52 protein-coding genes (2 of these 52 cut by a window edge) are annotated in these 57,671 nt (G+C 36.4%); 37 read left to right on the top strand and 15 right to left on the bottom strand.

What is annotated here, in order from left to right; all coding sequences use genetic code 11:
* Both AAG186_RS07400 and AAG186_RS07395 read right to left on the bottom strand, forming a co-directional pair.
* Positions 1-171 carry the 5' end (the start) of an acyltransferase family protein gene (locus tag AAG186_RS07400; protein WP_342621536.1) on the bottom strand. The gene continues 840 nt to the left of window position 1, outside the view, so only the first 171 of its 1,011 coding nucleotides appear in the window; it begins with the start codon at positions 169-171; its stop codon lies beyond the left edge, outside the window.
* Between the two features lie 73 nt (positions 172-244).
* Complete coding sequence (locus AAG186_RS07395) at positions 245-673, bottom strand: YhcH/YjgK/YiaL family protein (RefSeq protein ID WP_342621534.1); 429 nt, start codon at positions 671-673, stop codon at positions 245-247.
* Between the two features lie 185 nt (positions 674-858).
* Between AAG186_RS07395 and AAG186_RS07390 the strand changes: the two genes are divergently transcribed.
* Genes AAG186_RS07390 through mltG form a run of 3 tightly spaced genes read left to right on the top strand, consistent with a single transcriptional unit; the run spans position 859 to position 2,478 of the window.
* Positions 859-1,107 carry a hypothetical protein gene (locus tag AAG186_RS07390; protein ID WP_342621533.1) on the top strand — a complete coding sequence of 83 codons (249 nt, stop codon included), beginning with the start codon at positions 859-861 and terminating at the stop codon, positions 1,105-1,107.
* A gap of 39 nt (positions 1,108-1,146) precedes the next feature.
* Positions 1,147-1,368, top strand: coding sequence for a sulfurtransferase TusA family protein (locus AAG186_RS07385; protein ID WP_275142699.1), 222 nt, complete (start codon positions 1,147-1,149; stop codon positions 1,366-1,368).
* Positions 1,369-1,398: 30 nt separating this feature from the next.
* Positions 1,399-2,478 (top strand): endolytic transglycosylase MltG, encoded by a 1,080-nt coding sequence (mltG, locus tag AAG186_RS07380; protein ID WP_342621532.1) that lies wholly within the window; start codon positions 1,399-1,401, stop codon positions 2,476-2,478.
* A 709-nt stretch (positions 2,479-3,187) separates the two neighbouring features.
* Here mltG and AAG186_RS07375 read toward each other — a convergent pair.
* On the bottom strand, positions 3,188-4,090 hold the full coding sequence (locus AAG186_RS07375) for a LysR family transcriptional regulator (protein ID WP_003774705.1): 903 nt from the start codon (positions 4,088-4,090) through the stop codon (positions 3,188-3,190).
* A gap of 224 nt (positions 4,091-4,314) precedes the next feature.
* On the opposite strand from AAG186_RS07375, the gene AAG186_RS07370 reads away from it, so the two are divergent.
* Positions 4,315-4,881 carry a DNA-3-methyladenine glycosylase I gene (locus AAG186_RS07370; RefSeq protein ID WP_342621530.1) on the top strand — a complete coding sequence of 189 codons (567 nt, stop codon included), beginning with the start codon at positions 4,315-4,317 and terminating at the stop codon, positions 4,879-4,881.
* A gap of 173 nt (positions 4,882-5,054) precedes the next feature.
* A complete protein-coding gene (locus AAG186_RS07365; RefSeq protein WP_003774709.1) occupies positions 5,055-5,423 on the top strand; it encodes a hypothetical protein in 369 nt (122 codons plus the stop codon).
* 60 nt (positions 5,424-5,483) lie between these two features.
* Here the strand turns inward: AAG186_RS07365 and AAG186_RS07360 are convergent, their stop codons facing one another.
* The 7 genes from AAG186_RS07360 to AAG186_RS07330 all read right to left on the bottom strand — a co-directional run bounded on the left by AAG186_RS07360 (position 5,484) and on the right by AAG186_RS07330 (position 7,452).
* Positions 5,484-5,696, bottom strand: a complete 213-nt coding sequence (locus AAG186_RS07360) for an integrase core domain-containing protein (protein ID WP_342621529.1) — start codon at positions 5,694-5,696, stop codon at positions 5,484-5,486.
* 43 nt (positions 5,697-5,739) lie between these two features.
* On the bottom strand, positions 5,740-6,297 hold the full coding sequence (locus tag AAG186_RS07355; protein WP_342621528.1) for a hypothetical protein: 558 nt from the start codon (positions 6,295-6,297) through the stop codon (positions 5,740-5,742).
* 47 nt (positions 6,298-6,344) lie between these two features.
* Positions 6,345-6,560 carry an ArsR family transcriptional regulator gene (locus AAG186_RS07350; protein WP_125164248.1) on the bottom strand — a complete coding sequence of 72 codons (216 nt, stop codon included), beginning with the start codon at positions 6,558-6,560 and terminating at the stop codon, positions 6,345-6,347.
* Positions 6,536-6,748 (bottom strand): spermidine/putrescine ABC transporter, encoded by a 213-nt coding sequence (locus AAG186_RS07345; protein ID WP_342621527.1) that lies wholly within the window; start codon positions 6,746-6,748, stop codon positions 6,536-6,538. Before AAG186_RS07345 ends, AAG186_RS07350 begins: the two co-directional genes overlap by 25 nt.
* A gap of 67 nt (positions 6,749-6,815) precedes the next feature.
* Positions 6,816-6,977, bottom strand: coding sequence for an amino acid permease (locus AAG186_RS07340; protein WP_200548872.1), 162 nt, complete (start codon positions 6,975-6,977; stop codon positions 6,816-6,818).
* A 62-nt stretch (positions 6,978-7,039) separates the two neighbouring features.
* A complete protein-coding gene (locus AAG186_RS07335; RefSeq protein WP_331836680.1) occupies positions 7,040-7,315 on the bottom strand; it encodes a hypothetical protein in 276 nt (91 codons plus the stop codon).
* Positions 7,300-7,452 carry a hypothetical protein gene (locus AAG186_RS07330; protein ID WP_331836681.1) on the bottom strand — a complete coding sequence of 51 codons (153 nt, stop codon included), beginning with the start codon at positions 7,450-7,452 and terminating at the stop codon, positions 7,300-7,302. The genes AAG186_RS07335 and AAG186_RS07330 overlap by 16 nt, the downstream gene beginning before the upstream one ends.
* A gap of 169 nt (positions 7,453-7,621) precedes the next feature.
* Between AAG186_RS07330 and AAG186_RS07325 the strand changes: the two genes are divergently transcribed.
* From AAG186_RS07325 to AAG186_RS07315, 3 genes are read left to right on the top strand one after another with little or no spacing between them, the layout of a single operon-like run.
* Positions 7,622-8,953 carry a Sapep family Mn(2+)-dependent dipeptidase gene (locus tag AAG186_RS07325; RefSeq protein WP_331836682.1) on the top strand — a complete coding sequence of 444 codons (1,332 nt, stop codon included), beginning with the start codon at positions 7,622-7,624 and terminating at the stop codon, positions 8,951-8,953.
* Positions 8,954-8,980: 27 nt separating this feature from the next.
* The gene (locus AAG186_RS07320; protein ID WP_342621526.1) at positions 8,981-10,528 is read left to right on the top strand and encodes a YfcC family protein; all 1,548 of its coding nucleotides are present in this window, start codon (positions 8,981-8,983) and stop codon (positions 10,526-10,528) included.
* 15 nt (positions 10,529-10,543) lie between these two features.
* Entirely contained in the window at positions 10,544-11,044 is a 501-nt protein-coding gene (locus AAG186_RS07315; RefSeq protein ID WP_003774723.1) for a GNAT family protein, read from the top strand.
* Here the strand turns inward: AAG186_RS07315 and AAG186_RS07310 are convergent.
* The 3 genes from AAG186_RS07310 to AAG186_RS07300 all read right to left on the bottom strand — a co-directional run bounded on the left by AAG186_RS07310 (position 11,014) and on the right by AAG186_RS07300 (position 13,190).
* Entirely contained in the window at positions 11,014-11,565 is a 552-nt protein-coding gene (locus AAG186_RS07310; protein WP_342622104.1) for a DDE-type integrase/transposase/recombinase, read from the bottom strand. The two genes, AAG186_RS07315 and AAG186_RS07310, sit on opposite strands and share 31 nt — an antisense overlap.
* 97 nt (positions 11,566-11,662) lie before the next feature.
* Positions 11,663-12,004: a helix-turn-helix domain-containing protein gene (locus tag AAG186_RS07305; protein WP_342621525.1), complete on the bottom strand. Its 342-nt coding sequence runs from the start codon at positions 12,002-12,004 to the stop codon at positions 11,663-11,665.
* Positions 12,005-12,362: 358 nt separating this feature from the next.
* Positions 12,363-13,190 (bottom strand): MerR family transcriptional regulator, encoded by an 828-nt coding sequence (locus tag AAG186_RS07300; RefSeq protein ID WP_331836687.1) that lies wholly within the window; start codon positions 13,188-13,190, stop codon positions 12,363-12,365.
* 81 nt (positions 13,191-13,271) lie between these two features.
* On the opposite strand from AAG186_RS07300, the gene AAG186_RS07295 reads away from it, so the two are divergent.
* The 11 genes from AAG186_RS07295 (at position 13,272) to AAG186_RS07245 (ending at position 31,289) form a co-directional block, all read left to right on the top strand.
* A complete protein-coding gene (locus AAG186_RS07295; protein ID WP_342621524.1) occupies positions 13,272-15,014 on the top strand; it encodes an ABC transporter ATP-binding protein in 1,743 nt (580 codons plus the stop codon).
* Positions 15,001-16,764, top strand: a complete 1,764-nt coding sequence (locus AAG186_RS07290) for an ABC transporter ATP-binding protein (protein ID WP_342621523.1) — start codon at positions 15,001-15,003, stop codon at positions 16,762-16,764. The genes AAG186_RS07295 and AAG186_RS07290 overlap by 14 nt, the downstream gene beginning before the upstream one ends.
* Positions 16,765-16,995: 231 nt before the next feature.
* Positions 16,996-18,093, top strand: a complete 1,098-nt coding sequence (gene pdhA / locus AAG186_RS07285; protein WP_323611621.1) for a pyruvate dehydrogenase (acetyl-transferring) E1 component subunit alpha — start codon at positions 16,996-16,998, stop codon at positions 18,091-18,093.
* Position 18,094: 1 nt separating this feature from the next.
* Entirely contained in the window at positions 18,095-19,075 is a 981-nt protein-coding gene (locus tag AAG186_RS07280; RefSeq protein WP_342621522.1) for an alpha-ketoacid dehydrogenase subunit beta, read from the top strand.
* 9 nt (positions 19,076-19,084) lie between these two features.
* A complete protein-coding gene (locus tag AAG186_RS07275) occupies positions 19,085-20,329 on the top strand; it encodes a dihydrolipoamide acetyltransferase family protein (protein WP_342621521.1) in 1,245 nt (414 codons plus the stop codon).
* Positions 20,330-20,332: 3 nt separating this feature from the next.
* Complete coding sequence (gene lpdA / locus AAG186_RS07270) at positions 20,333-21,739, top strand: dihydrolipoyl dehydrogenase (protein ID WP_342621520.1); 1,407 nt, start codon at positions 20,333-20,335, stop codon at positions 21,737-21,739.
* 8 nt (positions 21,740-21,747) lie between these two features.
* A complete protein-coding gene (locus tag AAG186_RS07265; RefSeq protein ID WP_041690549.1) occupies positions 21,748-22,800 on the top strand; it encodes a PTS sugar transporter subunit IIC in 1,053 nt (350 codons plus the stop codon).
* Positions 22,801-23,697 carry a phosphate acyltransferase gene (locus AAG186_RS07260; protein WP_238048297.1) on the top strand — a complete coding sequence of 299 codons (897 nt, stop codon included), beginning with the start codon at positions 22,801-22,803 and terminating at the stop codon, positions 23,695-23,697.
* A complete protein-coding gene (gene buk / locus AAG186_RS07255) occupies positions 23,697-24,752 on the top strand; it encodes a butyrate kinase (RefSeq protein WP_342621519.1) in 1,056 nt (351 codons plus the stop codon). Before AAG186_RS07260 ends, buk begins: the two co-directional genes overlap by 1 nt.
* Positions 24,753-24,767: 15 nt before the next feature.
* The gene (locus tag AAG186_RS07250) at positions 24,768-25,664 is read left to right on the top strand and encodes a LysR family transcriptional regulator (protein WP_342621518.1); all 897 of its coding nucleotides are present in this window, start codon (positions 24,768-24,770) and stop codon (positions 25,662-25,664) included.
* 240 nt (positions 25,665-25,904) lie between these two features.
* A complete protein-coding gene (locus tag AAG186_RS07245) occupies positions 25,905-31,289 on the top strand; it encodes a DUF1542 domain-containing protein (protein WP_342621517.1) in 5,385 nt (1,794 codons plus the stop codon).
* Positions 31,290-31,535: 246 nt separating this feature from the next.
* Here the strand turns inward: AAG186_RS07245 and AAG186_RS07240 are convergent, their stop codons facing one another.
* On the bottom strand, positions 31,536-32,357 hold the full coding sequence (locus tag AAG186_RS07240) for an AraC family transcriptional regulator (protein ID WP_342621516.1): 822 nt from the start codon (positions 32,355-32,357) through the stop codon (positions 31,536-31,538).
* 130 nt (positions 32,358-32,487) lie between these two features.
* Here AAG186_RS07240 and AAG186_RS07235 point away from each other — a divergent pair, with 130 nt between their 5' ends.
* The 16 genes from AAG186_RS07235 (at position 32,488) to AAG186_RS07160 (ending at position 53,009) form a co-directional block, all read left to right on the top strand.
* Positions 32,488-33,561 (top strand): aminoglycoside phosphotransferase family protein, encoded by a 1,074-nt coding sequence (locus AAG186_RS07235; RefSeq protein ID WP_342621515.1) that lies wholly within the window; start codon positions 32,488-32,490, stop codon positions 33,559-33,561.
* Positions 33,562-33,688: 127 nt separating this feature from the next.
* Positions 33,689-35,005, top strand: coding sequence for a carbohydrate ABC transporter substrate-binding protein (locus AAG186_RS07230; protein WP_342621514.1), 1,317 nt, complete (start codon positions 33,689-33,691; stop codon positions 35,003-35,005).
* Positions 35,006-35,091: 86 nt separating this feature from the next.
* Complete coding sequence (locus tag AAG186_RS07225; RefSeq protein WP_342621512.1) at positions 35,092-35,988, top strand: sugar ABC transporter permease; 897 nt, start codon at positions 35,092-35,094, stop codon at positions 35,986-35,988.
* A gap of 8 nt (positions 35,989-35,996) precedes the next feature.
* Entirely contained in the window at positions 35,997-36,878 is an 882-nt protein-coding gene (locus tag AAG186_RS07220) for a carbohydrate ABC transporter permease (RefSeq protein ID WP_342621511.1), read from the top strand.
* Positions 36,879-36,887: 9 nt separating this feature from the next.
* The gene (gnpA, locus tag AAG186_RS07215; protein WP_342621510.1) at positions 36,888-39,074 is read left to right on the top strand and encodes a 1,3-beta-galactosyl-N-acetylhexosamine phosphorylase; all 2,187 of its coding nucleotides are present in this window, start codon (positions 36,888-36,890) and stop codon (positions 39,072-39,074) included.
* A complete protein-coding gene (locus AAG186_RS07210) occupies positions 39,046-39,213 on the top strand; it encodes a hypothetical protein (RefSeq protein WP_161637348.1) in 168 nt (55 codons plus the stop codon). The genes gnpA and AAG186_RS07210 overlap by 29 nt, the downstream gene beginning before the upstream one ends.
* Positions 39,214-39,282: 69 nt before the next feature.
* Positions 39,283-40,371 (top strand): aminoglycoside phosphotransferase family protein, encoded by a 1,089-nt coding sequence (locus tag AAG186_RS07205; RefSeq protein WP_342621509.1) that lies wholly within the window; start codon positions 39,283-39,285, stop codon positions 40,369-40,371.
* A gap of 80 nt (positions 40,372-40,451) precedes the next feature.
* Positions 40,452-40,931 (top strand): GNAT family N-acetyltransferase, encoded by a 480-nt coding sequence (locus AAG186_RS07200; protein ID WP_161637346.1) that lies wholly within the window; start codon positions 40,452-40,454, stop codon positions 40,929-40,931.
* 170 nt (positions 40,932-41,101) lie between these two features.
* Positions 41,102-42,471 (top strand): IS3 family transposase gene (locus AAG186_RS07195; protein WP_342621508.1). Its coding sequence is split into 2 segments (ribosomal slippage): positions 41,102-41,566 and positions 41,569-42,471, totalling 1,368 coding nucleotides; the frame shifts between segments, so codons are not numbered across the junction.
* A gap of 86 nt (positions 42,472-42,557) precedes the next feature.
* A complete protein-coding gene (locus tag AAG186_RS07190; protein WP_342621507.1) occupies positions 42,558-42,731 on the top strand; it encodes a hypothetical protein in 174 nt (57 codons plus the stop codon).
* Complete coding sequence (locus AAG186_RS07185; RefSeq protein ID WP_125164248.1) at positions 42,707-42,922, top strand: ArsR family transcriptional regulator; 216 nt, start codon at positions 42,707-42,709, stop codon at positions 42,920-42,922. The genes AAG186_RS07190 and AAG186_RS07185 overlap by 25 nt, the downstream gene beginning before the upstream one ends.
* Complete coding sequence (locus tag AAG186_RS07180) at positions 42,844-43,782, top strand: IS3 family transposase (RefSeq protein ID WP_342622103.1); 939 nt, start codon at positions 42,844-42,846, stop codon at positions 43,780-43,782. The genes AAG186_RS07185 and AAG186_RS07180 overlap by 79 nt, the downstream gene beginning before the upstream one ends.
* Positions 43,783-43,802: 20 nt before the next feature.
* On the top strand, positions 43,803-44,420 hold the full coding sequence (locus AAG186_RS07175) for a MucBP domain-containing protein (protein WP_342621506.1): 618 nt from the start codon (positions 43,803-43,805) through the stop codon (positions 44,418-44,420).
* 310 nt (positions 44,421-44,730) lie between these two features.
* Complete coding sequence (locus AAG186_RS07170) at positions 44,731-49,119, top strand: DUF1542 domain-containing protein (protein WP_342621505.1); 4,389 nt, start codon at positions 44,731-44,733, stop codon at positions 49,117-49,119.
* 335 nt (positions 49,120-49,454) lie between these two features.
* Positions 49,455-52,037 (top strand): calcium-translocating P-type ATPase, PMCA-type, encoded by a 2,583-nt coding sequence (locus AAG186_RS07165; RefSeq protein ID WP_161637448.1) that lies wholly within the window; start codon positions 49,455-49,457, stop codon positions 52,035-52,037.
* 123 nt (positions 52,038-52,160) lie between these two features.
* Positions 52,161-53,009: a PRD domain-containing protein gene (locus AAG186_RS07160; RefSeq protein WP_161637447.1), complete on the top strand. Its 849-nt coding sequence runs from the start codon at positions 52,161-52,163 to the stop codon at positions 53,007-53,009.
* A gap of 41 nt (positions 53,010-53,050) precedes the next feature.
* On the opposite strand, the gene nagE is transcribed toward AAG186_RS07160, so the two are convergent.
* A complete protein-coding gene (gene nagE / locus AAG186_RS07155; RefSeq protein ID WP_342621504.1) occupies positions 53,051-54,487 on the bottom strand; it encodes an N-acetylglucosamine-specific PTS transporter subunit IIBC in 1,437 nt (478 codons plus the stop codon).
* Between the two features lie 462 nt (positions 54,488-54,949).
* Here nagE and AAG186_RS07150 point away from each other — a divergent pair, with 462 nt between their 5' ends.
* Both AAG186_RS07150 and AAG186_RS07145 read left to right on the top strand, forming a co-directional pair.
* Positions 54,950-57,652: a sigma 54-interacting transcriptional regulator gene (locus tag AAG186_RS07150; RefSeq protein WP_161637445.1), complete on the top strand. Its 2,703-nt coding sequence runs from the start codon at positions 54,950-54,952 to the stop codon at positions 57,650-57,652.
* Positions 57,649-57,671: the start of a sugar phosphate isomerase/epimerase family protein gene (locus AAG186_RS07145; RefSeq protein WP_161637444.1), read on the top strand. Its footprint extends 790 nt past the window's final position; only the first 23 of its 813 coding nucleotides appear in the window; its start codon is at positions 57,649-57,651; its stop codon lies off the right edge, out of view. Before AAG186_RS07150 ends, AAG186_RS07145 begins: the two co-directional genes overlap by 4 nt.

Raw genomic sequence — 57,671 nt, 5'->3', positions numbered from 1 at the left:
AGCAATAAAGACAAAAGCAGGCATATGGATCATATAAATCAAATTATAGATGAACTGAAGACTTTGAAAATCATGACGTAAAAATTCGAAGCCATGTCCGAATACGACCAGCATTATAAGTATTCCCTTGAGATTATCGATCCAGAGGTATCGTTGTTTAAGTGTAGTCATAAAGCCTCCAATTTCCTCTATAATAACAAGATTCATACCTCAAGTCTATGAAATAGAAAAACTGCCGAAGCAGTTAAACGCGAACTTTATAGACAATTTTAGAGATGGGATTATTACCGGTAAGATCATAACCCACTTTGTGTGCTTCATGTTCAAAGAAAACAACAAACATACCGGGTTTTATATAACCTTCTAAGCAATGCTCGATGCTATTGCCAAATAATATATCATGTTCTTCATCATAGTCTGTTTGATGTATAAGTTGATCTTTGTGTGTCATTTTAAAAGATTCAGTACCTTCTAATACGACATGAACATCATAATAAACACGGTGTAATTCAAAAGACTTCTCAGCTTCAAGGCCCGTTTTAAAATTTATGAAATTCTTAATTAAGGTTGATGAGGGCTCAGAAAGTGTTGTTTGTATATCCTTCAATACCTCATCCAATTTTGGATATAACCCAAGGTATAAATGTGCATTACTGATACGGTCGTAAATCATCTTCAATCCTCCTTGACACCATCATACACAAGATTTCAACCGTGTTATTTAATTTTGTGCATCAGTGCCATAAACTATGTATTTCATGACATATTACTTCTATGCCTACAGTGTTCAAGTAAAATATTGATAGGGAAGGATGTTTGATTCACTACAATAGATTAACACCACCTTCTCAAATAATAGTGAACATAGAACGTTACCATCAATCACATCCCCTTGCATATAAATCGGCGGTTGATTTATGTCGTGTATTGATGCTCTCTATGTTCAACCTCTATTCAATCATTCCCAATGCAGAGTTTATCCATTCTTTGCAATTGATTGAATCATCCAATGAGCACTGTGTCGGACAACGCAGTGCTTTTTTCGCATTATTTGAAGCATTCAGCCTGTATATTTGTCTAATTCTTCGTTTTACGTTGACAAGTTGACGAACTGTTTGTACTATAAACAAAAAAGGAGATGATGTGATGAAACGGATTGATTGTCTTGGTGAAATTTGTCCTTACCCTATGCTTTTACTCCAAAAAGAATATGATGCCTTATGTTCTGGAGAATCTGTTTTACTGGTTACTGATCATCATTGTACTTTATCTGCAGTGGGTGTTTATTGTGATGCGCAAGGGTTTCGTTACAGCCCTAATGAGGTAATACCAGGAGTTTGGGAAATTACGATCGAAGCAAAGCAATAACGAAGTGCAATCAAAATCTTGAGGGGTTCTATGAAAGATTTAGAGAAGAAACAACGTTATGTTTATCTCGCAGCATTAATGATGCTGCTTTTTATTGTATTTGTAAGGGGTGGAGCTCGAATTAAAATGAGCCACGATACGATGCGAAAACCCGCGACTTCAGATTCGGATGTTGTTGTGTTTTTGGTAACATCGGATGACACGCTAGAGAGTATTGCGGAACGTCTTGAAGGGCAAGGTGTGGTTCGCTCAAAAAAATTCTTTAAGAAAGCAATCCAACAGATTAATGCGCAAAACATCAAACCTGGAAATTATTTTTTGGATCGATCATCAACGTATGACGAACTTGCAACACAATTAACCAATCCCGAAAACAAGGTCGGAAGAGAAGTTGATATTACCTTCCTTCCCAATGATTGGGCTAAAGATTTTGCGATGAAAATTGGTAGCATTACCAACCTTAAAGCAGATGACATTTTAGCGGCTTGGAGTGATCCAGTGTACTTAAAATCCCTAAGCAAGGACTATCCGTTTTTAACTGAAGCTGTATTAAACCCCTCGTTAAATGTTGGTTTAGAAGGGTATCTTACCCCTGAAACCTATCGTTTCTTTACTCAAACAACCGTCGATGCGGTTACGCGAAGACTTTTAGACCAAACCCTTGCGTTCTATCAAGAACATAAAGCTTTATTTGAGACTCAAAAACTCAAGATCCATGAAATCTATACACTGGCTTCAATTATTAATTTTGAAACCGAAAATTTTGATGATATGAAACGGGTCTCCGGTGTATTTTATAATCGACTCCAATCGGAAATGCCCTTGCAATCCAGTGTTACCGTCTGTTATGCATTGTATGAATATGAAACCTGGCAACAATGTGAATCGAATACAGATATTGATTCTAAATTTAATACATATCAACATTTGGGACTTCCTATTGGTCCGGTTATGAATCCATCTCAAAATGCACTCTTAGCTGCAATGGAACCGGAAAGAAACCAGTATTATTATTTTGTTGGTGATATGAAACATCATGATGTTTATTTTGCGGAAACGTTATCAGAACATGAGTATAATGTGGAAACATATGTTGATCCCTATCGATAACCCTAAATTCAAAAGAGCAACCACCTAAGGGGCGGTTGCTCTTTTTGAATTTAGTCTAAACCGTATCTACCCATCTTTCGAAAATTAAGAAAGCCGTTGTTTATGGAATTAGGCAATCGATTTTTGATTTTTTTGTCGAGTATCATCAATACAGCAGAAATCACATATGTAAGTAACACAAGAATTAATGATATATAGATTGGTTTAACAAAATATTGATCTACATCCAACCATTTCGTCAAATCAAAAGATTCACTACGGACCGTAATTAGCATTGGATATATTGACATAAATATTAATGCAGTGTACAAAACTAATAACGTTCTAATTATTGAAATCATGTTCTTCATATTTAATCCCCCTCAGTTCCATTTGGAAGAAGGATTCGCAAATCCCGAATACATTCTTCTTTAAATCAATTCTAGTATTTTAGAAAAAAAGGAAACGATTTCATAATAGAGGATTCACTACATTATTTTTAATAGAACAGTCATTAAGAAAAAAAGTAAAAGCGTTGGAATATACTTGGTACCGAACCGAGTTAATCAGAATTCATAAAAGGGCACATCTTGCATTATCCTGTTCTTGAAAGATCAAATTAGTATTCGAAAAAAAACATTCCCTCTATAATCCAAATATATATCGAATTGAAGTGGATTAATCATGGTGAACGTTTTAAAAAAGAAAAAGCAGAATTCATCTGCTTTTTCTAACACTTCGTCGCATCAACTTGATCTTCAATATAATGCATAATTTCTAGGTGTTCTTCCATATTTTCGTCTGTAATATTTTTACGGATGAGATGGTACTCTGACATAAACTCAAATCCCTCAAGCTTAATAATTTTAAGTTGTTTATTATAAACTTCTTTTTTAATAGACATGTAAGGCAAGAATGCCAGGCCGAATCCACGCACGGTTGATGTTTTAATGGATTCAGTAGTATCCAATTCATAAGGGATGCGTAATCTTGATTCATCAACATGACATTTCTCAAGTTGTTGGCTGAGTAACTGACGGCACTTCTGGGACTTCTTCAACATCAATACTTGATATTCATAAAGTTCTTCGACCGTTAAGGTATCTGGAACATCTAAATCCGTACTTGCGACCAGGTAGTATGGATCTTGAATTAAAGGACGGCAATAAAGGGATTCATCAAGGGGCGTTCCAATGATAAAACCGATGTCTGCCTTTCCTTCTACAATTTGATTTTCAATTTCAATACTGGACGCGGCTTTCATTTCTAAATCATAGGATTCAAAATTTTCTTTAATGCTATGGATGGTGCAAGGAAGGGCATAAGCATATACAATTGGTGTTGCCATGATATTAATGCGGTGATTTTTATCATGTTTAAGGTTTTCAACTTCTTTAATCATTTTATCGTGACATGAAATCAATCGTGTTGCATATTTTAAAACGACTTCGCCTTCATCCGTGAGCGCCACACCTTTGTGGGTTCGTTCAAAAAGCGTACAGTCAAGGTGGGTTTCCATTGCTTTGATTTGTTGACTCAATGCGGGTTGAGAGATATTCGCAAGTTCCGCAGCACGTGTGATGCTTTTATATTTTGCGACATCTACAAATGCTCGATAAAAACTAATATTCATGAGGATTCTCCTTGTGTAATTTAGATAATTATATCACAAGGCTCTTGATTTGGTTTATCAACCAATAAGTAATTGTTATGGCACAAACGGATTTTTAAGTGTTTTATCAGAAAAGATATAAACCTTGTGAAATGTGTTGTTTTCTAACAAATATTCGCGATGTTAATATCAAATAAACACACTTTTGAGCTAACTTCGGTATAATAAAACAAAAAGGAGTCTTTATGGAAAAACAACGTTGTGAATGGGCGAATCGTAATCCCTTAGAAATGATGTATCACGATACAGAATGGGGTCGTAAGTCTGAAGATGATCGTTATTTATTTGAAATGTTGATTTTAGAAGGTATGCAAAGTGGTTTAAGTTGGACCACGATTATTGCGAAACGTGAGGGGATGCGCGAAGCCTTTGCGAATTTCGAACCGGCACGACTTATCCGTTTTACTGAAGAGGATGTAGAACGTCTTGTTTTAAATCCGAATATTATCCGTCACCGTCTTAAAATTCAGGCAGTAATATCCAATGCGCATGCATACTATAAACTAACAGAAATTCATGACAGTCTCGCAAAGTTTTTATGGCATTATGTTGATTACAAACCAATCATCAATCATTACAATGATATGTCAGAAGTTCCTGCATCCACACCACTATCAATTCAAATCAGTAAAGATTTAAAGAAACTGGGATTTAAGTTTGTCGGTCCAACGACGATTTATGCTCTCATGCAAGCTGTGGGCATGGTAGATGATCATTTAGAAGACTGTTTTTTAAAACTAAAGACTGATTAATAATAGTTCTTTGCTATTTTCATAAAAGATTACACACTATACATATTTAGGTTTCTTTTAGTCATATATCCCTCGTATTCCACACTTTTTGGTTGTACAACTACAGGAAGTTATTTATTTCTTTCTTCTGTGTTTTAATATTAGTGAAGACTATAGAGTCTGAAGGAGGAAACATGAATCGATTTTTTTCTATAATCTTGGTTTTTTGTCTATCAATTGCTTGCATGGAACAAGTTCTTACAACAGAAATTAGAGCAGATGAAGTAATTGAATTTCCAACTAATGCACAGGTATGGAACGAAGAGGAAACGAGTTTAGAAAAATATATTCCTATCACAACATTCCAATCAAGTGTTGATAAACCACACCGTCGATCTAAAAGAGCAATACCATTATGGATTGTACCTGCAATTTCATGGTGTATTTCAACTAATTGTATCCAGGGGATTAATACTCTAGTTCAGAGCGCTCTTCGTACTCCTGGTAAATGGAATATGCTTTGGAATCGAATAGAATCCTTATGGAATAATCGAAATTCTTAAGCAAGAAAAAGACCCACGATACAGTGGAGTTGTCAAACATAAGTAGACATTAATAAAAGACTAGAAACCCTTATCCATTTTATATTGGATAGGGGTTTTGTAATTTAAACAATAAGCAGGTCTTTCAAAATTAAAATAATGTACATATTCTTCGCTAAAACTTTCAAAGTTATCTACGGACCAGTATTGATAATCACACGCCATTTCTGTTTTAATCCATCCATTTAATGATTCGATAATTGGATTATCTGTAGGTGTTCCAGCTCGCGACATAGATCTAATTATGTTATGATTTTCATGCGCTTTAGCGAAAGCTTTAGAGTGGTAGACAGCTCCTTGATCTGTTTGAAGAATCGTGGGAGCTGTTTTTTTTATTATCCTTAAGTAGCGCAAGGAGATCCTCGAGACACTTGTAGTAAGGCTTAGGATCACCAGTTGTACGCGATAATGCAGAACTTATAATTTCATTGTTGAAGGTATCAACCATTAAGGTCCATTCATAATTAATCCCTTTGTTTCGAATATGTGTCATATCTGAAACAATAATTTCTAAAGGTTTGGTTGCCTTCCATTGATTCTTTATAATATTAGGATCAATTCGACTTTGTGTTCCAGATTTTTTATAGGAATAGTGTTTAACTTTTGATTTAATATTTAAAAACTTGCAACACTTGTGGATTAAATTATCTGAAAATTCAATCCCTAAATCACTTTGCTTTCTCATGACTGCAGCGATATCATGGTAACCATAACTTGGAAATCGGCGATGCCAGTCTTTAATCACAAAGCTAAGAATCGCTCTTTTTTGTTCATAAATATTGAGATCATTCTTATGCTTTAACCACTTGTAATAACCAGATCGGTTCAAATTCATAAATCTAAGAATGAACGTAATCGGATGTTTAAAAGATAAGTCATGTGCTATTTGGAATTCTTGTCTTTTAAAGTAACGAACTCCTTGTTTACACCAACTCCTTTCACCTGGTACCCTTTTTTTAATCGTGCAATCTCAATATCTCGTTTTAGAATTTCGAGTTGAAGTCGTTCGATCTCAGTTAATGATTTACTCGTATGAAGCGCAGAAAAATGATTTCCTGTCTTTTTCTTGTTTTTTAAACCCTCTTTACCATCGCGCATGAATCGATCAATCCAACCATTAATCGTTCCTTTAGGACTTGTGATAGTTTCGCAGCACTTATATGTTCATCAATATGACGTGTAACGACTTTAATACGATTCTCATAAGTCCATTTATTATTTAATCCACCTTTGGGTCTTCCCATGATTAATCCCTCCGTTTTATCTTTGATTTTATTATTACACAAAAAAAGTAGACAAGTCTTTTTTACTTGTCTACTTTTAGTTTACTACTCCACGATACAGTGGGTCTTTTTAGGATCCAAAAAAGAAAATTAAGGAAGCAATCATAAAGGCAATTAAAATCCAGTAGATAAGCATCGCTACCACTTGCTTTTTTGTATCGCTCCATTCTTTCGCATCGACGTAGAAAATCGCAATACATCCGATAACAACTTCAAATAGTACTTCTAACATCGTTCCCCCCCCATAATAGATATATTATAAAGCATAGGTTTATGAAATCGTTACCCACTCGATCATTTTTTAGTAAATTTAAGATATGCGTCCAAGGCATTCACGGTCGTTACGGTTAGATTCTGTGGTAATTCATCAAGGGGAAACCAACCCATACCACCCAATGCGTCGGGTTCCATTAAACATGGATTGCCATCGGTAATGTGCGCAAGATATGTTGGTGCAACATAATGCACGGCTTCTTCAATCAAAATATGATTGGTCGCACACAAAAGCTGATCCAATTGGATCTCTAGATTTAATTCTTCTTTAATTTCGCGTTTTACCGCATCTTCCAAGGTTTCATAGAGTTCAACTTTTCCACCAGGTAAACTCCAATGATCTTTCTCTGGATTTTTTTTCGTAAAACAAGCAGGACTTCACCTTCTTGCAGAATCATGGCACCAACGCCAACACGGGGTTCATTTTGTATCATCAGGATCTCCTTGTTATTACTTCAAGTATACCGCATCTTAAATTGTTTGTGAGTGAATATCACGAGTTCGGGCAAGGGTGAACCGCGAGAGGGGTACTTTATCCATGCACTCTTTGGTATAATAATAAGAGAACGTTTCAAGCTTACTTGAAATGAATGAGGAGGATCTATGGACTTAAATACAAAAGTAGAATCAGTTTTTGAAGATTATAAACGTGATTTGGAACGCCTTGTATCAATTGCAAGTGTTCTTGACGAAGAAGGTCAAAAACCATTTGGCCAAGAAATTCAAAAAGCACTTGAAGAAGTGTTAGCGATTGCGAAGGAAATGGGCTTTAATACATTTATCGACCCAGAAGGCTATTACGGTTATGCGGAAATTGGTGAAGGCGAGGAAATGTTTGGTGTGTTGGGACACATGGACGTTGTACCTGCCGGAAATCTTGCATCATGGAATACGAATCCTTTTGAATTGGTTGAGAAAGACGGCATGTTGTTTGGACGTGGGACTTCTGATGATAAGGGACCAACTTTAGCCGCTATGTATGCATTAAAAATGTTGTTGGATGAAGGGAAGTCTTTAAACCAACGTGTACGCTTTATTTTTGGTACGGATGAAGAATCCTTGTGGCGTTGTATGAATGCTTATGTTGCGAAGGAAGAACTTCCATCACAAGGATTTACACCGGATTCATCTTTCCCATTGATTTATGCCGAAAAAGGTTTGATTGAGTTTACACTCACAACACATCAAATTACCGACATTCACTTTAATGGTGGGGGTGCATTGAATGCAGTACCGGCTGAAGCATCAACGTCATTTGATCCAGAAGTAGTGAAAGCCTTGGATGAATTGGGTTATCCTTATGAAATTAAGGATGATGTAATTACTGTTACGGGTAAAGCGATGCATGCACAAGTTGCCGATCAAGGTGAAAATGCAATTACGCATTTAGCCCATGCATTATATACTGCGGGTAAACGCAGTGAAATGATCGATTTTATTGTGGAAAAATGCTTAGATCCAAACGGTAAACTCATCTTTGGTGATGTTTATGACGATGTTTCAGGTAAATTAATGCTTAATGTTGGGAAAGTAAGTTTTAAAGAAAACATTCAAGAAATTGGAATTGATATTCGTTTCCCTGTTACTTATCCAAAAGAAGAAGTGGAAACAAATCTTAAAAAAGCAGCACACGAACATTCTGTTGTCGTGGAGTTGTTTGACTATCTAAAATCCATTTATGTGGAAAAAGATTCTGAGTTTATTCAAAGCTTAATGGGCGCATACCAAAGTGTTACAGGTGATATGGAATCCGAGCCGAAGACAAGTGGTGGTGCAACCTATGCACGTGCTATGGATAATGTCGTCGCTTTCGGTGCGATTTTACCGGGTGGCTTGAAGACAGAACATCAACCAAACGAATGCATCAGTATCAATGATATGAAAGTTGCGATGGCGGTTTATGCGCAAGCATTCTTAAATCTTGTGATTCAATAAATAGAAGTTAGTAGGGGAAAATAAAGTATGAGTGAAACGAAAAAACGTTTTAAAATGCCTACGTCTTATACAATCGTGTTTTTTGCCTTAGTTATCACAGCGATATTGAGTTATGTTGTACCTCAATCGGTTTTTGATAAAGAAGCGGGAAGTATTGTATTTAACGCAGCATTTGGTGAACACGGTGAGATTATCCGTGGAGTGGGTCTAAGACCGTTTGGATTTTGGGATGTCTTAATGGCTCCAATTCAAGGATTTCAAGCAGCAAGTGATGTTGCTATTGGGATCTTATGTGCCGGTGGTTTCTTAAATGTATTAAATCATGTTGGTGCTTTGGATGCGGGTATTGGTCGTATTCTAGAGCGTTTTGAAGGAAATGTCTTAATTGCAGTGATGATGTTTATTTTTGCTGTATTAGGAACTTCATTTGGTTTCTGGGAAGAAATTACAGCGTTCTCAGTAGTTATTGTGCCAATGTTTGTCCTTGCAGGATATGATGTAATGACGGGTTTGGGTGTTCTCTTTATTGGGGCAACAATTGGTAATATGTCCAGTCTTGTGAATCCTTTTTCCACAGGTGCTGCTGTTGCCGCTATTGGAAATCCAGAGCTTACAATTGGATCAGGAATTGTATTACGTTCAATTATCTTTTTAGCCCTTTATGTTGTGGGGACGATGTTGATGATTCGTTATGCATCACGTGTTAAAAAGAATCCAGAAAAATCAGTATTAGCTAATTGTGAAGGTGTGAATACACTTGTGGATAAAAATGAAGCTTTACCTGAATTCACGACACAACGTAAATGGTCAGCGTTGGTATTAATTTTAATCGTAGTTGTCATCATTCTAGGATACTTCCCTTGGGAAGAAATTGCGGGTGTTGGTGTTGCGAATGCAGTGAACAGTCCATTTACGGCTCTTGCGAAAGTTCCAGTATTGGGATCAATTCTGGGAGCAGGTCATGTTTCAAGACTTGGAACATGGGGCTTTAATGAGTTTGCATTCCTCTTTGTATTAGGGGCATTCTTACTTAAATTTATTAATAAAATGTCCGAGACAGAATTCTTAGATGTATTTATCGATGGAATGAAAGATTTATTTGGTGTTGTGGTTGTGCTTGCGATTGCACGTGGGATTGCAATTATTATGGGAAGTTCAAGCGAAGGGATGTCAATTACCTTCATCTATTGGATTTCAGGAGCATTAAGTGCAGTACCAACATGGGTGTTTGGTTTATTTGCGATTGCTTCGTATGTGCTTATTGGTGTATTCCTTCAATCCACAAGTGGTGTTGCAGGAATCTCAATGCCAATTCTTGGGGCCGTAGCTTCCGCAGTCTTTGCGGCAAGTGCAATTGGGGAATCGGGTGGTCAAATAATCTTAATCAGTGCCTTTGTGGCCGGAATTAACTTTATGGCGGCGATTTATCCAAGTGCAACACTGATGGGAACTTTGGAATTTGTGAATGTTCCTTATGACACATATCTTAAATTCACACTTCGCATTTTATCAGTCTTATTAATTGTTGCGGCGGGAATCATATCCGTTGCATCCGCAGTTGGATTTGTAAAATAGAACGAGGAAAAAACAATGAACCTAAATTTTAAAAAGTTTACAGCAGAACATATTCCGGCTTATTACACATGGCGTAATGATCCGGAGGTCGCAATTTTTGACCAGTCTCAATTTCTAAGACCGATGTCATTTGAAGAAGTTGAAACATGGAGTCAAATTATGGTTGATGGGATGACTTATGTAATATGTGATGGGGACAAACCGATTGGAACCTGTGCATTTATGAATCTTGATCAACGTAATCGTCATGCGGAACTTGCGATTGTGATTGGAGACAAAGATTATTGGGGGAAAGGCTATGGGAAACTGATCATGGCTCAACTCATTGAGTGGGGCTTTGAAGGGCTTAATCTTAATCGTCTTTATCTTCATGTGTTTGATTTCAATAAACGCGCTATCGCGCTCTATGAAAAAATGGGGTTTGTTGAAGAAGGACGAATGCGGGAAATGCTTTATCGCAATGGTAAGTATCACGATGTACTTTGCTATGGTTTATTAAAATCAGAGTTAAAATAAGAAAAGACGCTAGGAATGAACTGCTCCCTGTCAAGTAGACAGGTGAAATAAATAAAATATCCAAGATGATTTATCACTTTATGATGAATCATCTTTTTTATTGTGTATTGGAATCCGCGGTCACTGTGAAATAAAGGTTTTGCCTCTGGATATCTCGCGATAGCTTTATGATAAGTATCAAACACAAGTTGATTATTGTTCCGATTACTTATGTGATACGCCACAACACTTAAATCATAAAGATCAATAATCGCACTGAAATATAGTTTCTTACTTGAACCTTTAATCTTAAATTCTGTGACGTCTGTCAGCCATTTTTCATTCGGCTTTGCGGCAAAGAAATTTCGATTTAAAATATTTTCAGCTGTGATTTCAGGAGTGCTTCGTGAATATTTTTTAGACTTTTGACGAATCACTGATTTCACCCCTAGCATCTTCATGAGTCTATGAATCCTCTTCGAGTTATATTGAACGCTATTCAACTCATTGATCCAATCCGTCATGCGTCGATAGCCTAAGATATGTCCAAATAGTTCATCATAATCAAGAATGAGATTGCAAAGCTCATGATTTTCAATTTCATTGCGTGTTTCAACACGATGCGTCCATTTATAATAACTACTTCTTGTTTTGCTTTGGAGAATATCGCCGCCTTTCGATTTCCTTCACTTTTTTTAATAGAATGTTCTCGCGTTCTTTCAGTTCGAGTTGTCTTTCAAGTAGTTTTACTTTACGTTCTAAACGTTCTTCATTACTAAGTTGATCTTCTTGTTTTCGCTTGCCACGTTTATCAAGAAGACCATCATCTCCCAATTCGTTATACTTTTTCACCCAACTACGTAATGTACTAGAATCAATAGATAATTCTTCAGCTATTTCTGTTGCACCTTTTATGCCATTCAAATATTCATTAATTGCTTGTTCTTTTATTTCGGCTGGATATTTATTCTTTCTCCCCATAGAAAAAGCTCCTCCTTTTTTGTAGTGCCCGATTTTATTTATTTCGGGTGTCTACTTTAAGGGGAGCTTATCAGAATAGCGTCTTTTTAGTGACTTCGATTATTTTTCGAGAATGTAAGATATACTCGAATATTCAAAATTAAAATTGATAAAAAACATAAGAAGAATAATGGTGGAATGGACCAAGAAGCAAAAATCGTCTTACTTATAAAATTGTAGTAAATTCCAAATGGTATAACAAAATGCACGATAAAGGTAATTACAAAGATTATGAAACATAAAGCGATGTGAAGCTTATAATCTCGATAGAGATCAAATATAGATTCGTGATGCATTGAAATCCCTCCCTTTGTACTTCTTATTCTACACTGTAATCTTCAAGAATACGAACGGAAAGTTCAATAATAAACTCATCTTCGGTTTTAACCGTAATCTCATTAATTAGGAGTTTCTCAAAGAAAGCTTCATCGAGCTTAAAATTATGTTTATCAGCATATGTTATCATCGCATCATATCCAATAGATAAGGTATCGTAAGATCCGTGATGATAGTAGGTTAGGTAAGTTCCACCAGGTTTTTCGTAGAGTTCCACATGCTCTAAATCACCCAGTGAAATTGCATACAAGTAATCCAATTCTCGATATCGTTTTTCAAGAATCGCTTGTTTAGACGTAATAGACCCTACGTAATTCGTAAAGGTGATGCCATTATCAATACAAAAGTTAACGTATGCCTTAAGAAAGCTGTGTGGATCTGAACTAACCGTCTGTCTACTGATAATAAGTGATTCCGGTTTAAGTACTTTGACTTCACATACATTAGCGCTCGAATTTGCAGCTAAATCCATCAAATCCAGTGTATGTTTTATGAAACTTTGACTTAGTTTTAATCTCTGGATCTGTTCATCAATTTTTTGGTTTCTTTGTGATAGAATATGAGTAAGGTTCTCGGGGGAACGAACATCCAGATATTCTTTGATATCTGTGAGTGGCATTCCTAAATCTTTAAGGAATGTGATGACAATAAAAGCATAATACTGATGATAGGCGTAGTATCGGTAGCCATTTTGATCGGTGAATTCCGGTTTAAATAAATCGATTTCATCGTAGTAAAATAAAACATGTTTCGGTACATGGCATATTTTTGCGAATTGACCGGTAGTAAGTTTATCCTTTTTTATGCTCATTATGCGTTTTCTCCTTGACTATAAGGTTACCTTATACCTTATTATAGTTCAGTTGCAAAAAAATGTACAGGAGGTAAAACTATGAGATTAATTATTAGATATTTAAAGAAATATAAGATGTTATTTCTATTAAATATTGTCGCAATTCTGGCCTTTGCGCTTGTTGAGTTGGGAATTCCAACAATCATGGGAACCATGATTAATGAGGGTGTGGGTACACAGAATATGGACTTAATTAAGAGCCAAGGTTTCTTGCTCCTTGGAGTTGCCATTCTTGGAGGTTTGGGGACAATCTTACTTAACTATACGTCGAGTCGTATTGCTACACGTATCACTCGCGATATTCGTAACGATATGTTTGAAAAATCTCAAGAATTTTCACACTCTGAGTATAATGAAATTGGGGTATCATCCTTAATTACACGTGTTTCTAATGATGTATACCAATTACAATTATTTGTTCAAATGTTATTACGAATGGGGCTTCATGCACCGTTTATGATTTTATTCAGTTCGGTCATGATTTACCGTACCAATCAACGTCTTGCGCTTGTTATGGCAGGAAGTGTTCCTTTTATCCTTATAGTAGTAGGAATTGTTGGTAAATTATCCGGACCCTTAAGTCGAAAACAACAAAAACTTATGGATACACTAAATCGTGTTACTCGTGAGAATATTACCGGTGTTCGTGTTATCCGTGCATTCCGTAAGGATAAACACGAAACAGCGCGTTTCCAAAAAATTAATAAAGATTATGCAGATGTATCTAAAAAACTATTCCGTGTTATGTCACGGGCAGAACCACTGTTCTTCTTTATATTAGAATTATCAGTACTAACCATTATGTGGACAGCATCAGGAATGGTTGAAGCAGGAACGCTAGAAGTGGGTTCAATTGTTGCCTTTTTAGAATATCAATTCCATGCTTTATTCTCATTACTGTTATTCTCAGTCGTATTTATCATGTATCCTCGTGCTGCTGTAAGTGCGCGTCGTATTGAAGAAGTTTTAAATACAGAGCCAATTATCCAAAACCCTGAAAACGGAGTTCATGAAGGATCTCGGGAAACGTCAATTGTCTTTGATCATGTTGATTTCGCATATCCTGATGGTGAAGCAAATGTTTTAGAAAATCTAAACTTTACTGCGAAAAAAGGTGAAACGGTTGCATTTATCGGTTCAACTGGTTCAGGGAAATCCACGCTGATTAATCTTATTGTTCGCTTTTATGATGTGACGAAAGGTCGTGTCTTGGTGAATGGTGTTGATGTGCGTGAATGGGATCTTTATGCTTTACGTTATAGAGTAGGGTTTATTCCACAAAAATCACTCTTATTTAGCGGTAGTATTTCTCAAAACATTCGTTATGGGAAAGAATCTGCGGATGATCATGAAGTCGAAGAGAGTGCAGAACTTGCGTCTGCTAAGGACTTCATTGAACAAAAACCGGATAAATATAATGAATGGATTAGCGAAGGTGGATCAAACGTATCTGGTGGACAAAAACAACGTCTAAGCATTGCGCGTGCACTTGTACGTAAACCTGAGATTTATATCTTTGACGATAGTTTCTCAGCGCTTGATTATAAGACCGATGCTTTAATTCGAAAGAACTTAAAAGAAGAAACAAAAGATGCAATTATGTTGGTTGTCGCACAACGTATTAGTTCGATTGTGGATGCAGACCGTATTATTGTATTAAATGAAGGAAAAATTGTTGGACAAGGGACTCATTTAGAATTAATCAAGAATTGTCCAATTTATATTCAAATTGCAGAGTCTCAATTCAGTGAAAAGGAGATGGCAAAGTATGAAAAGTTATAAAAAACTCTGGCGTTTTCTTAAGCCTTATAAAGTAAAACTTATAGGAGCGGTCTTATGTCTTATTGTTGCAGCTGTCTTAACGGCTGCTGCACCAATGATTGAAGGATTTGTGACGACGCAGCTTGCAAGTGATGTCAAAGATATTAGTTTAAATGTTGCGGGTGCGCACATTCAATTTGATGTGATTCTTCGTATCATTACTATCCTGTTTGTAATTTATGTTACCAATGCATTATCACGTTTATTCCTACAATATTTAATTTCAGATGCGATTCAATCTGCTGTGTATGACATGCGTATGGAAGTTAAAAAGAAAATGGAACGGCTTCCTGTAAGTTATTTTGATAAGCACTCAGCAGGTGACTTAATGGCACGTATGTCTACTGATATTGAAGCCTTATCAGGTGCCCTCCAGCAATCTTTTGCGCAAGTTGTCATGGCTGTACTTGGAATTATATTTGCGGTAATCCTTATGATTTCCATTGACTTTACAATGGCGCTTGTTGGGATTGCGATTATTCCACTAAGTATCTTAGTTGCGCGTTTTATTATGAAACGATCACAAGTTCTCTTTACCCGCCAACAAGAAGTTTTAGGAAACATGTTCTCGGTAGTTCAAGAAAAATTTACGGGTTTTAATGAAATTAAACTTTATAACTATCAAGAAAATGCGACTGCTGATTTCCGTAAAGCTAATGAAGAATTGTGCGAAAACGGATTTAAAGCAAACTTTTTCTCAGGGTTAATGACACCAAGTGTTTCAATGATTACTTATATTGCGATCGCACTTGCTGTTTATATGGGTGCTATTCGTATTATTGAAGGTGCTATGGCTGTAGGGGCTTTACAAGCCTTTATTCGTTATATATGGCAAGTAAACCAACCCTTATCCCAAATTACGCAAATGGCTCCAACCATTCAAGCATCAATTGCGGCAATGAATCGTGTCTTTGAATATTTGGAAGAACCGGATGATGTTTACGATATTGAAAATCCCGTTGAAATAGATGACTATGAAGGCTCAGTTTCGTTTGAAAATGTCTATTTTGGATACGGTGAAAAACCCGTTATTCAAGATTTATCCGTCGAAATTAAGCCAGGAGAAATGGTTGCGATTGTAGGCCCAACAGGTGCTGGGAAAACAACGATTATTAACCTCCTGATGCGTTTCTATGATGTGAATGACGGATCGATTAAAATTGATGGAATCGACATTCGTGATATGAAACGTGATGATCTTCGCTCACTGTTTGGAATGGTCCTTCAGGACACATGGCTCTTTAGTGGAAAAATTAAAGAAAATATTGCCTACGGTAAACCGGATGCAACCGATGAAGAAATCATCGATGCAGCGAAACGAACCAATGTGCACCACTTTATCACAACCTTACCAAATGGTTATGACATGGTTTTAAATGAAGAGTCCTCAAATATCTCAAATGGAGAAAAACAATTAATTACGATTGCACGAGCACTGTTAAGTGATCCGAAAATCTTAATTCTTGATGAAGCAACCAGTTCTGTTGATACACGACTTGATGCAATGATTCAAGAAGCGATGGCTGAATTGATGAAAGGTCGCACAAGTTTTGTGATTGCGCACCGACTTTCAACCATTAAAAATGCAGATAAGATTCTTGTTGTTAAAGATGGGAATATTATTGAAATGGGAAATCATGATGACTTGATGGCTAAAGGTGGATTTTATGCAGATCTTTATAACAGTCAATTCACAGATGACCAAGAATAAGAAATAAATATATAGGCTGTTGACCGTGATGTCAGCAGTCTTTTTTTATGCCTATAAATTATATTTTGCAACAATATAAAAATAATTTATAGGCATAAAAACGTTGTATTGGTCGGCTCTGCGTTATCGCCCTATAATGGAGTCAAGAAATGATAGCGCTATCATTCTTTGTATATTTATTTTTGATCATCCCGACACCGGGAAGATGTCAAAACATAGAAAGGGCACAATATGACAAAAGTAATAGATTACAAGAAGATTCTAAAGGAAACGAATACGGAGCCTAAGTTGTTCCAAATTATGGACGAGAACGGGAAAATCGTCAATAAAGATTACTTTCCAGAGTTAACTGATGAACAGATGGTAGAAATGATGGAGGTGATGGTTTGGGGACGTGAATACAACAATCGTGTAAGCATCCTGAGCCGTCAAGGCATTATCGGAAACTTACCACCAACTGAAGGACAGGAAGCAGCACAACTAATTAGCCAATATGCATTACAAGAGGGAGACTGGCTATTGCCAACATACCGTGATGTGCCTCCATTGATTCGTCATGGAATTGAAACACGTCAAGCGATGAACTGGTATAACGGTCATACAGACGGATTCGCTTATGATCATTCAATCAAAGCATTCCCACCTCAAGTTATTATTGGAGCACAGATTATTCAAGCTGCAGGGGTTGGTTTAGGTCTAAAGAAAAACAAAAAAGAAAATGTCGCAATGACTTATATTGGTGATGGAGGAACATCACAAGGGGACTTCTATGAGGGATTAAACTTTGCAGGTGTCTATGATGCACCCGTAATCTTTATCGCTCAGAATAATGGATTTGGTATTTCAGTACCTCGTAGTTTCCAAACAAAATCTGCAACACTATCTCAAAAAGGAATTGGAGTTGGGATTGCGCATCTCTTTGTAGATGGTATGGATCCCTTCGCAGTTTATGCGGCAACAAAAGCAGCACGTGAATATGCTGTTGCGGGAAATGGACCAGTACTTCTTGAGTTCCTTACATTCCGTTATGGACCTCATACATTGAGTGATGATCCACGTCGTTACCGTGAAAACGAACTTGTAGAATCATGGTTACCAAAAGATCAGCTGATTCGTATGCGTAAATTCTTAACCGAAAAAGGACTTTGGTCTGAAGAACAAGAAGCAGCAATTATTGAGAAAACACAAATTGAAGTTAAAGATGCATTGGATGCATCACGTAAACTTCCTAAACAAAAAATATCAGAATACTTGGCAAATATGTATGAAGTGATGCCACCTTCAATTAAAGAACAATATGATCTTTATGTAGAAAAGGAGAACGCATAAGATGGCTGTTAAAAATATGGTAGAAGCGATTACTGATGGACTTGAAGTAATGCTTGAACATGATGAAAAGGTTTTAATTTTTGGAGAAGATGTTGGGAAAAACGGAGGAGTTTTCCGTGCTACCGATGGTCTTCAAGCAAAATTTGGTGAAGACCGCGTCTTTGATACACCGCTTGCGGAATCAGGCATCTTGGGACTCTCAATTGGCTTAGGTGTTGAAGGGTTTAGACCGCTACCTGAAATTCAATTCTTTGGATTTATTACAGAAGCGATTGACTCCATTACTAACCAAATGGCTCGTATGCGTTACCGTACTGAAGGTCAATTATTTGCACCGATTACGATTCGTAGTCCTTACGGTGGTGGTGTCGCAACTCCTGAAATTCACTCAGATAGTTATGAGGGAATGATTGCGCAAATGCCTGGGATGCGTGTTGTAGTTCCATCAAACCCTTATGATGCGAAAGGACTCTTAATCTCATCCATTAAAAGTAATGACCCAGTGTTGTTTCTTGAACACTTGAAATTGTATCGTGGTGAGAAGGTAGAAGTACCTGAAGGAATTTATGAAGTACCGCTTGATAAAGCAAATATTGTTCGTGAAGGAACTGATATTTCAATTGTGTCATATGGAGCAATGGTGGTGGAAGCACGTAAAGCTGCGGATATCCTTGCGGAAGAAGGTATTAGCGTTGAAGTTGTTGACCTACGTACCATTGCACCTTTAGACATGGAAACAATCGGAGCATCTGTTTCAAAAACAGGACGTGTATTGGTTGTTCAAGAAGCACAACGTATTGCAGGGGTAGCGAGTCATGTTATGTCTGAAATCAGTGAACGTTTCTTCTTAGACCTTGTAGCTCCTGTATCACGTGTAACAGCGCCCGATACAACATATCCTTTACCACAAGTGGAACAAATTTGGTTACCCAATGCACATGATATTGTTACATCAGCACGTAAATTAGTACAGGAATATTAGGAGGAACTCATGAATTATAAATTTAATTTACCCGATCTCGGTGAAGGAATTACCGAAAGTGAAATTTTACTTTGGCATGTAAAAGAAGGGGATGTCATTAAAACTGATGATCCACTCTTTGAAGTTCAAAATGATAAAACTACAATTGAAGTGCCATCCCCTGTTAAGGGAACAATTAAGAAAGTTCTTGTGGAAGCAGGAGTCGTAGCGAAAGTAGGTGCTACGCTTGTGGAAATTGAAGTGGATGCTTCAGATTTACCTAAAGATGCGAAACAAGAAGAAACACCAAGTGTTGAAAAAACTGAAGTGGAATCAAAACCAGCGCCAGTTGTAAGTCAAGGGAAAGCACGCGCAATTCCTTCCGTTCGAAAATATGCACGAGAAAAAGGGATCGATATCGCTCTTGTAACGCCAACTGGAAAACATAATACGGTTACAAAGGAAGACATCGATAACTTTACTGGAGAAGCAGGTGAAGTGGCAACGCCACAAGTCACAACACCAAAAGAAGTTGTGAAAGCTCCGGTACAAACAGTGGGTACAGATGGCTTACGTCGTGAAAAAATGACACCAATGCGTAAAGCAACAATGCAAGCAATGGTTCATTCCACATCATCCATCCCACGTGTTACGGTATTTACCAATATTAATGTATCCAAATTGGTGGAACACCGTGATATGTATAAAGATTATGCGAAAGCAGAAGGTGCACGTTTAACGTATACGGCATATTTTGTGAAAGCAGCCGTAACCATGTTGAAGAAATATCCAATCTTCAATGCGATGGTTGATGCAGAAAAAGGTGAGATCATCTACCGTGATGCAATCAATATCGGTGTCGCAACGAATACCGACGCAGGACTTTATGTACCAAATATTAAAAATGCAGATACAAAAAATCTCTTTGAGATTTCAAAAGAAATTGAAACAAATGCACGTTTAGCTCAAGAAGGAAAACTACCAATGGATGCAATGCGTGATGGTTCATTCACAATCACAAATGTTGGTGGGATGTCATCAGATGGTGTTTACTCAACACCAATTATCAATGCACCTGAAGTGGGAATTTTAGGAACCGCGAAAATTGAAATGGAACCGTATGTTACAGAAGACATGACTGTCGCAATCGCACCATTTATGAAACTATCCTTTACCTTTGATCACCGTATTATCGACGGTGTGGAAGCACAACATGCTTTAGATGAACTTAAAAAAGTTCTAAGCGACCCAAACAAGCTTGTATTGGAGGGGTAAGAAATGGTAGTTGGAGATTTCGCAAAACAAGCAGATGTCATTGTAATCGGAAGTGGACCGGGTGGTTATGTCGCAGCCATCCGTGCTGCTCAACTTGGAAAAAAAGTTACCATCATCGAACGTGATGAAATCGGTGGCGCATGTCTTAATGTTGGATGTATTCCTTCAAAAGCTATGATTCATGCAAGCAGTGAATATGCAAAAACACAAACAAATACACCATTTGGTTTAAGCTATGGTAAAACAAGTTTTGATATGAAACAAGCAAAAGCTTGGAAAGACAAGGAAGTTGTGAAGACCTTAACTTCAGGCATTGGTGCACTTTTAAAGAAAAACAAAATCGAAATTGTTAAGGGTGAAGCACACTTTATGTCGGAAGATAAAATTCGTGTTGTAAATGACATGGATGTTCAAACATTCTCATTTAAAGATGTGATCATCGCAACTGGAAGTAGACCGATTGAAATACCTGGATTTAAATTTGGTAAACGAATTTTAGATTCTACAGGAGCACTTAACCTCGAAGTTGTACCAAAATCGTTAACCATCGTCGGTGGTGGCTATATTGGTTGTGAACTTGCAGGGGTATTCGCAAACTTGGGTACCGAAGTCACAATTCTTGAAGGTGCGCCAAATATTCTACCGCTTTTTGAGAAAGATTTAAGTGCTTATGTTGTGGATAATTTTAAACAAAAAAATGTAACGATCCATACAAATGTGAAGGCTGAATCCGCAAAAGTTGAAAATGACATGGTAACAGTCACTTACAGTCAAGAAGGAAAATCAGTTACTCATCAATCTGAATATGTTTTAGTCACCGTTGGACGTCGTCCAAATACGGATGATTTAGGACTTGAGTATGCCGGTGTCACAGTTGGCCAACGTGGACTGATCGAAGTTAATGATCAAGGACTTACAAATGTTGCTCATATCTATGCAATTGGTGATATTATTCCTGGTCCTGCTCTCGCACACAAGGCTAGCTATGAAGCGAAAGTCGTTGCGGAAGTAATCGCAGGAAAAACAGCTGGATTTGACTATACGGTCATTCCATCAGTAAGTTATACCCATCCTGAAATTGCGGTTGTCGGAATGAATGCTGTAGAAGCAAAAGATCAAGGCATTCAAGCGAAAGCTTTCAAATTCCCTTATGCCGCAAATGGTCGTGCGTTATCCATGGATGATACACAAGGATTTGTTCGACTTACTGTAGAGACTGAAACAGGATTTATCCTAGGGGCTGAAATTGTAGGCGCACAAGCAAGTGAATTGCTTGCGGAGCTTACCATGGCAATCGAATCTCAATTAACGGTTGAGGATGTATCGTTGATCATTCATACACATCCTAGTTTATCGGAAATGATAATGGATACTGCAGAATTGGCTCTGGGTTATCCCATCCATCTCTAGAAAGGGTCATGATGAAAAAAATATTTGATAAAGGATTTGGAATGAAAATACTGAATGGGGTGGCGATAGGTTCGGTTGTAGTTTTGATTCCTGGTGCCTTGCTTAATGAAATCTTTAAAGCGCTCTTACCCATTTTTCCACAAGGTCAATTTGTTTTAACGGCAACATCTTTCGGAATGATTCTCATGGGTGTTGTGATTGGTGTGGCTGTTTCAATGATGTTTAAGTTTACGCCAATTCAAACGGCATCAGTAGGGATGGCAACCGCATTCGCATCCGGTGGATGGAAACTTGCGGAAGATGGAACGTTTATGCTTAAAGGCAGTGGTGACATTATTAATATGGCACTTACCGCAACCTTTGCAGTAATCTTAATCCTTGCGGTTGCAGATAAATTTAAAGCATATGCCATGCTATTAACACCAACGCTTGTATTAATTGTTGCGGGTGGTTTGGGAATGATTACACTCCCATATGTTCAAATGATTACAGGTGCAATGGCACACTTGATCAGTAACCTTCTTCAGCTACAACCACTTCTCATGTCGATACTTGTATCCATGATCTTTGCGATGATGATTGTTTCCCCACTCTCTACAGTTGGGATTGCGCTCGCAGTTAACTTATCCGGTGTTGGATCAGCAGCAGCTAATGTCGGAATTTGTGCAGCTGCATTTGGTCTTGCGATTACAGGTTGGAAATCAAATGAACTTGGAACAAAAATTGCTTTAATGTTAGGTTCACCTAAAATGGCGATGCCTAATGTTATGAAAAAACCCAAAATTATGATTCCTGTTCTATGTAATGCGGCACTAAGTGCTATTGTGGTTGTTTTACTTAATCAACAAGGTACGCCCATGTCAGCGGGATTTGGGATTAGTGGACTCATAGGACCCATCAATGCAATTAACCTTGCTGGTGGCTGGACTTTAGGGAATATCATCAATGCAGTTCTTGCCTTTATGGTAATGCCAATCGGTCTTGCGATTGTATTCAGAAAAGTCTTTACTGAAGTGAAGCCGATTGTAGCGGTGGATGATTATCATATTGAGGTACAATAAATGAAAAATTTTGTAGAATTGGAGGCACGTTTAGTACGAGAACGCATGACGCAAAAGCGTCTTGCGCTTGTATGTGCGGATGAAGTGAATACACTTGAAGCAGTCATCGATATGGAAGAACGTGGGTATATCAAACCAATTCTTCTGGGAAATAAAGAAGCAATTCAAGATGTAATTCGTGAAAACAATCTTGCGGTGAATTACGAAATTATTCATTGTGATCAACCTCGCGAAGCAGCTCAAAAAGCAGTTGCACTTGCGAAAGCAGGAGAAGTTGATCTCATTATGAAAGGGTTAATTCAAACCAGTGATTTATTATCCGCGGTTGTAAAACGCGAAACAGGGATTCGCGAGCAAAAAGTGCTATCACACGTTGCGCTTGTAGAAATTCCATTTAAAGAAACGATGTATATTATGAGTGATGGTGGCATGATTCCTACACCTAATTTTGATCAAAAGGTAGGGATCATTGAAAACAGTATTCAACTTGCTCACGCTTTAGGGATTGAAGAACCTAAAGTAGCATTGTTGGATGCTGCAGAACATACGAATCCTCATATTCAATCTTCCGTTGATTCAGAAACCTTAAGTCAACGTGAATGGGAACATGCAATTGTGGAAGGACCTATATCCCTCGATCTTGCTGTATCAAAACATGCTGCAGAGATTAAAAAATGGGATGGTCGTATCCAAGGTGATGCCAACATTCTTATTACTCCAGATATTATAAGTGGAAATATTTTGGGTAAAGTTGGAACACTTTTCACTGATGGGAAAATGGCGGGTGTAATTCAAGGTGCGAAAGTGCCCATAATTTTAACATCTCGCGGTTCAAATCGTGATGAAAAAATTAACTCAATCTTACTTGCATGTTCGATTGCGAAAGGGGATTTATAATGTATATTCTAGCAATCAATCCTGGGGCCAGCTCAACAAAGTTCGCACTATTTAATGACGAACAGGAACTCATGCGTGATGACCTAAAAATACCTTTAGAAAAAGTAGAATCTTATAAAACTTTAGAAGATCAATTGGAAGACCGTTATGTTTCAATTTATGATGCGTTGGTTGATCATGGATTTGATCCAAAAAAAGTTGAAATTGCAGTGGGGCGTGGCGGTATTTTGCCACAGGTTGAAGCCGGTGCAATTGCAGTTACCGACACACTCATTGATTACCTCTTACATAAAGCAGAAGTCATTCACCCTGCAAACTTAGGTGCTTCGATCGCTCAGAAATTTGTAGATCAAGCAGAAAACTGTACGGCGTATATTTACGATCCGATCTCCGTCGATCAAATGGATCCAATTGCCCGTATCTCTGGGTTAAAGGGTATTGAACGTAAAAGCATTGGACACATGTTAAATTCGCGTGCTGTTGCCATAGAACACGCGAAATCCCTTCAAACTCCTTATAACAAACTCAACATGATTGTTGTCCATGCTGGTAGTGGTATTACTGTCACAGCACATAAACAAGGTCGTATGATTGATCTTGTCGGTGATGATGAAGGTGCTTTTTCACCTGAACGAAGTGGTGGTTTACCCTTACGTCCCTTTATGAATCTATGCTATAATAATGACAAGGAAGCGGTTACAAAACTAACCCGTCATCAAGGTGGTCTTATCTCATATTTTGAGACCAACGATGTCCGAAGTGTCGAAGCAATGATTGAAGAGGGTCATGATGAAGCAGCGCTCGTTTTAGAAGCAATGGCTTATCAAATTGCGAAAAGTATCGGTACGCTAAGTACTGTGCTTGAAGGCAAGGTTGATAGTATCGTGATCAGTGGGGGATTTGCACGTTCGAATCGAATGATGAATTGGATTGAAGAACGTGTATCGTTTATTGCACCGGTTGCGATTTATCCGGGAGAATTTGAACTTGAAGCACTCGCTTCGGGAGGATTAAGAGCATTTCATAAACTCGAAACCACTCATTATTTCGAATAGAATTAAGAGGTAGCTATGGAAATTAGAGAGTTGAAATACTTTATTGCTGTTATTGAAGCAGGGAGTTTTACTGCTGCCGCTAAAACGTTACACATGACGCAACCTGCCCTCAGTTGGAACATCAAACAACTTGAGGCGAAACTTGAAACGCAACTCATTGAGCGTACTCAAACTGGCGTCAGTGTAACAGAAAGTGGGCAAGTGTTTTACGATGGTGCGAAAGATGTTGTTGCACATCTCAATCGCTTGGATCTATTAATGAAGTCTGAAGCACAACGCATCCGCCGTAAAATTCGATTTGGACTTACCATCCTTTCTTCCATTAACTATATGGATCAATTCCAAGGATATGTCGGCAAATATCCACAAGTAGAATTAAATTTTGTGCAACGTGGTTCTAAGGAAATTCAAGACATGCTCATCCAAGATAAATTGGATGCTGCTTTAATTTCAGAACCTATTTACTACTCAAAACTTGAAGAAAATGCAAAGCGTTTGGAAGGGTATTACTATGATGTTGGTGTGGTGGTCGCCAAAGATCATCCGCTTGCTACCCGTGAACGCCTAACGCTTCGAGATATTATGACGGAATCTTTTGCACTAGTCTCAGATGCCTATGCAATTGGTCAAGAAGTACCACGTCGTTGTAAAGAACTTGGCTTTATTCCGGCAATCAATTATCGTAATGACAACTGGGAAGTAGTATTGGAACATGTCGCTGCATATGGTTCTGTGACAATTCTTCCAGTAGATCTCCAATATATCATTGCACGTGATGATGTGGAGTGGATTGAGTTGGATGACGAAATCAGTCGTTTTCATCTGCAACTTGTAATTAATTACGATAAAACAAACGTGGATGAGTATGCAATATTTCAAAATTTATATGAAGAACTGATGGTGAATCATTAAAAATATAATCCCAATCTTAGTAATAAGTTGGGATTTGTTCTTTAATCATGAAAGTAGGGCTTTAATAGTGGGATTTTTCGCTATGAATGAAGAGATTTACTCATAAAACTTAGTAAAATAACCGATTTCAACTATCTTTCAATGAAGGAGTGAAAAAATATGTTATGGTGAGTGCGTATTGAAACATATAATGATTTGATGCAATAGATTTTTTTTATTAAAAGGAAAAGGGGTAAAAAAATGAAATATGCCAAATTAGTCATCAATCGAGTACTTATGATTTTAATCGTATTAGTGCTTTTGATTACAAGTTTTTCAAAGAACGGATTCTATACAGTTTCAGCAAATGAACAGGAAGAACTGTTTCCTTTTAGAGGGAATAAACTCCAAAATCCTTATTTGAGATATGGCCCAAGTGATACATCAATACCGAATTGGGTTATCAGTTCGACAAATAATATACTTTCTGGTGAAAAAAGAGGTACAATAAGTAAAACCTCAAAAAATGGATTTAGGGATATCGGTATGCCTAACTATCTCGTGGGGACTCAAAATAATTCGGATACATCCACGTTTAAATCTAAATCATATAGAACATCAGAATCATCATCAAATGCAGCCGCCGCATTTATGTTGTTTGGACAGACCATGAAACTACAAGCTAACCGTGAGTATTATTTTAGAGCGGAAATAAAAAGTTCTAATGGTAATAATGACGGGGTTTTAAATATATATCCTGGCGATCGAACCTCGGGTCCAAATGTACTTGCTTCGCAAAAATACAGTGTTGGTAATAAGATGATGATTGTGAGTCTTCCTTTTACACCAACAGGCGATGGAAATGTCACGGTTTCGTTACGTCATTTTGCAAACGCAAAGCAAGATACACATTTAGAAATACATCGTATGGGATTTTTCCTGAAGGATGATTATTTAATTCAAGAAGAAGCTCATGCATTGTTTAATGACAGTGAATTTAAAGAACTTGTCGGTAAAGATACTGCTGAGATACAAAAGAACATTGATGCAATTCGTTCTAAGATTACAGCGTCAGACAATCCATATGCCGAAGATGTCAAAGAATATGTAAATGGATTACTTAATAAAGCACAAACATTGTTAGATCAAGCTAAAAGTATCGAAGCGTCAATTAAGGATACTTACGAAAATTTTGATGAAAAGGTTTTAAAAGGAGACGTAACTCAAGATACAATTGATGAACTCAAAAATCGAATCGAAGAAGTTTCAAGTCCAGGTCTTAATGAAAAACTTACCAATGATCTAAAGGAAGTTGAACGTGTTTATGATTTACAAGAGTTAAAACCAGTTCTAAAAGAAGAACTTGAAAAGAAAGCAAACGACGCAATCAAAGAAATTGAAGACTTAAAAAATGTACCAGAGTCTGAAAAGCAAGAAAAAATTGAAGCAATTCAAAAAGAATTAGAGAATGGTAAGAAGGTCATCGATGATGCGAAAACGCATGAAGATGCTACGGATGCAAAGGATACTTCTTCAGGCAATATTGATAAAATTATTAGCGATGTAAGCCTTGTAGATCGTAAAAACGAATCAAAATCGGAACTTGATAAAAAAGCTGAAGATGCTAAGAAAGAAATTGATGCGTTACCAAACTTAACAGAAGATGAAAAGCAAAAAGCTAAAGATGCGATTGATCAAAAAACAAAAGATGGTAAAGATGCAATTGATCAAAGCACGACACCCAAAGATGTCGAAGATGCAAAAAACACGACCGATACATCGGTAAAAGAAACTGTTGATCAAAGTGTCTTACAGGATGCTAAAAATAAAGCGAAAAAAGATTTAGAAGCGAAAGCTGATGAAACGAAAAAAGCGATTGATGCACTACCTGGAATTTCCCAAGAGGCTAAAGATAAAGCTAAAGGTGAAATTGAAAATGCGTTGAATAAAGGGCTTGAAGGGGTAGAATCCGGCGAATCTGTTGATGTTATTAATCAAGTAGTAACGAATACAAAAACTGAGATGAATGCAATAAAAGATGCAATCATTAAAGAAAACGATGATACCATTAATGCACTAATCAATGATAAAAAAGCCATCTTGAACGCTGAAGCAGAGAAAGCGAAAGAAACAATCGATAAACTTGAAAATGTATCACAAACTGAAAAAGATGACGCGAAGAAAGCAATAGATAGAGCGGTTACAGAAGCTTCAAATGAACTGGATAAAGCAACAACACCTTCAGATATTGATTCGATTTATAACCAAGGAAAAGGTATTATTGATAAAGTTGTTATAAAAACAGAACTTGCTGATGCTAAAATTGATGCAATTAATGTATTACAGAAGAAATCTGAAGCAGTCCGTGATGCGATTAATTCGATGGGATCATTAACAGATGATGATAAAAATGCCGCAAATAATGAAATAAATCAAACGTTAGAACAATCTATACAACGTATTAATCAAACTCAAGATGTTAATGTTTTACCTGAAAATCTACAAATAGGTATGGACGAGCTTGATGCGCTATTGGTCAAGTATGAACAAATAAATTCTGATAAATTTAATAATCAAAAGGAAAATTTAAAAACAGAACTTGATAAAAAAGCTGAAGATGCTAAGAAAGAAATTGATACGTTACCAAACTTAACAGAAGATGAAAAGCAAAAAGCTAAAGATGCGATTGATCAAAAAACAAAAGATGGTAAAGATGCAATTGATCAAGGAACTACACCAAAAGATGTAGAAGATGCAAAAAACACGACTGATACATCGGTAAAAGAAACTGTAGATCAAAGTAACTTGCTGGATGCAAAAAATAAAGCGAAAAAAGATTTAGAAGCAAAAGCTGATGAAACGAAAAACGCGATTGATGCACTACCTGGAGTTTCCCAAGAAGCTAAAGATAAAGCTAAAGGTGAAATTGATGACGCTCTAAATAAAGGAATTGAAAATATTGCATCGGGTAAGAGTGTAGCAGATGTTAATAATGCTGTTTCCGAAACAAAAACGGAGATGGATGCAATAAAAGATGCGATTACTAAGGAAAATAATGATAGTATCGATGCATCAATTAACGATAAAAAATCATATCTTGATGCTGAAGCGAAAAAAGCAAAAGAGACAATCGATAAACTTGAAAACTTATCACAATCTGAAAAAGATGAAGCAAAGAAAACTATAGATAAAGCAGTCATAGATGCTTCAAATGAACTGGATCAAGCAACAACACCTTCAGATATTGATTCGATTTATAATCAAGGTAAAGATGCTATTGGTAAAGTTGTGGTAAAAGCAGAACTTGATGACGCAAAAATTAAAGCTATTGCAGATTTAAAAACTAAAGCGGATGAAGTTCGTAAACAAATTGCTGATAAACCAGCATTATCTGATCAACAACGCAAAGAAGCAAATGATGAAATTAATAACGCACTTGCTGATGCAATTAAGCGTATTGAAGATACAACAGTGATTACCGATGTTCCTGAAAACTTAAAAACAGGAATTGATGAATTAGATGCAATTGAACAAAAATATGAAGCAAAAAATAATGAAAATTTAGACAAGAAAAAAGAAGATTCTAAATCTGAACTTGATAAAAAAGCTGAAGATGCTAAGAAAGAAATTGATAAGTTACCAAACTTAACAGATGATGAAAAGCAAAAAGCCAAAGATGATATTGATCAAAAAAATCAAGAGAGTAAGGAAGCGATCGATCAGTCAAACGATCCAACAGAAATTGATAACGTGATTGATACGACGGATAAAGGAATCAACGATATTGTTGAGGACAACAAACTTCTTGATACCAAGAATAAAGCAAAAGATGATCTCGATAAAAAAGCTGAAGATGCTAAGAAAGAAATCGACAAGTTAGTAAACTTAACAGATGATGAAAAGCAAAAAGCAAAAGATGAGATTGATCAAAAAACAAAAGATGGTAAAGATGCAATTGATCAAGGTAGGACACCAAAAGATGTTGAAGATGCAAAAAACACAACAGATACTAAGGTGAAAGAGATTGTAGATCAAAGCAGATTACAAGATGCAAAAAATAAAGCGAAAAAAGATTTAGAAGCAAAAGCTGATGAAACGAAAAACGCGATTGATGCACTACCTGGTCTTTCTCAAGAAATAAAAGATAAAGCCAAAGGTGAGATCGATAACGCTCTAAATAAGGGACTTGAAAATATTGAAACAGGTAAGTCTATCGAAGATGTTAATAAAGTTGTTTCCGAAACAAAAACAGTGATGGACGCAATTAAAGATGCACTCATTAGAGAAAATTTCGAGTCACTTGAAAAACTTAAAGATAATAAAAAAGCAAATTTAAATGCTGAAGCTGAGAAAGCTAAAGAAACAATCGATAAACTTGAAAACTTATTACAAGCTGACAAAGACAAAGCGAAGAAAGTTATTGACCAAACGGTCAATGATGCCTCAAAAGGACTTGATAAAGCAACAACACCTTCAGATATTGATTCGATTTATAATCAAGGTAAAGATGCTATTGGTAAAGTTGTGGTAAAAGCAGAACTTGATGACGCGAAAATTAAAGCTATTGCAGATTTAAAAACTAAAGCGGATGAAGTTCGTAAACAAATTGCTGATAAACCAGCATTATCTGATCAACAACGCAAAGAAGCAAATGATGAAATTAATAACGTACTTGCTGATGCAATTAAGCGTATTGAAGATACAACAGTGATTACCGATGTTCCTGAAAACTTAAAAACAGGAATTGATGAATTAGATGCAATTGAACAAAAATATGAAGCAAAAAATAATGAAAATTTAGACAAGAAAAAAGAAGATTCTAAATCTGAACTTGATAAAAAAGCTGAAGATGCTAAGAAAGAAATTGATAAGTTACCAAACTTAACAGATGATGAAAAGCAAAAAGCCAAAGATGATATTGATCAAAAAAATCAAGATGGAAAAGATGCGATTGATCAGTCAAACGATCCAAAAGAAATTGACAAAGTGATTGATACGACAGATAAAGGAATCAACGATATTGTTGAGGACAACAAACTTCTTGATACAAAAAATAAAGCGAAAGATGATCTCGATAAAAAAGCAGAAGATGCTAAAAAAGAAATCGATAAGTTAGTAAACTTAACAGATGATGAAAAGCAAAAAGCAAAAGATGAGATTGATCAAAAAACAAAAGATGGTAAAGATGCAATTGATCAAGGTTCGACACCAAAAGATGTTGAAGATGCAAAAAACACAACAGATACTAGGGTGAAAGATATTGTAGATCAAAGCAGATTACAAGATGCAAAAAACAAAGCGAAAAAAGATTTAGAAGCAAAAGCTGATGAAACGAAAAACGCGATTGATGCACTACCTGGTCTTTCTCAAGAAATAAAAGATAAAGCCAAGGCAATGATTGACTCAATTCTCAAAAAAGGCTACCAAAGTATAGATTCTAGTGATTATCTTTATGAAATCGAACGATATGTTCAAAATTCAATAAAAGATATGCATAAAGTGCTTGAATCACTAAATAAAAAAGAGAGTGATCTCGGACCTTTAGGTGTAAATGATTCCCATACACCTGCTATAGGAGCTCTAATAGCTATATTTGGTTTGGCTTTCACTTTATTTGATCGAAAAAAGTATTTTTTTAAAAAATAACTATGTAAAAACTTATTACGTTTATTAATAATTATAGTTTTTCATTGAACATAAAAAAGAACCTCATAAACCCAAAGAACTAGGTCAGCGCGCCAGTTCCAAAATTTGGATTGAGGTTCTTTTTTATACATATTAATTTTAAGGAAGGTAGACTAATATACATTTAACGATATATTAAATCTTTTATTAATTTGGTTGAGATGACATTCCTATTATTAGAAAACCACGAATTAGTATTGGTAAAAGTTATTTGTGTTTGTTACGGAATGAACTTGGAGACATAGATTCCACATTTTTAAAAAATTGTGAAAAATAAGAAGGGGATCTAAAACCTACAATATCTGATATTTGTGTAATAGATAAATCGGTGTTAATTAATAGCTTTTTGTCCTCAATCATACGTTTTCGTAAGAGGTAATCGATTGGAGAGAGTCCGGTTTGTTCTTTGAAGATATGCGATAGATAATATTTATTTAAAAATGTTAGTGATGCAAGATGATCAAGCGTAATGTTTTCGCGATAGTGAAGATTTAGGTAATGTTCTAAGAATATACAATCTTTATTCTCACCGCCGCTCGATGTTTCAACATCTAAAAGTGATGTAGTTCGACGCATTGTATTTAAAACTAATACACGAAGTAGGTTATCCACAATAAGCTCAGACATTTCATCATGCGACTTTCCGGCCTCCAAAATAGCCTTAATATAGAATAAGATTTCGTGCTTATAATCTTCATAATTATGAATCGAAACCCCAGGGTGTTCATTTTGTTCCGTTGAAAATTCGACGCCGTCAATACCTAAAACAATATACTCCAGCCCGCCTTCCGCATCACTACATTCTGTATGCAAGACATTTGGATTAATGATGATTAGGTCATCGGCCTGTATGGGAAGTTTAAGATTATCTGCGAAGCGAAAGTATCCGCTTCCCCTTACAACATACATTAATTCCGCAAAAGGATGAGAATGAAGTGTTGAATGCCAATCTGAATCAAAGCGCGAACTATCAATGTAAAGCAATTTAAGTCGATTAAGACGTTTGGTGAGATCATGTTTGGTTTCCATAAGTACCCCCTATAGTAATTAAAGTATATTATTATTTTGTTGTTTAAACAAGATATCATAAGAAACTAACAATATCTCAATTGCTTTAATTCCTTATGTATTGTCATAATAGTGACATAGGAGGTATGTTATGAAAATACTGAATCAATTTCGACTGGATGGGATTATTGTCAGCTGTGACCCCTATGGAAATGGGCATATAAATGACACCTATCGGGTTGAGACACTAAGTGATGTGTATATCCTGCAAAGAATTAATACACATGTATTCGAGAAACCGGAGTTATTGATGGAGAATATAGGTAGGGTGACACGATTTATTCAAGATAAAATAAATAAACAAGGAGGGGATCCCTCAAGAGAATCGCTTACGTTAATACCTACATTAGACCAAGGTGATTATGCAGTGGATGAAGGTGGTAACTACTGGCGTATGTACCGTTTTATACAAAATACTATTTCGTATGATCTTGTTTTAGAAGCGAAAGATTTTTATGAAAGTGGTCGTGCATTTGGAAATTTTCAGTATATGTTGTCAGACTTTCCGGTGTCATCTTTGCACAGTACAATCGAAAATTTCCATCATACACCTAAACGATTCGATCAGTTTAAAAAAGCAGTAAGCAACGATGTGATGAATCGTAGCCATGCGTGTGAAGCCGAGATTCAGTTTATCTTAGAACGAGGATCGTTTATGAATACACTATGGGATTTATATGATAAGGGCGCATTGAAACTAAAAGTTACCCATAATGACACAAAGCTGAATAATGTTTTATTAGATGCGAAAAGCGGTGAGGGTGTTTGTGTTATTGATTTGGATACCGTGATGCCAGGATTTGCCTTAGATGACTTTGGGGATTCGATTCGATTTGGGGCCTCCACAGCACTTGAAGATGAACAAGATCTCACCAAGGTTCACTTTGATTTAAATCTTTACCGTGCTTATGTAGAGGGTTTTGTTGAAGGAGCTAACGGAAGTCTAACGAATTTAGAAATAGAACTGTTTCCGGTAGGGGCTAAAATGATGACCTTAGAATGTGGTATGCGTTTTCTAACAGATTATCTTGAAGGTGACGTTTACTTCAAAACGACATATTCCACTCATAACTTAGTAAGAGCGCGCACACAACTCAAATTGGTAAGTGATATGGAAGATTCATGGACGGATATGCAAGCCATCGCGAGTGCATATTGCTTATAATATAAATAAAACTATGAAAAATCATTAAAATTTTTAAAACAGCAAGATAACATAAGTTAAGAACAATATCATGAAAGATTAAACGCTTACATTACTCTATAATGAAAGTATCAGGGAGGAACTTTAAATGAAAAAAATGTTAGTAATTTGCCTTACTGCATTACTTATCCTAACCGGATGTGGAGAAAAAAAAGATAGCACGTCTAATGAGGGTAAAGTTTTAAAAGTAGCGGGATTAAACAGTGGATATGGTACTGAAGGTTTTAAGAAAGTTGTGGAAGCATTTGAAGAAGCAAAGGGTGATGGTACTAAAGTTGAATTAGTACTTGAGAAAAACATCGCAGAAGTGCTCCGACCACAAATTCAATCAGGAGATGTTCCCGATGTGATTTACCTTGCGATTGGTTCAGAAGGTAAACTTACAGATACAATGATCTCGGAAAAGAAAATTATGGATATTTCCGATATTATGGATATGAATGTGTTTGGAGAATCTGTAAAACTAAAGGACAAAATTAATGTGGGTGTTCAAAACACGATGCGTACAAGTCCATATGGAGATGGAAAGACCTATCTAGCACCTGTATTTTATGCACCAACAGGACTCTTCTATAACCAAACCTTATTTACAGAAAAAGGATGGACCGTTCCAGAAACATGGGAAGAAATGTTTGCTTTAGGTGAACTTGCGAAAGCAGAAGACATCGCATTATTTACCTATCCAACAACAGGATATTTTGATGCATTTTTCTCATCACTCTTAAATAATATGGTAGGTCCTGAAAAATTTGAAAAACTAATGAATTATGATCTTGAAACATGGAAAGATCCACAGGTAAAAGAAACATTTGATTTAGTTGGTAAGCTTTTAACTTATACTCATCCAGATACTGTTGCTCAAGCGAATGGTGAAGGATTTACGAAGAACCAACAATTAATCTTAGATAATAAAGCACTCTTTATTCCAAACGGTACCTGGTTAGCAGGAGAAATGGAAAAAGCACCTCGCTCTGAAGGATTTAAGTGGGGCTTAACAACAGCGCCAGTTCGTACTAAGGGTGATGCTACTTATGCAACGACCTTTGCGGAAGAAATGTATATTCCGGAAGGTGCGAAGAATGTGGACTTAGCAAAAGAATTCTTAACCTTTGTTTATTCCGATAAAGCCGTTGAACTCTTTGCGAATAACGGAAATGCAATTCAACCGGTTAAAGGTTCATCGGACTTGATTACTGATGAACAAACAAAAGATTTCTATGCCATTTATGGTCGCGGTGTTATTGCTTCTAGCGTTGGTTTTGCAGCGAAAGATCCGGTAGAAGGTGTTGATTTAACATCTGGAGATGGAATCTTATATGGAACTGTAAATGATGTTGTCTCGGGTCAGAAAACTGCAGAACAATGGTATCAAGACGTTCTTGATGCAGTTTCAAAATATCAATAATTCACGAAAAGTAATTTGATGTTTAAGGAGCGATGACACACGTGTTATCGCTCTTCTATTAAGAAGCCTTGAAATGGAGTGGGAATATGAATAAGAAAAAGGCAAAAAGACGGTTCGTAATTGGTTGCTTAACCCCGGCACTTATATTAATAGGGATATTTATGGTTTATCCAACGATCAATATCTTTATGATGTCGCTTTTTAAATGGGGTGGGTTATCCAGTACTAAAACCTTTGTAGGATTAAATAACTTTAAGATATTATTCCAAGATCTAAAATTTATTCAAGCAGTTCAAAATTCCATCTTACTCATTGTCATTGTGACAATTGTGACATTTGGATTTGCAGTTGTGTTTGCGAACATTCTTGTGCGTGAAAATGTAAAGGGAAAAGGATTCTTTAGAGTTATCTTCTATATTCCTAACATTCTATCCGTAGCAATTATTTCCGCAATCTTCGCACAAATCTATGCTGTCGATCAGGGTGGTTTGTTGAATAGTGTTATTCGAATATTTAAACCGGAAACATGGAAAAACATCCAATTTCTGGGTGATCCAAATATTGTCTTATATGCTGTAGCAGGGGCAATGATATGGCAAGCGATTGGATATTACATGGTAATGTATATGGCAAGTATTAGCAGTATTCCAGAGCATTTGTATGAGTCAGCTAAAATTGAAGGGGCATCCCGAACTCGTCAATTCTTTCAAATCACACTACCATTAATCTGGTCGAATCTCCGAACCACCCTAACGTTCTTTATCATTAGTACCATTAACATGAGTTTCTTATTTGTTAAGGTGCTTACGAGTGGAGGACCCGGTGGATCAAGTGAAGTATTTCTAAGTTATTTATACAAACAAGCATACGATAATGCTTCGTATGGATATGGAATGGCGATTGGGGTCATGATTTTCTTATTTTCCTTTGCACTATCTGCAATTGTAAATAAGATTACAGAACGTGATCCAATCCAGATGTAGGAGGGTTTATGAAAAAACATAAGAGTATGAGTGCTGAGAAAGCATATAAGTTATTTATTTATGTTGTCCTAATCGCACTAACCATCTCCATAATTGTACCGATTGGCTGGGTGTTTCTTGCATCACTTAAAGAGCCAGGAGAGTTCTTTATGAATCCATGGAAATTTCCACAGAATCCAAACTTCAATAATTTTGTGGTTGCATTCAAAGAAGCTAAGATGGGAGACTACTTTCTTAATTCTGTTTATGTAACAGTGTTAGGCATCGTTCTTCTTTTGATTACGGCACTACCTGCAGCCTATGTCTTAGCGCGATTTGATTTTAAATTGAAGAAACAAATTAATGGATTGTTTATGGCCGGACTATTTATTAACGTAAACTACATTGTAATTCCAATATTCTTAATGCTATTAAAATGGAATGAGGGAAGTAAATCACTTTTAAATATGAGTTTGTTTATCAATAATCGTTTTATGTTGGCCGTTGTTTATGCAGCAACTGCACTTCCTTTTACAGTTTACCTTCTATCCGGATATTTTAAGACATTACCAAAGGCATTTGAAGAAGCTGCATCAATTGATGGTTGTACCTACTTTCAGACGATGACAAAAATTATGATTCCCATGGCGAAGCCAAGTATTGTGACAGTAATTCTTTTTAATTTTTTATCGTTTTGGAATGAGTATATTATTGCATTAACTTTAATGCCTGGTGCTCAAAAAACATTACCTGTTGGATTAATAAACTTACAACAGGCAGCAAGAGGGGCTGCAAACCCTGGACCGCTTTATGCGGGGTTGGTTATTGTTATGTTGCCAACTCTGATTTTATATATATTTGTACAGAGTAAACTCACTCAAGGGATGACCTTGGGTGGCGTTAAAGATTAGGAGATTCATATGAAAAAGAATATTGGTCGTGTAACATTACCGAGTGAAAATAATTTCCTTGAAGAAACCAAGGATTTAATGAAACGTTGGGGTGCCGATGCATTACGTGATAGCGATGGAACAAAATTAGATGAGGATTTAAAAAGCCTTGATGCGAAAATCTATACAACGTATTTTGTAGCCCGAGGTCAAAATGAATTTGCACTACAACATATAACGGAGGCTCAACAGATTTTCTTGATGAGTGATTACCATCTTGCTATCAAAACAGAACTTGAGATCCCCTTTATGAAAGGATATCTGCGGGAACAACTTTCACCCGATTATAATCATGATCCTAAATCGTGGTGGCAGGTTATTGATCGAACACGTAATGAAGTGGTCGATGTTGAGCGATGGGAAGTGGATTCAAAACGCGATGTTGTCGTGATAAAAAATGCAGAACCATTCCATGAGTATACCGTCAATTTCCTTTCCTATATGATTTGGGATCCAACACAAATGTATAACTACATTACAAATGATTGGAAAGATCGAGAAAAAGAAATTCCTTTTGATGTGCGCCAACCGCATTCTCAAAAATTTATGATGGACACGCTTAAAGATTTTCTCGAAACCAACCCAAAAACAGATGTGATTCGTTTTACGACGTTTTACTATCACTTTACCTTGTGTTTTAATGATCAACGAAAAGAAAAATTTGTGGACTGGTTTGGATATGGGTCGAGTGTTTCTCCCCGTGCTTTAGAGGCGTTTGAAAGAGCGAAAGGTTACCGTCTCACCGCTGAAGACTTTATCCAAAATGGATATTATAATTCGACATTCTGCATGCCAACTCAAGCATATAAAGACTATATCGATTTCCAACAACAATTTGTCGCTCAGCAAGCGAAAGCAATGGTTGATTTGGTGCATTCGTATGGTAAAGAAGCCATGATGTTTTTAGGTGATAACTGGATTGGGGTTGAGCCGTATGGACCATATTTCCATACAATAGGACTGGATGCTGTAGTGGGAAGTGTCGGCGGCGGGATGACGCTTCGACTTATTTCCGATATTCCTCATGTAAAGTATACAGAAGGACGTTTTTTACCGTATTTCTTTCCTGATACATTCTTTAAGGGCAATGATGATGCAATATTAAAAGAAGCAAATGACAATTGGATATCAGCGCGTCGTGCATTAATGCGAAGTCCGCTTAATCGTATCGGTTACGGAGGATATCCAAGCCTAGCTTATAAATTTCCTAAGTTTGTCGATTATATTGCTAGAACTGCTGATGAATTTAGAGGAATCATTGATAAAATAGAAGATGTAAAACCGATAACTAAAGCAACTGTAGGGATTATGAGTGCTTGGGGATCACTACGTAGTTGGCAAAATTTCATGGTTGCACATGCTCTACACTACAAACAGATATATTCTTACATTGGAATTTTAGAGTCACTTAGTGGCATGGATGTTGATGTCCGTTTTCTAAGTTTTGATGAAATTAAGTCGGGAATTCCCAGTGATATCGATGTCCTGATTAATGCAGGGGATGCGAGAACTTCATTTTCAGGCGATGTTGTTTGGAACGATCCAGCATTTGTATCGATGATTCGAAAATGGGTTTACGAAGGACATGGTTTTATCGGTGTTGGGGAACCGAGTGCTTTTGAAAAAGGAGGACATTTCTTCCAACTTCATGACGTTCTGGGTGTAGACAAGGAACTCGGATTTACCTTGTCCACAGATAAGTATTTTAAAGAGGTGCTTTCAGATCATTTTATTACTCATGATCTTGAGAATGACTTTAATTACGGTGAAGCTATAAACAATGTGTATGCTCGAACTGCGGCTACTGAAATAATTAAGATGGATAATGAAAATGTAACAATCGCAGCTAAATCATTTGGTAGAGGTCGTGGTGTGTATCTTTCGGGACTTCCATATAGTTTTGAAAACACACGTATTCTATATCGTTCAATTTTTTATGCAATGAATCAAGAGGATCAAATGAAGCATTTCTTTGCATCCAATATTCATTGTGAAGTGAATGTTTATCAGAAGACCGTGGCCTTATTGAATAATACACATGAAATACAAAAAACGATCTTCTATGATGGTTTGGGTAAAGGGCAAGAGATAACCCTTGAGCCATCAGAAATTAAGTGGGGTGAACGCAATGAAGAAACTGTTGAATGGCATTGCTAATATAGCTGTGTTTATCTTGGGTATTTGGATGGTAATTCATTTCCAGAAGGACATTTCGATGCAGTCTCTATTTATGATGATTGTCGGTTTAGGAATGTTGCTGTTGCTACTCTATCGTTATAATAAACGTTTTCTTTAATGAACTAAAATAACACCTAAATGCTAGGTGTTATTTTGGTCTTGCACATAATTGTAGAAGGATGAAAATATGAAATCAATAAAAGAAGTAGTACAAGAATTTTGTTTTGATGGGGATGTAGTGGAAATTGTTCCCTTTGGTAATGGTCATATAAACGATACCTATCGTGTTATGTGTTCAAGAGGAAGTTATGTTCTTCAAAAAATTAATCATCAGATTTTTTTAGATCCGCAAGGGCTTATCGAGAATATCGAAAAAGTAACAAGACACATTCGCCAGAAAGTCATAAAACGTGGTGGTGATCCAAGGCGTGAAGTTTTAAATCTCATTCCAACGCACCATCAAGAATATATCTGCCAAACAAAATCGGGAGATTTTTGGCGTGCCTATGAATTAATTGAGAATTCAAAGTCCCTAGATCTTGTAGAAAATAAGGAAGATTTTTATCAGAGTGGTCTTGCCTTTGGTGCATTCCAAAAAGATTTAGAAGACTTCCCAGTTGATACTCTAAATCTCACGATTGAAGATTTCCACCATACACCGAAGCGGTATGATCAGTTTCACAAATCCCTTAAACTCAATAAATCAGGCCGAAAACACTTCGCATTACCTGAAATTGAATTTGCACTTAAACATCAAGAATTCGCAGATACATTGTGGGATTATCATCAACAGGGTCTATTACCCCTAAAAGTAACACATAATGATACCAAGTTGAATAATGTTCTCTTAGATGCCGATTCTAATGACGTGCTCTGTGTTGTGGATTTGGATACAGTCATGCCGGGTTTTTCCTTAGATGATTTTGGAGATTCGATTCGATTTGGTGCAAGCACGGCATTAGAAGATGAAAAAGACTTATCCAAAGTTCACTTAAGCATCCCGTATTATGAAGCATATGTGGATGGGTTTATTGAAGGTGCGGGCGGTAGCTTATCAGATTTGGAAATCAAACTCTTTCCAGAAGGCGCAAAAATGATGACACTTGAATGCGGGTTGCGCTTTCTTAAAGACTACATCGATGGCGACGTTTATTTCAAGACCAGCTATCCTCACCACAATTTAGTAAGAGCACGAACACAGTTTAAATTAGTTCAAGAAATGGATGATTCTTGGGAAATATTAAAAAAAATAAGTGCTACACGTCTCAAAGTATAATTATGAAACTTCAAATTGAAAACTATGAATTTTAGGTGATATCGGTTACAATGTTTACTATATAAAAAGAAGGTGACATAATGATACGATTGGCTACGCCCGATGATTTAGAAGCAATTCGCTTGATTGCCTCCATAACATGGAAAGAAGCGTATAAGGATTTAATCCCATTGGATATTATTAATCGTTTTATTGAAGATGCGTATGCGCCCACAGTCCTTGAGCGTCGCATTGAAACGACAAAGCTTGTGGTGGCAGTTCAAGATGATTATATTGTAGGATTTGGGAATTATGAGATTCGTGACAATGATTTATATATTGTTGCATTGTACGTACTCCCAACACACCAACGTGCCGGTGTGGGTTCAGAACTTCTTGCATATATTGAAGCAAGTGTTCCTGATACAATTGACCAAGCATATGTTGATGTGGAGAATGGCAATGTGAGTGCCGAATCATTTTATAAGAAATATGGATTTGTCCAAAAAATTTGTATTCCAGATACGTTGTATGGTTACCCACTCAAAACCCTACGTATGGTTTATGAAGTAAAACGCTAATGATTGAGCGTTTTTAAAAATACACAACACTGCGATCAAAGCAGAGCAAGGGTGTCATGAATGAAATTAAGAAAGATTGCTGTTTAGGTGGAGTAGTAAACTAAAAGTAGACAAGAAAAAATGAACCGAACCCCAAATCTTGAACAAAGATGAGGAGGTTCGGTTTTTATATGTCAAAGTTAACAAGAGAAGAGAAAATAGAAATATATACGTTAAGAAAGAACGGAAAAACAATTCCATCACTTTCAAAATCCTATGGTATTAGAGCGAGTGTTATCAATCACCTAGTGCGTCTTATTGATACTCATGGTATTGAGATTTTAAGAAAGGATAGAAACCGTTATTATTCTCCTGAATTCAAACTCGAGGTAATCAACCGTGTCTTGATCCACCACGAATCGATGTCGGCAACTGCTGTAGAAATTGGGCTGAGTTCTGTAGGAATACTTTATAATTGGATACAAGCCTATAAGAAAAACGGTTATAATGTCATTGAGAAGAAACGAGGAAGACCTTCCATGACAAAACAGAAAACAAACGATAAAGATAATTTAACTACTGAAGAAGAGATCAAAGAACTCAAGAAAAAACTTCAATACGTTGAAGCAGAGAATGAATATCTAAAAAAATTGAATGCCGTAGTGAAACAAAGGGTGGAGCGAGAAAAGAAGACAAAGTAAAGGCAGTCTCCTCACTACGACAGAAGTATCCCTTACAGCTCTTACTTGAAATCGCTGGTTTATCGCGATCAACTTACTATTTTTATGTTTCAAAAGTTGATACAGATTTTAAGAATGATGAATTAATGAATTTAATTATTGAAATCTACTACGAAAATAGAGAACTATATGGGTATAGAAGAATAGCCTTGGAGCTTAAGAATCGTGGTCATGTAGTGAATCAAAAGAAAGTGCTGCGCTTAATGGGGAAACTAGGAATACACTCGTTGATACGCAAGAAACGGAAATATTCATCGTATAAGGGAACGGTAGGTTCTGTAGCAGAAAACCATATAAAGCGGGACTTCGAATCGCTCATCCCTAATGAAAAGTGGTTCACTGACGTGACTGAATTTAGAGTCGGTGACAAGAAGTTATATCTTTCTCCAATTCTAGATGCATGTGGACGATACATTATTTCGTACAATGTTTCTACAAGTCCTAATTTAGATCAAATCAAAGACATGCTTGAAAAAGCATTTCGACAAAACACATTCGTTAAAGATCTGATATTTCATTCTGACCAAGGGTGGCAATATCAACATGCATTTTTTGTAGAAACTCTCAAAGAAAAAGACATAATTCAAAGTATGTCAAGAAAAGGGAATAGCATTGATAATGGGTTAATGGAAAGTTTCTTTGGCATAATGAAATCAGAAATGTATTACGGTTTAGAAAAGACGTACAAAAGCATTAAAGAATTAACAATAGCAATCGAAGAATATATCGACTATTATAATAACAAAAGAATTAAGAGCAAACTAAAAGGACTGACTCCTGCACAGTACAGAAATCAATCCTTTAGTTTAACTCTTAATTAAACCGTCCAAGATATTGGGGGCAGTTCAAAAAGACTTGTCTACTTTTTTTGTGTAATAATAAAATCAAAGATAAAACGGAGGTATTAATGATGGGAAGACCCAAAGGTGGATTAAATAATAAATGGACTTATGAGAATCGTATTAAAGTCGTTACACGTCATATTGATGAACATATAAGTGCTGCGAAACTATCACAAGTCCTAAAGGAACGATTAATGGTTGGATTGATCGATTCATGCGCGATGGTAAAGAGGGTTTAAAAAACAAGAAAAAGACAGGAAATCATTTTTCTGCGCTTCATACGAGTAAATCATTAACTGAGATCGAACGACTTCAACTCGAAATTCTAAAACGAGATATTGAGATTGCACGATTAAAAAAAGGGTACCAGGTGAAAGGAGTTGGTGTAAACAAGGAGTTCGTTACTTTAAAAGACAAGAATTCCAAATAGCACATGACTTATCTTTTAAACATCCGATTACGTTCATTCTTAGATTTATGAATTTGAACCGATCTGGTTATTACAAGTGGTTAAAGCATAAGAATGATCTCAATATTTATGAACAAAAAAGAGCGATTCTTAGCTTTGTGATTAAAGACTGGCATCGCCGTTTTCCAAGTTATGGTTATCATGATATCGCTGCAGTCATGAGAAAGCAAAGTGATTTAGGGATTGAATTTTCCGATAATTTAATCCACAAGTGTTGCAAGTTTTTAAATATTAAATCAAAAGTTAAACACTATTCCTATAAAAAACCTGGAACACAAAGTCGAATTTATCCTAATATTATAAAGAATCAATGGAAGGCAACCAAACCTTTAGAAATTATTGTTTCAGATATGACACATATTCGAAACAAAGGGATTAATTATGAATGGACTTTAATGGTTGATACTTTCAACAATGAAATTATAAGTTCTGCATTATCGCGTACAACTGGTGATCCTAAGCCTTACTACAAGTGTCTCGAGGATCTCCTTGCGCTACTTAAGGATAATAAAAAAACAGCTCCCACGATTCTTCACACAGATCAAGGAGCTGTCTACCACTCTAAAGCTTTCGCTAAAGCGCATGAAAATTATAACATAATTAGATCTATGTCGCGAGCTAGAACACCTACAGATAATCCAATTATCGAATCATTAAATGGATGGATTAAAGCAGAAATGGCGTGTGATTATCAATACTGGTCCGTCGATAACTTTGAAAATTTTATCGAAGAATATGTACATTATTTTAATTTTGAAAGACCTGCTTACTGTTTAAATTACAAAACCCCTATCCAATATAAAATGGATAAGGGTTTCTAGTCTTTTATTAATGTCTACTTTTGTTTGACAACTCCAGTCAATTACTAACCGTTAAAGTAATCGTTAAAGCAAATCTTCAATCGATTAACGGAATCGATGTTGCGAAAAATATTGGCGATGCGCTACCTGAAAAGGGTGAGTTCATGGCATCCGCAACAGATTGTGATGGAAATCCTATTGACGTAACCATCGATACATCGAAGGTGGATATGAACACGCCCGGTAAATATGAAGTTGTAATTACCTCTACAGATGGTCAAACACTCACGGTATTTGTAACCGTAACCGGTCTGGTTTTAGATGGAACTGTTACGATTATTTATATTGATTCGAATGGTAATGTTATTCATGAACAACGAATAATAACAGGTCAAGTAGGCGATGCTTATAGCACCGAAGCCCTTAACTTAAAAGGCTATACGCTAAAAGAAATAAGAGGAAATGCGACAGGACTGTTCACGGAAGAAAATCAAACCGTAACCTATGTCTATACAAAAGATGAGAATGGCAACCAACTTCCACAAACAGGAGTGAGCACGCCTCTGATCTCGTTTGTGAAGTATTTAGGCGCAGTCTTAATTGTAATGGGTGGAGGTCTTGTTTATAAAAACAGAAAAAAATCTAAAATAGAGCGCTAATCATTTCATAAATAAATAATTCAAAAAAGCAACCAGTGATGGTTGTTTTTTTTGTGTTAAAATTCGTGCTCTTGTTCGGTATCAAAAAAAGTGTTGTGAAAAGACAAGAAATGCGAAGTGTGAGGATAAGGCACGAAATAAACGTAAAAAGTTCAGTTTTTAATGATGAAAGATAAACATATTATGAAATCCAAAGCAAATTCTTAGAATTGAAAGATATTCTATGTTATCTTGATAGAGCGTGCTTACGGAATGGGGAGGGGAATTAAAAAACGCAACACTGTAGTATTGATAAGAAAAGGAGTATATTATGATGAAAAAAAATAAACTATTAAACAAGATCATGACATTTGCATTAACATTTGTCTTGCTCGTTACAAGTATTTCAATGAACCAAAATTATACAATATCTGCACAAGAGACAGAGGAATTGTTTCCATTCCGAGGCAATAAATTACAAAACCCCTATCTGAGATATGGTGCAAAAGATTCAACGATTCCAAACTGGAAACTTAGCTCCACAAATAATGTATTTGGAGGAGAATCTGCTGGAACGATCAGTTCGAAAGTAACAGATGGATATCGCGATATTGGAAGATATAACTATCTCGTTGGCCAAAAAAACAATACAGATGATAGTGTCTTTAAGTCAAAATCTATAAGAGTAGAAAACTCAAGTGTGGCCGAAAATGCAAGTTTCATGCTCGTTGGTCAAACAATTCAACTTCAAGCAGGCTATGAATATTACTTTAGAGCTGAGTTGAAGAGTGTTAATGGTACAAGCAACGGGATGTTAAATATTTATCCTGGAACTGCTACTTCAGGAAAAAACGGCCTTGCATCTGAAAGATTTAGCGCAACCAATAAATTAGAAATTGTTAGTTTGCCTTTTGTTGCTGATGGAAGTGGAGAAGTAACGGTTTCTTTACGTCATTTCGCTACAAACGATAAAAATACACACCTTGAAATTCATAGAATGGGATTCTTCCTCAAAGATGATTATTTAATTCAAGAAGATACGCATGCCCTTTTTAATGACAGTGAATTTAAAGAGTTGGTTGGTAATGATACTGCCGAAATCCAAAAAAATATTGACGCAATTCGTGCGAAAATCACAGCATCAGGAAACCCTTATGCAAGTGATGTTAAAGCATATGTTAATGATTTGCTCGATAAAGCTCAAGCTTTACTAGATCACGCAAAAGGAATCGAAAATGCTATCAAAGATACCTTTGACAATTTTGATGACCGTGTCTTAAAAGGTGATGTAACCCAAAGTACAATCGATGACTTAAAAAATAAGATTGAAGGCGTGACAAGTCCTGGACTAAATGAAAAACTCACTAATGATTTAAAAGAAGTTGAACGCGTTTATGAATTACAAGAATTAAAACCAGTTCTCAAAGAAGAACTTGAGAATCAGGCTAATGAAGCAATCAAAAAAATTGAAGACTTAAAAAATGTATCTGAGTCTGAGAAAAAAGAAAAAATTGATGCAATTCAAAAAGAATTAGAAGATGGTAAGAAGGGAATTGATAATGCAAAAACACGTGAAGATGCAACCAATTCTAAAGATACTGCTTCGGGAAACATCGATAAAATTGTTAATGATGTAACACTAGTTGATCGTAAAAATGATTCAAAATCTGAACTTGATAAAAAAGCTGAAGATGCGAAGAATGAAATCGATAAGTTACCAAACTTAACGGATGATGAAAAGCAAAAAGCTAAAGATGACATCGATCAAAAAACCAAAGACGGTAAAGATGCAATTGATCAAGGAACGACACCAAAAGATGTTGAAGATTCGAAAAATACAACAGATAACGGGGTGAAAGAAATTGTTGATCAAAATACATTGAAAGATGCAAAAAATAAAGCGAAAAAAGATTTAGAAGCGAAAGCTGATGAAACGAAAAAAGCGATTGATGCACTACCTGGAATTTCCCAAGAAGCAAAAGATAAAGCTAAAGGTGAAATCGATAATGCGTTAAATAAAGGACTTGAAGGGGTAGAATCGGGTACGTCTGTAGATGATATTAATCAAGTTGTTACGGATACTAAAACCGAAATGGATGCCATTAAAGATGCAATCATTAAAGAAAATAATGATAGTATTGATGCATTAATTAACGACAAGAAGTCAAGTCTTGATGCAGAAGCTAAAAAAGCTAAAGAAACGATTGATAAACTTGAAAACTTATCACAAACTGAAAAAGAAGAAGCAAAAAAATTGATTGATAAAACGGTCAATGACGCTTCAAAAGAACTGGATAAAGCAACGACACCATCAGATATCGACGCAATTTACAATCAAGGTAAAACAGATATTGGAAACGTTGTTGTTAAAGCAGAACTTGATGATGCCAAAACAAAAGCAATCGCAGATTTAAATGCTAAGGCGGAAGAAGTTCGTAAACAAATTGCTGATAAACCAGCGCTCTCTGATCAACAGCGTAAAGATGCCAATGATGAGATCGATCAGACACTTGCAGAAGCAATTAAACGTATTGAAGATACAACAGAGATTGCAGATATTCCTGAAAATTTAAAAACTGGAATGGATGCATTAGATGCAATTGAACAAAAATATGAAGCAAAAAACACAGAAAATTTAGATAAGAAAAAAGACGATACTAAATCTGAACTCGATAAAAAGGCAGAAGATGCAAAGAAAGAAATCGACAAGTTACCTAACTTAAACGATGACGAAAAGCAAAAAGCCAAAGATGATATCGACCAAAAAACCAAAGAGGGTAAAGATGCAATTGATCAGTTAAACGATCCAAAAGAAATTGAAAAAGTGATTGATACAACGGATAAAGGCATCAACGATATTGTTGAGGACAACAAACTTCTGGATACAAAAAATAAAGCCAAAGATGATTTGGATAAAAAAGTGGAAGATGCAAAGAAAGAAATCGACAAGTTACCAAACTTATCGGATGATGAAAAGCAAAAAGCTAAAGATGACATCGATCAAAAAACTAAAGATGGTAAAGATGCAATTGATCAAGGAACAACACCTAAAGATGTTGAAGATGCAAAAAATACAACAGATAATGCGGTAAACGAAATTGTTGATCAAAGCACATTACAAGATGCTAAAAATAAAGCGAAAAAAGAATTAGAAGCGAAAGCTGATGAGACGAAAAAAGCGATTGATGCATTACTTGGACTATCACAAGAGGTTAAAGACAAAGCTAAAGGCGAAGTCGATAATGCATTGAATAAAGGTCTTGAAAATGTAGAATCTGGTAAGACTATTGAGGATCTTAATAAAGTTGTTTCTGAAACTAAAACTGAGATGGATGCAATCAAGGATGCACTCGTAAAAGAAAACTTTGAGTCACTTGAGAAACTCAAGGATGATAAAAAAGCAAACTTAAATGCAGAAGCAGAAAAGGCTAAAGAAACGATTGATAAACTTGAAAACCTATCACAAGTTGAAAAAGATCAAGCGAAGAAAGTTATTGATAAAACAGTAAGTGACGCTTCGAAAAATATCGATAAAGCATCAACACCATCAGATATTAACTCAATTTACAACCAAGGAAAAACGGATATTGGAAACGTTGTTGTCAAAGCAGAACTTGATGATGCGAAAATAAAAGCAATCGCAGATTTAAACGCTAAGGCGGAAGAAGTTCGTAAACAAATTGCTGACAAACCAGCACTCTCTGATCAACAACGCAAGGATGCAAATGCCGAAATCAATAAGACACTTGCTGAAGCAATTAAGCGTATTGAAGACACAGCTGTGATTACCGATATTCCTGAAAATTTAAAAACAGGAATCAAAGAATTGGAAGCAATTGAAAAGAAATATGAAACTAAAAATACAGGCAATTTAGACAAGAAAAAAGAAGATTCTAAATCTGAACTTGATAAAAAGGCAGAAGATGCGAAGAAAGAAATCGATGAGCTACCAAACTTAACCGATGATGAAAAGCAAAAAGCCAAAGATGATATCGATCAAAAAAATCAAGACAGTAAAGATGCGATTGATCAATCAAACAATCCAAAAGAAATTGAAGATGTGATTGATACAACCGATAAGGGCATCAATGAAGTTATTGATGATAGTAAACTTCTCGATTCAAAGAATGAAGCGAAAAAAGATCTCGATAAAAAAGCTGAAGATGCGAAGAAAGAAATCGATAAGTTACCAAACTTAAGCGATGATGAAAAGCAAAAAGCTAAAGATGATATCGATCAAAAAACTGAAGAAGGTAAAGAGGCGATTGATCAAGGAACGACACCTAAAGATGTTGAAGAAGCAATAAATACAACAGATAACGCTGTGAAAGAAATTGTTGATCAAAGTACATTGCAAGATGCAAAAAATAAAGCGAAAAAAGATTTAGAAGCGAAAGCTGAGGAAACGAAAAAAGCGATTGATAGCCTTCCTGGAATTTCTCAAGAAGCAAAAGATAAAGCTAAAGCAGAAGTGGATAAAGTCTTAAAAGAAGGACTTGAATCAATCAATTCCGGTTCAAAACTTGACCATGTTAAGAAATCACTAAATCAATCAATGAATCAAATGGATAAAATTATTAAAAACTTAGCGAAACCACAATCCGTTCTTCCAGCCGCTGGGATTACGGCAAGCAGTATCCGTCTCTATGGATTACTCATAAGTCTTGTTGGTATGCTAATCTTTGTAATCCAAACAAAGAAAAATCGTTATAATCATTAAAATGTTTTATTATAAATAGCCCTTTATTAACCGAAACTCAAACCTCATTTGAGTTTCGGTTTTATTTATGAAATTCAAACTCTTTATCCATATCTTTCAACATTTAAAGTGTGTAAAATATCGTACAATATCACCCAAAACACTTTGACACCCATAGGTGCATTTGTTATTATTAATACATAAAGGGAGTAGAAGCCTATTCTTTAGGTCCACAGTTTCGTCAACACGACTTTAGAGTCCGGAACGTGTATAAATTCGAGACTTTATCCAAGTTTTTTAGGCACGGATAGGGTCTTTTTATTTTACTTACTATCCAATGTATAAGGAGGAAGCCTGTGAAAGATACAAAATGGTATGCAAAGTCACTGGAAGAAGTGGCAGCTAAGACGGATATCGTCAACGGATTAACGGATGCGCAAATTGAGGCATCACGTGAGAAATATGGCAAGAATAAATTGGCTGAAGCAAAGGGACGAAGTTTTATGATGCGTCTTTTGGATCAGTTTAAAGATGTAACAATTATTATTTTACTTGTTGCAGCTTTAATAAGTGGTATTGTAGGGGAACATGCTGATGCGATTTTAATTTTCGCAATCGTTGCATTGAACGCACTTATTGGAATGATTCAAGAAGATAAAGCTGAGAAGTCTCTTAAAGCACTTCAAGATATGTCTACTCCAACCGCAAAAGTAATACGAGGTGGAGAAGAACAAACTATTAATTCTAATGATGTAGTTGTTGGAGATTTGGTTGTAATGGATGCAGGGGATTTAGTGCCTGCCGATTTACGTATTGTTCAATCGAATTCTTTAACAGTACAAGAAGCATCATTAACGGGAGAATCTGTACCTGTTGAAAAACATGCAGATGTTGTCTGTGCTGAAGATGCGGTCTTGGGAGATCGTAAAAATATGGCATATTCATCTGGAATGGTGAGTTATGGTCGTGGGCAAGGTGTTGTCGTTGCTGTTGGTATGGATACCGAAGTAGGTAAGATTGCGACAATGCTAACTGAAACAAAATCAGATCCGACACCGCTTCAACAACAATTAAATCAACTGGGTAGAATCCTGGGTGTTGGAGCGATTATTGCATGTGGAATTATTCTCCTTGTTGGTGTATTGAATAATCATGATTTCTTACAAATGTTCTTAACAGCTGTTTCTCTAGCGGTTGCAGTTGTTCCTGAAAGTTTACCAGCTGTGGCTACAATTGTCTTAGCGCTTGGTGTTCAACGTTTAGTTGAACGTCATGCAATTGTTCGTAATTTACCATCCGTTGAAACGCTTGGGTCCGCAACGGTTATTTGTTCCGATAAAACGGGAACCTTAACACAGAACGTGATGACGGTAAAAGAGCATTGGACTGAGAGTGACGTAAATGAATTATCACGTGGTTTATTACTCTGTAATGATGCACGTAAGGTCGATGGAAATTGGCTTGGAGACCCAACTGAGACAGCATTATCTGCATGGGCAGAAGCGCTTGATCTTGATGCTGTTGGCTTGATTCAAAAGCATACACGATTAAATGAGGTTCCTTTTGATTCAGGACGTAAACGTATGAGTACGATCAATGATATTGATGGTGATGCTACGGTATTTGTAAAAGGTGGCGTTGATGAAGTTCTTGCCGTTGTAACGCAGTATCAAGATGAAAAAGGTATACGTGCTATTACGCAAGAAGATATTGAACGCATTCAAAAACATAATCAAGAAATGGGTGTTAAGGCACTTCGTGTTCTTGCACTTGCTAAGAAATCTGTTTCAAATACGGATTTGGAAGCAACAGAAATTGAAAGTGAACTTACTTTTGTTGGTTTGGTAGGGATGATTGATCCTCCACGTCCCGAAGTAACAGAAGCTATCAAAACAAGTAAAAAAGCAGGTATTCGTGTTGTAATGATTACCGGTGACCATGCTGTTACTGCATCCGCAATTGGTCGTGAAATTGGACTGCTTGAAGATGGACAACGTGTTATCTCTGGAAAAGAATTGGATGCAATGACAGATGATGAATTGTTTGAACAAGTTCAACATATTGGCGTGTATGCACGTGTTTCTCCAGAACATAAAATGCGTATCATTTCCGCTTGGAAACGTCATGGCGATATTGTGGCGATGACAGGCGATGGTGTTAACGATGCTCCTGCTTTAAAACGTGCTGATATTGGTGCTGCAATGGGTATTGTTGGTACAGAAGTTGCTAAAGGTGCAGCGGACATGGTTCTTACAGATGATAACTTCGCAACAGTGGTAACCGCTATTGGAGAAGGTCGTCGTATTAAAGATAATATTATGAAGGCAATCTCATACTTACTATCATGTAATGTTGGAGAATTGTTACTGTTATTAATTGCCGTACTTCTTGACTGGGATGCACCCCTTCTACCAATTCACTTATTATGGATTAACCTTGTAACCGATAGTCTTCCAGCATTAGCGCTTGGTGTTGATGGTGCAGAAGATGGTATTATGGAACGTCAACCGGATCGTACAGGCTCACTCATCAGTAAATCAATGCTTTGGCGAATTGGGTACCAAGGTGCTGTTGTAGGGGGCGTTGCACTCTTTGCTTACATGTACGGTGCAGGGCGTCTATGGGCAGTTGGAGATACTGAAACTGGAACGACAATGGCATTTATCGTATTAGCATTCTCACAATTAATCCATTCCTACAGCATTCATTCAAGTGAAAAATCAGTATTCACATCATTCTGGAAAAATAAATACCTTATCATGGCAACGCTCATTAATGGGCTCATGATTCTTGCGGTATTATTCATTCCGGTTCTCAATGATTTATTTAAACTTGGAACATTAGATGCTCATCATTGGATGATTGTTGTGATGTTGATGTTTGTACCAATGATTATTGTTGAAATTATGAAACTACTTAAACTTAACGGTAAACATTAATTAAATTGAATAACCAAAGAGAGGAATAACCTCTCTTTTTTTATCACGATAAGACGAGTTTCACCTTTAAATAGAAGGGTCTATGTTATAATAGGCCTATAAAAAAGGGGATGGGTTTTTGATATGCACATAACGAAAATCTTTAATAATAACTGTGTCGCTACATTTATCGATGGAGAAGATATGGTTGTTACGGGTTCAGGAATCGGTTTCCAACATAAAATAGGGGACGAAATTGATGCTTCGCGCATCGAAAAAATGTTTAAAGTGGTAAGTGATAGCCAAGACGACTTTGAACAACTACTTAATAAAATACCAGTGGATTATTTTGAAGCGACGCGGGCCATCGTAGAATATGCACATTCTGTTTTGGATATATCACTGAGTGATACGATCAACGTGGCACTTACAGATCATATCTATTATGCAGTACTCAGATCGAAAGAGGATGTGGAATTACCAGGACTGTTTACAGAAGAGATTAAAATGTATTATCCTGATGAATTTAAAGTAGGTACATGGGCTTTGAATTATATTAATAAACGGTTTGAGGTTTCTTTGCCTCAAGATGAAATTGGGTACCTTGTCATTCATATTGTGAATGCAAGTAATGGAAATATATCGCACCAAGCTCAAAATACTATGATGTTTTTAAAGGATGTTATGGCGATTGTTCAGAGTGAGTTGGGTATAAAGATGAATACCAGTCAACCTGCTTATACACGTCTTGCAACCCACCTAAAGTATCTTGCACAACGGATTATTGGAAATCCAAGTTCCAGTCATCCATTTGATGAAAGTATAGGTGAACTCAATTTATTTATTGCGGCGAAGCTAAAAAAGTATAACGATTGTGTCGCGAAGATTAATCAATACGTCAATACACGATTCGATTATGAACTCTCGATGGATGAGCGCATGTATCTTGCCATACATCTATACCAAATTATGAAGCATGAAAAAAACCGGTAGCGATACCGGTTTTTTTATAGAGTAGGATAATACGTATACGATTATTTGATTAAATTTTTGAATTCATCGGCTACGAACTGAACGTTTGTACCAACGATAACTTGGAGACTGCTTCCACCGGGTCTTACAATACCAGCAGCACCAGTTCCTTTGATGGCTTTCTCATCAACGTTTCCTGTGTCAAAGAGTTCAAGACGTAAGCGTGTTGTACAGTAGTCAACGCTCTTAACGTTCTCTTTACCACCAAGTGCATTAAGAATAACTTCAGCTTGGTGTGCAAATTTACTGTCGGTTGAAGCAAGCACTGAATCATCAAGTAGGACTTCTTCACGACCTGGTGTTTTAATATTAAACTTAACAATTAAGAAGCGGAAGAGTACATAATAAATTGCGAAGTATGCAATTCCAAATACAACGATCATATAAGGCTTGTTTGCAAGTGGTAGACGTGAGCTTAAGAATAAGTCAACAAATCCAGCACTGAATCCAAATCCTGCCGTCCATCCAAAGGATGAAACAATAAATAATGAAAGTCCCGTAAGGATTGCATGTACTAAGTATAATGCAGGCGCAACAAACATAAATGAGAATTCAATTGGTTCTGTTACCCCTGTAAAGAATGCTGAGAAACCTGCTGCAAGCATAAGTGATCCCACAACTTTTTTATTTTCAGGTTTTGCCGATTGATACATTGCAAGACCAGCACCACAGAGTCCAAACATCATAACTGGGAAGAAACCAGCTTGATACATTCCGGTAATTCCTTTAACACCGGTACCACCCCAGAAGTTTCCAATGTCATTAATACCAATTGTATCAAACCAGAATACTGAGTTTAAAGCGTGGTGTAATCCTGTAGGGATTAAGAGACGGTTGAAGAAACCGAATAAACCCGCTCCAAGAGGACCCATGGATGAAATTGCGGTACCAAAGGATACAAGACCACCATAAACGATTGGCCAAATATATAGTAAAGCAATTGAGATTGGCATCATCACAACTGCAGTCATGATTGGCGCCAAGCGTTTACCACTAAAGAATGCGAGTGCGGTTGGGAGTTCTGTTTTGGAGAATTTGTTGTACATTAACGCTCCAACAACCCCAGAAATAATACCGATAAAGGCATTATCAATTTTTCCAAATGCAGCATTAACGGCTTCAGGTGCAATACCTTTTAAGTTTGCTACAGATCCTACAGATAGTAATGTGGTAATCATTAAGAAACCAACAAGACCACTTAAGGAAGCAGCACCATCTTTATCATTTGATAATCCATAAGCAATCCCTACCGCAAAGATAATTGGTAGTTTTTCAATGATTGCTTTACCCGATCCAATTAAGAAAGCGGCAAGAACACTGTTAGCTCCCCATCCAACAGGGTCAATCCAATAACCAATACCCATTAATAAACTTGCAGCCGGTAATACCGCTACTGGAAGCATTAAGGCACGGCCTAATTTCTGTAAATGTTTCATCATATATGTCACTTCTCCTTTTCTATATGATTTAGAAATTGTTGCGTGAAGATATAAAAAGACCTACAAAAATAGCGTATCGCCATATTTGTAGGTCTTGCCTTCTTCAGTAACAATCCTATCTTACAAGCACATATTAGCACGAGGTGTAACCGCTGTCAATAAAAAGTGAAAGAAATGTGTGTCTTTATGTGATAAGTGGTAAATGAGGATATGATGAGACATTTATGGAATCCGTCGATTTAAATTCGGCGTGTGGTACTCTAAGGTTATCAACGCATATTTCGACACTATCCCCACAATATCGGTTATTACCGACAAATAAGTGTCGAACCATGCGTTCAGTGTTAGAACATCATGGATTTTAAGTGTTTTTGTCGAAGAATGATGAAACTAAAGACGAAATCTCATCCCCTTCGTACAATAGAGACAGTTAAAGTCACCATTGAAAAAGAAGGAGTATCTATGAATACAAAAGAACAAATTTATCAGTATCTTGTTTTCGAAACACAAATTCTACTCGATCATGACTTTTCCTTACTCACAACCGCAGTGATTTCAGAATCGTTACACTTAAGCCGTTCCTTAGTATCGCAATACTTAAATGAATTGTTTCAGGAAGGGCTCTTAATTAAGGTATCGTCACGACCGGTGTATTACTTTGATAAACACGAATTTGAGAAGCGCTATCGTGTTCAAAATGTATCGCGTGAGTATTTAAGTGTTAAAGCGCTCATGGATGAAATACAGAGTTCGGAAGGGTATGATTCCTTCCAAGATTTAATTGGTTTTGATGGATCATTAAGTCACATCGTTCAACAAATTAAGTCAGCCCTGCTTTATCCAGGCCGTGGATTGCCGATTGTATTGTTTGGAAAACGCGGAAGTGGTAAGACGTATTTATCGCGTATGATTCATAAATTTTGTGTGGAACATGACTTAATTCAAACAGGACAAAGCGTTTACCATCTAAAATTTATTGATCCGCAATGTGATTATGAACGCCTGCTTTTTGGGGATGAAACACAAAGTGGTTTGTTGGAACAAAAAGAAATTGGTGTGCTCTATCTTGAACATGCAGATCGAATGCGTCCAGACATCCAATACCAAGTGTCCAATGTCATTAAAGATGGCTATTACACCAAAAACCACAAGGTTGTGAAGGTTCATTGTCGATTGGTTTTTGGAACCTCTTATAATCCGGAAGATGCCTTTGATTATTCGTTACTTCAAAGTCTTCCAATTATATGTAAGATTCCGCACTTTGATCAACGTGGAACTCAGGAAAAGGAACACTTCATCCTGAAATTCTTTAAGCAAGAACAACAAAAACTCGGCTTAAAAATATTTATTTCATACAAGCTGTTAGAAGCATTGCTTCAACTCAAATTTGATGAAGACATTCATGAGTTAAAAAAATGCATCACGCGCATCTGCGCAACAGCCCTGGAATCAGCGCAACAAGGTGTCATGCATTGTCACTTATATCATTTACCAGAAGATAAATTGAACTACAGCATCTCAAATGAACAAGATATGAAGCAGCTTATTGAAATTGATACGTATGTCATTCATGAATCAACGGATAAGATCGTGCATTTATTTAAAAATATCTTAAAAGCGTTTAACGGTTTCCAAAGCAATCAGCTATCGTATCGTGAGATGTTAGCACAAGATTTTGAGTCCATGCGTAATTATTATGATTTGATGATTTTTGATCAATCGTATAGCCTTCAAAAAGTATATGGACTTGAGAAAATTATTGATGATGTGCTTGAAGATGTGAAACAAAAAAACAAAATCAACATTCCCAGCAATTGCAGTTTTGTCTTATCACGGGTTTTGTTGTCAACATCACATGAAAAAATAAAACTTGATCGATGGACGTATAAACATCGTAACGATATCAATGCTTTATTAGAGTTCTTAAAAGAAGAAATGTATGACATTTTCATGATTTCAAATGAGATTTCAAAGATGGTATACCAAGCTTTAGAGTTAAAGCTTAATGATTTCAATCTAATCTTTCTAATCCTAAATATTTATTTCTATAACGACAACATTAAACACAAAGATACGGCAGCCGTGATTGTATCACATGGATACTCGACGGCAAGCAGTATTGCGGATGCTGCCAATCAATTGTTAGAGGAACATATCTTTGATGCCTTTGATATGCCACTGGATAGTAGCAGTGAAGAAATCATTATGAAGGTGAATGACTATATCGCCTTAAATCCGTATTATAAGAATTTGATTTTACTGGTCGATATGGGATCGTTGGAATTAATTGGTGATCGCATTCTTAAAGATTTAAATGTTGGTGTCATTAATAACAGTTCAACGGCAATTGCCTTGCATATTGGTTCAATGGTTCGTCAAGAATATCCACTGGAAGAAATCTTAGCGAAAGCTTCGAAACAAGCCGTAACCAAGTATAAAATCTTGAATCGTGCAGAGAAAACAAAAGCCATGGTCTTTGTAAGTGATGCAGGGGTATCCGTTGCAGATCGGATGGTCAACCTCTTTAAACAGTCCTTGCCTAAATCCATTGATCTTCGTTTTATTCGGTATGACTTTAAAGAATTATTAACAAATGGTTTAAAGGATCCTTTATTTGATAAGTTTGAAGTGATGTTGATGGTGAAACCACACTCATTACCGCTGGATTCGATTCGCAGTGTAAGTTTGGAGGATATTGTCAGTTTTAAAGATATTTCCATTGTGGATAAGGCCTTGGAAGATTATCTGGATGCAGATGAGATTGAGGTGTTTAACCGGAATCTACTTAAAAACTTTTCACTTCAAAATGTGATGCAGAATCTAACCATTTTAAATGCAAACAAACTTTTGAACTTTGTCAGTGATTCCACATCTCATTTAGAACGCAAGATGCAAAAGACATTCCAAAGTAAGACGATTGTCGGTATTTATATTCATGTCTGCTTTTTGATCGAACGTCTGGTAACTAAAACAGCTATTGACGACTATAAGGACGTGAAACGCTTTGAACATGACCACCAAGCCTTTATTCGTGATGTGAATGATAGTTTTGGCCCTATGCTCGAACATTATAATGTCATGTTGCCGGTATCAGAGATTGCACTCCTTTATGACTATATTGAAAATGATAAAAATCGAGAGCATGGAGAGGATGATTCATTTTGAAACTATCAGCAATGAACAG

Source organism: Erysipelothrix sp. P66 (assembly GCF_038682365.1).
Taxonomy (GTDB): domain Bacteria; phylum Bacillota_I; class Bacilli_A; order Erysipelotrichales; family Erysipelotrichaceae; genus Erysipelothrix; species Erysipelothrix piscisicarius.
The sequence above is the reverse complement of the archived record's forward strand: the minus strand, read 5'-3'. Positions and strand labels throughout refer to the sequence as shown.

Excerpts from the sequence above, each read along its gene's own strand:
- AAG186_RS07395 (WP_342621534.1), bottom strand. The coding sequence starts at position 673 with ATGATTTACGACCGTATCAGTAATGCACATTTATACCTTGGGTTATAT.
- AAG186_RS07385 (WP_275142699.1), top strand. The coding sequence starts at position 1,147 with ATGAAACGGATTGATTGTCTTGGTGAAATTTGTCCTTACCCTATGCTT.
- mltG (WP_342621532.1), top strand. The coding sequence starts at position 1,399 with ATGAAAGATTTAGAGAAGAAACAACGTTATGTTTATCTCGCAGCATTA.
- AAG186_RS07375 (WP_003774705.1), bottom strand. The coding sequence starts at position 4,090 with ATGAATATTAGTTTTTATCGAGCATTTGTAGATGTCGCAAAATATAAA.
- AAG186_RS07370 (WP_342621530.1), top strand. The coding sequence starts at position 4,315 with ATGGAAAAACAACGTTGTGAATGGGCGAATCGTAATCCCTTAGAAATG.
- AAG186_RS07365 (WP_003774709.1), top strand. The coding sequence starts at position 5,055 with ATGAATCGATTTTTTTCTATAATCTTGGTTTTTTGTCTATCAATTGCT.
- AAG186_RS07360 (WP_342621529.1), bottom strand. The coding sequence starts at position 5,696 with ATGTCGCGAGCTGGAACACCTACAGATAATCCAATTATCGAATCATTA.
- AAG186_RS07355 (WP_342621528.1), bottom strand. The coding sequence starts at position 6,297 with ATGAATTTGAACCGATCTGGTTATTACAAGTGGTTAAAGCATAAGAAT.
- AAG186_RS07350 (WP_125164248.1), bottom strand. The coding sequence starts at position 6,560 with ATGCGCGATGGTAAAGAGGGTTTAAAAAACAAGAAAAAGACAGGAAAT.
- AAG186_RS07340 (WP_200548872.1), bottom strand. The coding sequence starts at position 6,977 with ATGTTAGAAGTACTATTTGAAGTTGTTATCGGATGTATTGCGATTTTC.
- AAG186_RS07330 (WP_331836681.1), bottom strand. The coding sequence starts at position 7,452 with ATGATACAAAATGAACCCCGTGTTGGCGTTGGTGCCATGATTCTGCAA.
- AAG186_RS07325 (WP_331836682.1), top strand. The coding sequence starts at position 7,622 with ATGGACTTAAATACAAAAGTAGAATCAGTTTTTGAAGATTATAAACGT.
- AAG186_RS07320 (WP_342621526.1), top strand. The coding sequence starts at position 8,981 with ATGAGTGAAACGAAAAAACGTTTTAAAATGCCTACGTCTTATACAATC.
- AAG186_RS07315 (WP_003774723.1), top strand. The coding sequence starts at position 10,544 with ATGAACCTAAATTTTAAAAAGTTTACAGCAGAACATATTCCGGCTTAT.
- AAG186_RS07305 (WP_342621525.1), bottom strand. The coding sequence starts at position 12,004 with ATGGGGAGAAAGAATAAATATCCAGCCGAAATAAAAGAACAAGCAATT.
- AAG186_RS07300 (WP_331836687.1), bottom strand. The coding sequence starts at position 13,190 with ATGAGCATAAAAAAGGATAAACTTACTACCGGTCAATTCGCAAAAATA.
- AAG186_RS07295 (WP_342621524.1), top strand. The coding sequence starts at position 13,272 with ATGAGATTAATTATTAGATATTTAAAGAAATATAAGATGTTATTTCTA.
- AAG186_RS07290 (WP_342621523.1), top strand. The coding sequence starts at position 15,001 with ATGAAAAGTTATAAAAAACTCTGGCGTTTTCTTAAGCCTTATAAAGTA.
- pdhA (WP_323611621.1), top strand. The coding sequence starts at position 16,996 with ATGACAAAAGTAATAGATTACAAGAAGATTCTAAAGGAAACGAATACG.
- AAG186_RS07280 (WP_342621522.1), top strand. The coding sequence starts at position 18,095 with ATGGCTGTTAAAAATATGGTAGAAGCGATTACTGATGGACTTGAAGTA.
- AAG186_RS07275 (WP_342621521.1), top strand. The coding sequence starts at position 19,085 with ATGAATTATAAATTTAATTTACCCGATCTCGGTGAAGGAATTACCGAA.
- lpdA (WP_342621520.1), top strand. The coding sequence starts at position 20,333 with ATGGTAGTTGGAGATTTCGCAAAACAAGCAGATGTCATTGTAATCGGA.
- AAG186_RS07265 (WP_041690549.1), top strand. The coding sequence starts at position 21,748 with ATGATGAAAAAAATATTTGATAAAGGATTTGGAATGAAAATACTGAAT.
- AAG186_RS07260 (WP_238048297.1), top strand. The coding sequence starts at position 22,801 with ATGAAAAATTTTGTAGAATTGGAGGCACGTTTAGTACGAGAACGCATG.
- buk (WP_342621519.1), top strand. The coding sequence starts at position 23,697 with ATGTATATTCTAGCAATCAATCCTGGGGCCAGCTCAACAAAGTTCGCA.
- AAG186_RS07250 (WP_342621518.1), top strand. The coding sequence starts at position 24,768 with ATGGAAATTAGAGAGTTGAAATACTTTATTGCTGTTATTGAAGCAGGG.
- AAG186_RS07245 (WP_342621517.1), top strand. The coding sequence starts at position 25,905 with ATGAAATATGCCAAATTAGTCATCAATCGAGTACTTATGATTTTAATC.
- AAG186_RS07240 (WP_342621516.1), bottom strand. The coding sequence starts at position 32,357 with ATGGAAACCAAACATGATCTCACCAAACGTCTTAATCGACTTAAATTG.
- AAG186_RS07235 (WP_342621515.1), top strand. The coding sequence starts at position 32,488 with ATGAAAATACTGAATCAATTTCGACTGGATGGGATTATTGTCAGCTGT.
- AAG186_RS07230 (WP_342621514.1), top strand. The coding sequence starts at position 33,689 with ATGAAAAAAATGTTAGTAATTTGCCTTACTGCATTACTTATCCTAACC.
- AAG186_RS07225 (WP_342621512.1), top strand. The coding sequence starts at position 35,092 with ATGAATAAGAAAAAGGCAAAAAGACGGTTCGTAATTGGTTGCTTAACC.
- AAG186_RS07220 (WP_342621511.1), top strand. The coding sequence starts at position 35,997 with ATGAAAAAACATAAGAGTATGAGTGCTGAGAAAGCATATAAGTTATTT.
- gnpA (WP_342621510.1), top strand. The coding sequence starts at position 36,888 with ATGAAAAAGAATATTGGTCGTGTAACATTACCGAGTGAAAATAATTTC.
- AAG186_RS07210 (WP_161637348.1), top strand. The coding sequence starts at position 39,046 with ATGAAGAAACTGTTGAATGGCATTGCTAATATAGCTGTGTTTATCTTG.
- AAG186_RS07205 (WP_342621509.1), top strand. The coding sequence starts at position 39,283 with ATGAAATCAATAAAAGAAGTAGTACAAGAATTTTGTTTTGATGGGGAT.
- AAG186_RS07200 (WP_161637346.1), top strand. The coding sequence starts at position 40,452 with ATGATACGATTGGCTACGCCCGATGATTTAGAAGCAATTCGCTTGATT.
- AAG186_RS07190 (WP_342621507.1), top strand. The coding sequence starts at position 42,558 with ATGATGGGAAGACCCAAAGGTGGATTAAATAATAAATGGACTTATGAG.
- AAG186_RS07185 (WP_125164248.1), top strand. The coding sequence starts at position 42,707 with ATGCGCGATGGTAAAGAGGGTTTAAAAAACAAGAAAAAGACAGGAAAT.
- AAG186_RS07170 (WP_342621505.1), top strand. The coding sequence starts at position 44,731 with ATGATGAAAAAAAATAAACTATTAAACAAGATCATGACATTTGCATTA.
- AAG186_RS07160 (WP_161637447.1), top strand. The coding sequence starts at position 52,161 with ATGCACATAACGAAAATCTTTAATAATAACTGTGTCGCTACATTTATC.
- nagE (WP_342621504.1), bottom strand. The coding sequence starts at position 54,487 with ATGATGAAACATTTACAGAAATTAGGCCGTGCCTTAATGCTTCCAGTA.
- AAG186_RS07150 (WP_161637445.1), top strand. The coding sequence starts at position 54,950 with ATGAATACAAAAGAACAAATTTATCAGTATCTTGTTTTCGAAACACAA.